The following is a 57,671-nucleotide window of genomic DNA, read 5'->3' as shown; positions in this document are numbered from 1 at the left end:
CGCATTAATTCGCTTTTTTGAACTCAGAACATGTTTAAGCTATAACCTTGCTCGTTATTTTGATGATAACCAAGCACCGCAGCAATGCGGCCATTGTTCGGTATGTAGAGGCCAAGCTGTAACACTTGAATACTCTCTCGCTCACCACTTTGCTGACGATGCTGTCATTTATCAAAAGGTTGATGAATTAATTAGTCACCTCGCGAGTAAAGGTATAAATAACCTAGGTATTGAAACCCAGTGCCGCTTTTTAGCAGGTATGAGTGTACCGTTATTTGCCCGTAATAAAGTTCGCCAGCTTAGCGGGTTTGGCTTATGTGAACAACAGCGTTACAGTGAAATAAAAGCGAAATTGCTGGCACGCTAAACTCACTCAGGTATGCTAGAGGCTTATTCTTAAAAGTAAGCCTTTATGCCCCACATAGTTCGCCCCGACAAAAATGCCATTGCAGTAAAAAATATTACGTCAGCTAAAGAACTTGTTACCTGCGCGAACTGCCAAGCTTGTTGTTGCCAGTTGGAAGTACGTATTGTAACTGATACTGGCGTGCCATTTCATTATATTGCATATGATAAATGGGGCAGTGAAGTGATGAAACGCGCTGCAGACGGTTGGTGTCAAGCTCTTGATCGTAATACCTTAATGTGTTCAATTTACGAAAATCGTCCGTTAGTATGCCGCGAATTTGAAATGGCATCTGACGAATGTGTCACCGAGCGTGATATCGCAGGGATCTGAATTGCCTTGTAAAGTGAAGTTTCACTTTCAAAAATTTACTTCCTTTAATTCTTCCATGAATTAAAGGTGGGTGTCTTTGCTATTAATATCAACGTTGTTTATTAACCAATTTGAATTGAGGTGACTGGGTAGGTTAGCGGTTGCTTTTTTTGTTTGGCAAAGCAATAGGCGAATGTTAGTGGGCCAACGCGGCCAATAATCATTAATAGTATGATCAAGCATTGACTCGAGGTGCCAAGCTCACTTGTAATGCCTCTTGAAAGGCCAACGGTGCTCAGTGCTGAAATTACTTCAAAACTAATATCCATCACGGCTAATGGTTCGATGCGGGCGATGATCATAATGCTGGTGAAGGCGATAAACATATATAAAATCATCACGCTTAATGCTTTGATAACTAGTTTGTCACTGAGCTGGCGGTTGAATATAGTCACCGTAGCGTGTTGGCGTAGGTAGCTGTACATGGCTAATAATAAAATGACAAAAGTGCCTAACTTGATCCCACTGGCGGTGCTAACTGAACCGCCGCCAATCATCATTAGCAACATAGTAAATAATGTTGAGTCGGTAGTCAGTGAGTCAATTGGTAGTGTATTAAACCCTGCTGTACGAGGTGTGACGGCTTGAAACCAGGCGCTGAGAAGTTGTTCATTGATTGACAAGTTAGCTAAAGTAAGTGGGTTTGTGTATTCAAATAAAAATATTAGTACAAAGGCTAAGCTATTAATGATTAAGGTTGCAAGTAGAACAATACGGGTATTGGTTGCTAACTTTTGCCAGCGACGTTGCTGGTAAATGTCGATCAGTACAGTAAAACCTAACCCGCCTGTTATAAATAACACAGTGATCACTAAATTGACCATAAAATCACCACGAAACTGACTCAGGCTGTCAGGACTTAATGCAAAGCCTGCATTGTTAAAGGCTGATATGGTGTAAAACAGGCTTTGATAAGCGCTGTGCCAAATGCCGTAGTCATCAAACCAACTAGCCCAAAGTAGTAGAAAAGCGATACTTTCAATAATTAAAGAATAAACCACCACATATTTAGCCACTTTTATCACACCCGATAAGTCGTTAGTGTCAAGAGCTGTACTTGCTAATAGTCGCTGTTGTAAGCCCAGCGTTTTACCTAAGCTTAAGAGTGAAATAACTGCAACCGTCATAAAGCCAATGCCACCAATTTGAATGAGTACCATAACAACACTTTGGCCAAATAATGTCAGTGCGGTCCCCGTGTCAATTACCACAAGCCCTGTTACTGTCACTGCTGACGTGGCGGTAAACATAGCTTGCATTAGGCTCAGTGGCTTGGTGCTGGCAAGTGGAGTAAGTAACAAACCGGTACCGATAATAATTAAAACAATAAAGCCACAGGTTAATATAAGCGGCGGATTTAATTTACGCTGCTTATAGTTAGTTCCTTGTACAAAGGTTTTAGGGTAGCTGTTTGCCTGCCAGTTGATCATAGTACTTTGAACCTTTTGGCTAGTTTTGTTAGGTAGGTTTTTGAGCCCAATAACACTAAACTGTCACCGTGGCGCAGCTCGGTATCTAAATTTAATTCTGTATTAAAATATTCGTCACGGCGTAGGGTAAGTGGTTTAATATCACTACCGCGCTCTTTTAATAACCAGCCGATGGTGCGCCCTGATAGATGTAAATCAATCGCCAGCTCTACAATAAAAGTGCTCTGAGTAAGAGCAAAATATTGATTTACCATAGGGTAATTAAGCGCTTGCGCAACGCGTACGCCCATTTCTTCTTCTGGATGGATAATTCGAGAGACACCCAACTTACTCAATATTTGATGATGACTTTTCGTGCAGGCTTTCACCCAAATCTCTTTTACCCCTAAGTTTTTAAGGTGTAATACACATAAAATACTGGCTTCAATGTTTTCGCCAATAGCGACTAAAACGGCTTGGCAGCTAATTAAATCAAGGCGAGCCAATTGCGCTTCATCACTGGCGTCTATCACTACGGTATAGCTAAGCTGATGAGCATAATGATTTACTGTGCTGTCACTTATATCAGCAGCGCAAACATGATGCCCTTGATGAGCCAGCTCTAAACAAGCGGTTACACCGAACCGCCCTAAACCAATTACTGCAAACTGCGCCATGTTGAATACTCATTGAAAGTTAAAAGACTCGCAGAGTGTAAGGCGCGAAAAATAAAAGTCAGTGGCTATGGGTTAAGCTTTATAAAGATTTAATACTCAGGGTAAAAAACTTTATAAAAACTTTATAGTCGCTGCTCAGTTATCGCAGTAAGCTAGGGTATGCGTTTTTGAAGAGCAAAAAATGAAGATAAAACAATACCTCAGTGCTATTGCTGCGAGTGTACTGATGCCAATACTGATTGTGCTGGCTATTTTTCCTGTGCGGGATTGGTTTACCACCACCGATATTGTGATGTTGCAATTAGTGTGGGTCACGTTGGTGGCACTGCGCAGCAATCGTCGTGTGGCGGCAATTACTACCTTGGTCAGTGTAGCTTGCACCGATTGGTTTTTTGTAACCCCCTATTTTACTTTTCATATTGAAAATATTGAGTATGTAGTGACCTTTGCGGTCATGCTGATAGTAGGATTAGTGATAAGTCAATTAGCAGGTCAACTGACGAGTAAAATTAATGACATTAAACAGCATGCTAGTAATACAAGTTGCCTATACGAGCTTGCCAAAGGGTTAAATGGCCTCGATGAAATTGATAGCCAGCGCGGCTATTTTCAAACAACTGTTGAGCACCATCTGCATATTACTCTCGATTGGTGGCAAGTTATACCGGTTAAGCAGCCACAATCAAGGTGTTATTTTGTGAACGGTGAAATTGATAGTTGTTGGGGCGGTTTTACTGCATCACAGTCGCTGGATGAGGCGAGAAGTGCATTTTTAAACACTGCTATTTCAGTGCTATATCAGGCGCATGAGAACACGAAGTTGCGCCAACAATCGGCTGCTATCTCTGTGCAAGCCGAGCTTGAGCGTGCTAAAAATGCTTTGTTGCGTAGTTTGTCCCATGACTTACGAACCCCACTGGCTACGATTATGGGGGCATCGAGTATGCTCGCGGATGAAAACATTGTACTTAATGAAGAAATGGCTGTAGAGCAAGCACGTAATATTTTTGAGCAAAGTAAAATTCTCAATGAGCATTTTGATAAGGTTATGGAGCTTAGTCGGGTCAATAAAATGGGCGAAGACTTGCAATGGCAAAGCATCAGTTTGCAAACCTTGATCAGTGAGGCTCAGGCACGCCGCCAGCAGTTGTTAATTAATTTTGAGCTCACCACAGCGATCAGTGAACAAGACAGTTGCCAAGGGGATATCACCCTACTCGAAATTGCGTTGGCTAACATGTTTGAAAATGCTAGCCGCTACGGAAATGGCCACGCGACGCTCAGTTTTAGCTATCAGCAAGATGCGCAGCAAATTGACTATCAATTACGGATCACCAATCAATTAGCAAGTTCATTGCCATCAAGCACTGATCAAGGGGTTGGTTTGGGCAGTGTAATTTGTGATGTGGTTGCTAAATTTCATCATGGGCGTTTTACTTTAGAAATCAATGAACAACAACAAAGCGCCAGTGCCTGTTTAGCATGGAGTAAGTTACATGATTAATATTCTAGCGTTAGAAGATTCGCCGCCACTGCAAAGCTTTTTAAAAACCCTATTAGCTGCCAGTGGCTACCAAGTGAGTGTGAGTGCTAAAGGGCTTGATGGCTTTGCGCTTTTAAGTGAGCAACAGTTTGATCTCGTGCTCTTGGACTTAGGCTTACAGGATATGGATGGGCAAGATTGGCTATTAGAACTTAGGCAGTGGAGCCAGTTACCAGTGCTCGTGCTCTCAGCACGTGATGGTGAAGTTGAAAAAGTCACCGCTCTTGATAATGGCGCGAATGATTACCTAACAAAGCCTTTTAGTGCCAACGAATTACTAGCGCGTATTCGTGTGTTACTGCGCACGAATACGCAAACGAGCGCAGCTTTAAGCTGTGGTAGTATTAGCATTGATCCACATAAACACCTGGTTATGGTGGCGCAACAAGAAGTTAAACTTACCAAAAAAGAATATGCAATTTTATTGTTGATGCTGCAAAACAAAGACAAAGTGCTCACCCACAATGCAATATTAAGCCAAGTATGGGGAGAGCAATATATTAATCGGCCTGAATATATCCGAGTGCATATGGCTCAGCTAAGGCAGAAACTAGAAGCAAACCCAGCCAGCCCAAAGCATTTACTTACAGAGCCTGCCGTGGGGTATCGGTTAGTTGATTAATCTTGCCTGAAAAGATTCGCGTGTAAAGGGGCTTTACACCCCTTTAAACTAGCTGTGATGCTGGCTTAACCGTATTTTGCTTCTAGCTCATCGGCGGTGTGATATTTTTCATGGCTCTTTAATTGCTCTAAGTAGCGGGCAATTTCAGGAAAATGGCTAATAGCGCCCGTTTCGGCTACTTTTTCAACCACAAACGACAACATAAAGTCGGCACCCGTTAATTGCTCACCCACTAAGTAGCTTTTGCCGGTTAGTCTTAAGTTGATATAGCTTAAAATTTTGCCAATTTCGTGATCAGCGTAGTCCGCGATAAAGTTAGTTTTACAACCATCTTTGGTAATAAATAGTTTAAGTAAAAACGGCACCATGGCCGAGCTTTCAGCGAAGTGTAGCCACTGCTGATAATCAATATAGTCTTTACTGTCTCGGTTTGGTGCAAACTTACCATTACCATATTGCGTGATTAAATAGTCAGTAATAGCACCTGATTCAGTAATCACTTGGCCGTTGTCTTCAATTACTGGCGATTTACCCAATGGATGAATCGCTTTCAGCTCATCTGGTGCTAGGAAAGTCTCGCTATTACGTTGATAGGCAATAATTTCGTAATCAATCTCAAGCTCTTCAAGTAGCCAAATAATACGTTTAGAGCGTGATTTATTTAAGTGATGTAATTTGATCATGGTGATCCTTATAAGCGCAGCCGTTGCCGCGCAGGGTAAATTTAAAGTGGCTTATTTACTTGTACTACCGTTTTGCCAAAGTTCTTGCCGTCAATCATATCGTTAAATGCAGATACGGTATTTTCAAAGCCTGTTACTAAGTGTTCGCGATAATGAATTTTGCCCTCGCTAAGCCACTTTTGCATATCAGTTGCAAACTCATCATAACGGTGGCCGTAATCGTCAAAAATAATAAAGCCTTGCATACGAATTCGTTTGGTGAGAATTTGCCCCATTAGCGCACCCATTCGATCCGGGCCTTGTGGTTGCTCGGTGGCATTATATTGCGACACTAAACCACATAGTGGAACGCGTGCTGCGGTATTTAGTAAAGGTAATACGGCGTCAAACACTTTTCCGCCCACATTTTCATAATAAACATCAATACCTGCATCACAGGCTGAAGTTAATTGCTCTGCAAAATCATCAGCTCGATGATCAATACAGGCATCAAAACCAAGCTTTTCAACGGCGTATTGGCATTTCTCACTCCCACCTGCAACGCCGACTACCTTACAGCCTTTGAGCTTGGCAATTTGCCCTACTGTCGCGCCAACAGGGCCTGTTGCCGCGGCAACCACCACTGTTTCACCTGTTTTTGGCGCGCCGATATCTAGTAGCCCCATGTATGCAGTAAAGCCAGGCATGCCCATAATACCTAGCGCGTAGGATGGGTGGCTGGGCTCTTTACCCAGCGGCATTAATCCTTCACCATCTGAAATTGCATATTCTTGCCAGCCTGTATAAGCCAGCACCCAGTCACCGACAGCAAACTTTTCATTATTCGATTGCTCAATTTGACACACTGTAGCACCGACCATCACATCGCCAATTGCCACAGGCTCCGCATACGATTTTGCATCACTCATACGACCGCGCATGTAAGGGTCTAGCGATAAATAAATAGTGCGTAGTAATACTTCGCCTTGTTTAAGCTCGGGGAGTGACACGCTTTTTAGTTCAAAGTTATCCTGTGTTGGCGCACCATGCGGGCGAGACTTAAGGGTAAATTGTTTGTTTGAGATAGTTGGCATAATCGTTTTCCATATCCAGTTAAGAGAGTGCTGCATAGTTACTGTAAATCTAAATGCTCAGTAGCTATGTTGTTGCAGCGTATTGAGAACACAGTAATGAACTTAGGGCTAAGCGCTATAAATTCAACACTTAGCATAGTTTAGTTTATCGCTATATGGAGAATCACTTTTGCAGTTGTGCAATAGTGACTGTTAGTTGTTGTAATTTGGGAACAAGTTGTGTTAAAAATAATCTGTAATTTGATCCTATTAACAAGGGAATGACATGGTAAAACAACTGTTTATATTATTAGCCATGATGAGTAGTGGCCTAACTTGTTTTGCCGCGCAGGCAAATGACGAGGTCTTGTGTGTGGATCAGGTTGCGCTGCAAGGAATACCGTTTAGTTTTGAAAATGATAATAATGTAAGACCTAAAGTGAGTGACTTTAGTGTAGTTAACACTGTATTGATGAGCAGTGAGCAAGGCCGCCGAGTTGCCGTGGTAACAATTCGTAATGATGCGTCGGGTTCGCGAATTTTACAGGCTGAGCATATAATGGCGTTATTTGCCGATGGCAGACGAATATCGCCTATGGCATTGGCTGACAATATTAAACTTGAAGATGGTGAGCAGCGCTCATTAACGCTGTCATTCGGCGTAGATTTTTACCCCATCTTGAGTATCTTCACCAGTAATAATTTAAATTAGGAATAATAATAAAATGAAAGCGATGATCTGTGGATTAGGCTGTGCGGCAGTTTTGCTAAGTAGCGCCTGTTTAGCAACTAATACAACCACCAATAACAGTCGTGACTTTGTTGCTGATAATATCTTCACGCAAGGCATTGAAGGGCCAGTATTTTATAAGCAACACTTATACGCGGTTAATTTTGCAGAGCAAGGCACCATTGGCAAGGTAGATAGCAGTGGCAAAGCCCAGTTATTTATTAAGCTGCCAAATGACAGCGTTGGTAATGGTTTGCAATTTGATAGCCAAGGCAACTTATATATAGCGGACTATGTTAATCATAATATTTTAAAAGTACCTGCCAATAGTCAAAGTGTTGAGGTTTTTGCTCATAATAAAACCATGAACCAACCGAATGATATAGCGATTACCACACGAGGCGTGTTGTTTGCCAGCGATCCTAATTGGGCAAACAGTACCGGTAAATTGTGGCGCATTAATGCAGATGGCAGTACGCAATTACTTGAAGACAATATGGGCACCACCAATGGCGTGGCGGTTAATAACGATAATAGTAAGCTGTATGTAAATGAGAGTGTGCAGCGGGTTATTTGGCAGTACGATCTTGATCGTGATTTAAACATCAGTAATAAACAGCCGTTAATTAAGTTTGTTGATCATGGTATGGACGGCATGCGTGTAGATAACCAAGGTAATGTGTTTGTGGCGCGTTATGGCGCAGGCGTGATCTTAAAAATCAGTCCGGCGGGAGAAGTCTTGAACACCTATACGTTAACAGGGCAGCATCCCACTAATGTGGCGTTTAACGAGCAGCAAACCAAGTTGTTCGTTACTATGCAAAAACGCGGCGCGATAGAAGTAATTGAGCTATAAAAGTGTATGGTAAAAACGAAATACCGACTATGTAGCGCAGTTAATTAAATTGCGCCTAATGCAAAGTCGGTATGCTCCCAGTGCGCTTGGCAAAAGCAGCTTGATACCGCTTTATTCTTCCTGAGCTCAATCTTAGTTCATTTAAGTCTATAAAATTGTTTCGTGTTAGTGGTGAAATAGTATTCGCTATTACATGCGGCAAGCTGTTGTTTTCCTTGTTTTAAATGATTCCATTCTTTGTTTTCTTACCATTTAAAGTGCAAAAAAATACGATTTCCAGGGAATTATAAATTTTAAAATCAAGCCTAGTTTGGAATAATTTATATTGACTTGGTGTGTTTTTATGACTAAGTTAACATTCTGTAAGTAAAAACGATAACTTATGTCTTGGTTTAACAACTTTAAACCTGTAGTAGCTGTACAAGTAATTTGAAATATAAAAAAGGTTAAATGCTTATACTATGAATAATAAATTCCACACAATTACAACTCAATTCAAAAAATCATTACTCGCCACTTTGGTTATTTCAGCTTCTAGTACTGCTTTTGCGAATGATGCTGAGCAATTAGACAAAGATAAATTAACGAAAGAAGATATCGAACGCATTGAAGTAAAAGGCTACGCAGCGTCAGTGGAAAAAAGCCTTAATATGAAGCGATTTGCAAACAGTGTTGTTGATGCTGTATCTGCAGAAGATATCGGTAAATTTCCTGATCAAACGGTAGCCGATGCTTTACAGCGTATCCCTGGTGTTCAAGTTGAAAAAGACTTAGGCGGAGAAAGTGACCGAGTAAGTATTCGTGGTACAGCTCCTCATTTAAATATTACGCTATTGAATGGCCAGAGTGTAGCCTCAGCAACGGCGTCTGCATCTATCACTCGTCCATCCCGCGGTTTTAATTATTCACTTTTACCTGCAGAATTAGTTGATACTTTAGAGGTGTTTAAGTCCGCTGAAGCTGATGTTGATGAAGGATCAATTGGTGGTACTGTCGTGGTGAGAACTCGTAAGCCGTTAGACAGCGAATCTAATTATGCGGCATTGTCAGTGAAAGCATTTCACTTTGAAAATGCTGATGAAACAAAGCCTTATATTTCGGGTTTATACTCTTGGAAAAATGAAGATGAAGACTTTGGTTTTAATGTGGGCTTTGTTCGCAAAGAACTTGCAACTCAAAGGGACAGTAAAGAAGTCAGATTTGGTTACCGTAGTACCGATGCCAATGGTGATGGTAATAATGAGTATTACCCTGGGGCGGTCGGTTATAACCGCTACGCGAGTGACTCTGATTTAAATACAGTGACGGCTACCTTGCAATACGCACCTTCGGCAAATTTAGATATTGTTTTTAATAATCTGTATTCAAAATCTGAGCATGAGTCATACGGTACTTACTCCAGTGGTTTTATATTACAAAACATTGGCAATATTGAGCAAGCCGATATTGTCGATGGTACTGTCGTCGCTGGAACGTTACCTGCGCATAATAACTTAGGCTATTACGGAAATGCCGGATACCAAGGTGAATTTAAAACTCAAGCTCACGATATTAAAGTTACCTATGCAAAAGATAACTACACACTGACAACACAGTTTGGCTATAGTAAAGCGGAGGGGGCAGTGAGTGATGTATACTCAGAGTACTACGCAAACACAGACGCCTCGTACAGCATCGAAAATGGAACTCCAGAGGTTGTATTATCAGATTCCCTTACTCCTGCGGATTATCGCTTAGATTACAATCATAAAAATGATATAGCGAATGATTCGGATGAAAAATATGTTCAATTTGATTTTGAATATCAACTCGATAATGATTACTTTACGGCAATAAAAACCGGCGTTAAGTACCGTGAGCACAGTAAAGCCGCAAACTTAATTAAAGCAAATTACCCTAAAACGAGCTCTGATGGCAGTACAAATAATTTAGGGCAATTTGCAACGACAACAGTAAATGACTTCATGGGCGGGGAGAATGCTATTTTGTGGCAATTTGATAATGCCGCTTATAGCAATTGGATTGCCACTACTGAACCATCTACTGCACCGTATGAGCATCTTGATTACACCTATGACTTGCAAGAAAGTATTACAGCCGGTTACGTTAAAGCATTATTTGCATTCAGTGATTTTCGCGGTAGCGTAGGTGTACGTGCGGTTAAAACAGACGTTGATTCCCAATCACTACAATATACTGGCCGTAGTTTTGATCCACAAAATATCGAAGAAGTTGGCTTTTCTAATAGTTATAACGACTTCCTCCCTAGCTTAAATATCGCTTATGACTACAGTGATGAAATTATCCTGCGTTTTGCTGCTGCAAAAGTAATGTCACGCCCTGATTATGACTTTTTATCAGCGCGCAAAAGTGGCTACTGCACAGCGGCCACTGGTTGTAAGGGCAATGAAGGAAACCCTGATCTAGAACCCTATCGTGCTTCGCAATATGACTTATCAGCTGAATGGTATTTCAACGAATCATCTATTTTATCGTTAGCTTATTTTTATAAAGATATCGATTCGTACATTACAAATAGCACCGTTGATAAAGAGTGGCTGTGGACAGATCCAGATACCGGCGTTGAAGAGCTACGCACCTTTTTAATTACGCAGCCTTTAAATGGCTTAGGTGGCGAAAACTCCGGGTTTGAAGTGAATTATACGCAAAAGTTAGGGTATGGCTTTGGTATTCAAACTAACTACACTTACTCTGATGCAGAGCTTGAGCAAACAGCAGAGCAAGTTGCCGCTGGCGAAGAGGCTGTGCTGCCTAATAATTCAGAAGATACCTTTAATGCCACAGTGTATTACGAGAATATGGGCTTTAGCGCTAGGGTTTCATATACGTATCGCTCTGAATACTTCTACACAACTTATTTAGGGTTAAACCAGTATATTGATGACTTTGGTCAATATGATTTGAACCTTAGCTACAATGTCACTGATAACCTGAATGTGATATTTCAAGCTATTAACTTAACCGATGAAGATCAGCGCTCTATGTCAAGTAACAGCACTGGTATGTCAGATAGCAATCGCCCACTTGCTATTCATAACTATGGACGTAGATTCTTACTGGGCGCTCAATATAAATTTTAATTCCCCCCAGATACGATATAAATAGCCGATAGTCTTCACTATCGGCTGTATTTTTCTTTTGTCAGGAAATAAATAATGCATCGAGTCATTCTCTCTTTACTCCTATCTATTGTTTTAGTCGCTTGTCAGTCCGCTCCGTCAACCCCAATCAGCAAACAGCAAGCCAACCCATTGCTTGCAACTATTCATACCGAAGAGGTTGTTCGTGAATTTCGCGCCGCATGGGTTGCGACTGTTGCGAATATAAATTGGCCCCAGCAACCGGGTCTTTCTGTTGAAGAGCAAAAACGTCAAGCAATAAAAATATTAGATACGCTACAAGCAAATAATTTTAATACCGTTATCTTTCAAGTGCGGCCACAAGCTGATGCACTTTATCAAAGCTCTACTGAACCATGGTCTTATTATTTAACGGGTCAGCAAGGGCAAGCGCCCGACCCTTTTTACGACCCTCTGCAGTTTTGGATTGAACAAGCGCACAAACGGGGTTTAAAGCTACATGCGTGGTTTAATCCTTATCGTGTGCATCATCCATCAGGTGGAAGTGTTAGCGAACAGTCAATGAGTGTGCAAATGGCTGAAGATGTCGTGCAGCTTAAAAATGGCATGCACTGGTTCATTCCAACTAATCAGTCTGTTATTGATTATAGTATTGCGACGTTACTAGAGTTAGTAGAAAACTATGATATTGATGGCCTTCATTATGACGATTATTTTTATCCGTATCCGTCATACAACGAAGGTGAAGACTTTCCTGATCAAAGCCAATACTTAGATTACCAAAAGCAAGGTGGCAAATTAAGTAAAGGTGATTGGCGCCGAGCAGCGGTCAATCAATTTACTAAAACACTCTACCAGCAGGTAAAACAACTCAAGCCACATGTACAAGTGGGTATTAGCCCTTTTGGTATTTATCGTCCTAAGCAACCGGCTACTATCCGAGGTTTAGATCAATATGAAAAGCTCTATGCCGATGCCAAGCTGTGGCTAAATGAAGGCTGGCTTGACTATTTTACGCCGCAATTATATTGGCCTATCAATCAATACTCGCAAAGCTACCCATTACTCGTTGCGTGGTGGCAATCGCAAAATACTCAACATCGTCATTTATGGCCTGGTATCAATACATTGATTGCAAATACCGATGCCGGAATAGACGAGGTTGTTAACCAAATTATGATCAATCGGGCTATGTTAAATAATTCGCCTGGTGTTGTATTTTGGAATGTAAAATCACTCGATTACGCTGACTTTTCGCAGGTGATTGAAAAGGGGGTTTTTCAACATCAAGCATTACTGCCACTATCAAACTGGTTACCGGCTCAACAGGTTAGTAAACCGACAGTGAGTTATAATCAGTATGCACAGCAAACAAAATTGAGTTGGCACCACACAGAACCAGAGCATGTGTTCAAAACCCTTGTTTACCTGAAATATGGCGATGATTGGCAATATAAAATTTATCCATCAATGATGCGCTCAATTACTGTTGAAAATAACAACAATGGACAGCCACTGACAAATGTCCGAGTTGTAGCAGTAAGCCGCGATGAAGTGCTTAGTGAGCCGATGGAAGTGCAACTTAAGTAATGTTTTGATCAGCAAGTACAGTAATATACAACAATGCTCTCTAGTCGGGTTATTGTGAGCACTCAGTTAACTTTACGCTTGCTATCAGAATCGGATTGGAAAGTATTATAGTGAGAAAAAGCGCGCCGGGCAGGGCGCGCTTGAAGGGGTTAATCCTGAGTTGCTAGAGGCAATCTGGAATTAACTAAAAACTCGGTGAGTAACGAACAGCAACGCCAACGGTGCGGCCAATTACACTATAATCACTAACAGTATTGAAATGGTTTGCGCCAATTTCAGGTGTCGGTGGTGCTTTATCAAATAAGTTATCAATACCAAAGTTAACAGCGAGACTGTCGGTTGCTTGCCACGATGCAGCAAAGTCCATGTAATCTTGCGCATCGATTGTTTCTGATCTATCTACAGCGTAGTCTACTTCACCAATTCTGCGCCAGCCTAATTGGAAGTTCATAGTATCTAGTTGCCAATCAAAGGTAGCACGGTGCTTATAATCAGCTTGTAAAATACTGGCAAAATCCCCAGAACACGCGCTGCCATAAGTGCCTTTACAATCTACTTCGGCAACGGTGCTGTTATTTTGGCGAGTTTGCTTGGTTACAAAATTACCTTGGTACGAAAATCTAAAACGGCCGCCCAAATCCATTGGTGCATCAAACACATAGTTAGCAGCGACATCAATACCTTCTTGCTCAATTGCAGCAAGGTTAAAGTCGTTTACGATGGCAGTGCTGATAAAGCCGGTGTTTGGATCGCGAAGTACGGCGCCACATAATGGGTTATTTGGGTTTGGATCGTCGATATAACAGCTCTGTAATGCCGCTGCTGGTTGAATTTGGCTTACCGCATCGGTTACGCGAATGCTGTAGTAATCAAGTGATAGATCAAAGCCCTCAATGTAACTTGGGGTATAAACTACGCCTAAGGTATCTGACTCTGCTTGCTCTGGTTTGATGTTTGGGTTACCGCCGTAAGTATATTCGGCCGTTGTTGAATCAAACTCAGTGCCGACAGGCGGTGCGCCAAAAGCGGCACATTGCGCAGCATCACCTGTGCCTAGTAAGCATGGATCGCCATTAAAGCGACCGGCAAAACGTGGCACAAATTGGTCACTATTTTGATCAAATAATGCTAATGATAACGCCGTGATTGGACTTGCGAATTCACCTAAGTTGGGAGCTCTAAATGCTGTAAGCTTATTAGCACGAATACGTATATCGTCATTTATTGCCCAGTTAATGCCAAGTTTATAAGTGTCTTCTGCTTCGGTATTTGAGTAATCAGAAACCCGATAAGCACCTTCAAAGCTTAACTCTTTGGCGAATGGCATATCAACGAGTAGTGGCACTAACAATTCCGCATAGAACTCGCTGCTATCAAAGCTGGCGTCCATATCAAACGCGCTGACAGACGCAAAGCTAGTGCCATTTCTAAACGCATCCCCTGGAGTTTGCTTGCCGGTTTCTTTACGGTACTCATAGCCAATTGCAAAATCTACATAACCCGCTGGTAATTCAAATAATGCGCTTGAGTCCCCTGATAAAGTGGCTGCAAACACGCTCTGGGTACGCTCGCGGGTGGTGTAAAGGAGTGGATCGCTAAATTCACTTAGATCTAAATTAGGATCAAAAATATCCATGCTATTGGCAATATTACCAAAGCGGCTATTACCACTGTTATCAATTTTATAGCCGTTATTGTAAAGCGTAGCGACTTCATCTGTTTGGCCGTATTGGCCATAAATGTCATAGCGTAAGTAATCGGTAATATCGCCTTTTAAGCCCAGTTGAAATTGCAGTGAATCACGCACAGCTTCGGTATTTTGAACACCTAACCCTAAGTTACGTTCAACATTGACTAGGGCATTACCATCAGCATCAAAGCTTAGTTGTTGACGCAGTTCATCAGGAATATATTGATTATCTTGGGTTAACGTTACTTGTTCGTTAACAAGAATAGGCGTTTGGCCGCTAGCGCCGGCGCCATTAACGGTCACTTTTGAATACATAGCACGGCCGTAAATGATGGCGCTATCGCTGGCATCTACATCAAATAATAATCCTGCAGAAAACCTATCCATTGGCTGCGTTAAATAACGGTCACCAGTAAAATCACTGGTTTGACGGTCAGTGACGACTTGTCCTGCATCGTTAATCGCTAAACTATTGCCGCTAGCAACATCGGTGTAGTAACCACCGCTGTTGATCATTGTCGCGCCGTTTTCTAAGGCATAATCACGTTCGCCTGCGAGTAACTCTTTACGTTCTGAATAACCAAGGTAGCCTGTAATATGACCACGGCCATCGGCAATGTCACCACCAAAAATGGCTTCAAAGTTAAGTTTTTCATTCCCGCCGTCGGCGGTTTCATAACTACTTGAAAATTCAGCGCCGCTAAAATTATCATCCAGCACAAAATTGACAACGCCGGCAACAGCATCGGCGCCGTATACTGCAGCGGCGCCGCCTGTTAATACATCAACACGCTTTATTAGCCCTGCAGGAATAGTATTTACATCAACCGAGTTACGAAAACTAAATGGCACTGCACGGGTACCGTCAATAAGCACCAACGTACGGTTTTGGCCAAGCCCACGTAAATCAATGGTTGATGAACCAAATGAGTCACCCACCGTTGCGCCTGTGCTATTGGCGCCAGCTGCCGCTTGTGGCAGCTTAGCGGTAATGTCTTCAACATTTACTGCACGATCTAAGTGTATTTGTGTTTCGTCAACACTTACAACAGGGCTGCTAGATACTAATTCAGTGCGTTGGATACGTGAACCCGTCACAGTGATCACTTCAGGTTTCGCTTGTTCTACGGTTTGTTCCGCGGCTAACAATGCAGGACTGGTCGTGGTAAGCATAGCCAGTGCGATAGGAGACAGTAAATGCAGTGGCCGTATTGAGTTATGTTTGCAGTATTTCATTGTCGATTCCCGTGGTTATGTATTTTTTGCTATTATGGGGGGTGTTGTCAGTACACTTAACGTGTTGACTAGTTTTAAAGCATTTTCAACGTTTTTGCAATAATTATTCTTTCAATGTTTGATTTTAAAGTATAAAGTATTCCTTAGCTCGAGATAAATCTATATTTATTAGTGTTTTGATTTTAAAAGGTAAAAAAATGCATCAGCATATATTAAAGCTGTATAACAGTGCTATGAAACAACAAAGATTAATAATTGGTCTGATGAGTGGTACATCACTTGATGGCCTTGATGTAGCATTGTGCAAGGTTTCAGGCCAAGGTATGGATACTCAAATAGAAGTTTTAGCCTTTGAAACAGTTGATTATGATGATGACTACAAGCAAAAAATAAAAAAGGTGTTTGCTGAGCGTTCCTGTGACCTTGAGCTGGTCACATTACTACATCCTTGGGTAGGCACATTGCACGGTAATATGGTGAATCAGTGTTTAGCTAAATGGAATGTAGCAGCAGATGATATTGATGCAATCGCCAGTCATGGGCAAACAATTTATCATTGTCCTAAAAGCCAACATGCACACGTTGATTTTAAGCACGGTACTTTGCAAATAGGTGATAGTGACCATTTGGCGGTAACAACGGGTATTACTACTATTGGCGATTTTCGGCAAAAACACATTGCGGCTGGTGGCGAGGGGGCGCCTTTAGCGGTTTATGGCGATTACTTATTTTTTACCAGTGGTGATGAAAACCGTATTTTGTTGAATATGGGGGGGATTGCAAACTTAACCTACCTGCCAAAATCTGCTGATGCCAGTGCGGTGTTTAGTTCTGATATTGGCCCCGGTAATACTATTATGGACGCGTATATTCAGCGTCACTTTGCACCTTTGCATTATGATAAAGACAGTCAAGTCGCATCTCAAGGCACGGTTAATCAAGCCTTGCTAACTGAGCTTTGCGATAATGAATTTTTTAGTTTGGCGTTTCCAAAAACTACCGGTCCTGAAGTATTTAACTTACAATACCTAGCACGAGCGCAAACTGCAACCCATACTACAGAGCTAAGCCATCAAGATGTTATGGCGACACTCAATCGGTTTTCAGCTCAAGTGATTGCTAAGGCGATCAATGATTGTAGCGCGAAGCTTGGTGGTGTTGCGGTTTATGCAAGTGGCGGTGGAATTCATAACCCACTACTTATGCAGCATATTTTATCGCTATGTCCGCACTTGCATGAGATTAAGAATACCCAAGTTTTAGGTATTGATCCCGATGCTAAGGAAGCTGTGTTATTTGCCATTTTAGCGAATGAATGTTTAGCGGGAGGGCAGCAACGGTTTGGTAATCAGGCTCAAGGAATACCAACGATCACCATGGGGAAAATAAGTTTTGCCGATTAAAAAAGTGATAAAAATGAACTGCTAAAGCTCGTTATTAATTGGCGTAGTGATTGGCTTTTAGCGGCTAAATGGGGCTTATATTGCTCAATATAGCCTGCGCCAAACGCCTGTATAATGACATCAAACTCGGCACTGTCCTTGAGTGTTGCATGCAAGCCGTGCAGCATCATTTGTAGCACATACTCGTCACCTTCATCACACTGACTTATGTGTGAGAGTGTGAGGTGCACTGTGCCGATTTCAATATCTGTTTGGCTTAATTTATATTGCATAAAGTAGCGGGCATCACGCTCTTCAATATGTGAGGCGCTGAGCGAGACAACATCACCTTCATGGGCATCGTCAGGTAATACACATAACAGTGTAATTTCATGTTGCGCATTGGCATTGAGCTGCAATGTATCGTACTCCATAGTATGTGCCATGGCAGCCGAAAGGGGATCTTCAAAAGATTGCAGTGCAAAGCTTAAACGCACTAAAGGGGTTGTCATTAAAGTCAGCTATCTATTGTAAATAAATTAAATTGGATAGAAATTATCCATTATTTTAATTTCAGATTTATGACTATATTGAATAAATTCTCATAGATTTTCATTTTTGTTGATAAAACAATGCTGTATTGTTGGCTTATGGGTAAGATCAAACTTCTGTATTTTAGACTAAAAATTTAACAATCATTTTAGCTAATTTTTATTGTTAAACTGACGTGCTGAATTGTGTATAAAAGCGCTCGTAATATACGCTAATTTGAGTATAGTCAGTGTAAAGTTAACTGTTGAGATCATTATGTTTAAACAAATAGCGCTACTGTTATCACTGTGTATTGTTTCATTTTTGTCTGTTGCTGCTGATAACAGACCGTTTACAGGGCAGATCAGCGCCGCTGATTTACTTAGCAAGTATCCCAAATTTGCCAGTGAATATGAAATATTCACCCCTACAACAGCAGACACCCAAGCAATTCAATCCCTTGCTGGAAAAGATATTTTAGTGTTATTTGGGACATGGTGCCATGATAGTCAACGTGAAGTGCCTCGCTTACTTAAACTACTTGATAGCACTAATGTGGCATTTGCAAGTTTGCAATTGGTTGCTGTGGGTTATGACAAGCAAGACCCTGGAGGCATCGCCAAACACTATCAGCTAAAGTATACACCGACAGTTGTAGTCTCAAACGGGGGTATTGAACTGGGCCGCTTAGTGGAAAAGCCAAATGAGTCTATTGCGAGAGATTTAAGCCAATTTGATTAATCAGCTCTCTAGTCGTAATTGTTTTATGTTGCAAAGTTTTCCTTCTGGCTAATTACCTACTTGCTGATTAGAATAGAGCTATTCGCTAAATAACAATAATGAGTCACCGATGTCGCAACACGTAATCGCCTTAATTGATGAGGCAAACAGCCACGATCCAAACCTAGAACAGCATAATGGTAAAATGTGGCCTAAAGAACGTTTATATTCAGAACGTATGACCGAGATGCTGAATCGCTTTAAACCCGATGCTGATGAGTTAATGCATATCGCTGTTCGAGCCCAACATATTAAACGTTGGTGTTCACCGCGCAGTAATTTCCCGATGGATAAACAAGGGTATCATCAGTGGCGCAGTGCCCTGTATGTATTTCATGCTGATACTGTGATTGAATTAATGCAACAGGCTGGCTGCTCTGAGAGCGAACAGCAACGAGTGTATAACGCGGTGGCGAAAAAGCAAATCAAGCGAAACCCTGATAGTCAATTAGTTGAAGACATCGCAAGTTTAGTGTTTATTGAGCATTATATGTTGGCATTCGCACAAACCAAACCGGATTACGATGAACAAAAGTGGATTGGGATTTTGCAACGTACTTGGCAAAAAATGTCTACAGAAGCACATAGTTTCGTGCTAGCCGGTAATATTACGTTACCTTCGCCGCTAGTACCGTTAATTGAAAAAGCGCTTACCCCGAGTTAAAATCGCACAGAAATGAACAATAGCAAGGAACTGGCTATGCACTGCCCAAGGACACACATAGAGCTCACTAAACTAATCGTCGGGGGAATTGAGGTTTACTCATCCTCCAACGGCGGGGTATTTTTTGATAATCGTCAGATCACTAATTTTAGTGATCCAACGTTAAAAAGAGCGCTGGTGCTTGCTGAGCATTTAGCTGCTTTGCCAGATAGTGACGCTGATCTGTCATCACGCATTAATTGCCCTAAGTGCCCTAGTATTGTAATGATGCGACGCTTTTTCACTCCGCTCCATGTGGTCGAAATAGATGAGTGCCCTAATTGTGCGGGGATTTGGCTAGATCCAAAAGAGCTTAATAAAATCCACGAAAACCACTTATCAGCGAGAGAAAAGCAGTTACTGCTAAACCAACAAATGAATGATCATGGTTTTGTTCAGTTTGATATACCAACTAATAGATTTAGCCGTCAGGGCCTTAAAAAAAATCATAATAACAATACTGAGAGTTTAGTTGAATTAGCGTTGGCGTCGCTGTTTGATAAATAAAGCAACTCAGTCTTGGCTAAGTTGCTTTTGTACAGTGTGTACTTTTGCTAAGGTTTGTTGATCAACAATAATAGGTAGCGTCAGCTCCATGTTTTCTAAGCTATCGGCTATTTGTTTCTTCAACTGCGTCGCACTCTCAGCTTGTATGACTTTAATTGCTTCCGTTGTTTGCAACTTTACTTGTGTTGTTAATTGCACTTCATTTGGGCTCAATAGCAATATTGACAGTAGTAATGTATTCATTTTTTATCTCCTTATTTAAATTACCGCTAAGATAAGGAAACTTGATGACAAAACAGTGTTTCTAATATTTCTACTAGATTAAACTTTAATGCTATTTTGATGAAGACAAGAACACTCAACTTTGTACTAAACAAATCAAGGTTCCTTCGATTGCCCGCACATAGGCATAATGTTGAGTTTCCCTAAAGCTTGGCGGGCAAAGTGGCTCGGCACCCGCTAATACGGCTTTATCGTAACTCTCACAAAGATTAGTACAGCTAAAACGCAACTCAAAGCCAAGCGCTGGCTGTTTTGGATGTGCGCGAATGTAGCCTTGTTTAAAATGCGCTTGCGCGTAGGGGTGATTAGCAAAGGCTATTTTGACGCTTCCGGTATCAAGTTCACCATACTCACCGTTATCACTGACTGATGATGTGCTCAACCCAAATGCTTGATAATAAAAGTCTAAGGTTTCTTCAACGTTATCAACATAAATAACCTGACCTACAAATTCCATATACCGCTCACTGTGCTACTTTATTTTATAAATAAAGCACACTTTGAACACCTTCGCGAGCTAAGCCATCAGTATATTATTTATGTGAGACACAAAAAAACCTTGCAGAGGCACACTCTACAAGGTTTTTTTATAGCTTATAGCTTATAGCTTATAGCTTATAGCTTATAGCTTATAGCTTACAGCTTACAGCTTACAGCTTACAGCTCTAAGACTTATTACGGTTTTCTTTGCTAAACGCGCGGATCTTACGTTTTTGCGAAAGCGTTACTTTGTTAGTACGCCCTGCAAATGGGTTATCACCTTCTCTAAATTCAATTTTGATTGGTGTGCCCATGATTTTTAATGCTTTACGGTAGTAGTTCATCAAGTAGCGTTTATAGCTGTCTGGTAAGTCGTGAACTTGGTTACCGTGAATTACGATACGTGGTGGGTTATAACCACCCGCGTGCGCGTATTTAAGCTTAACACGACGGCCACGTACAAGCGGTGGCTGGTGATCGGCTTGTGCCATGTCCATAATACGGCGTAGCATAGCTGTGCTAATACGCTTAGTTGCAGACTCGTATGCTTCGTCAATTGATTCAAATAAATGACCAACACCTGTACCATGCAGTGCAGAGATAAAGTGCAGACGTGCAAAGTCGATAAAGCCTAAGCGGCGATCAAGCTCTGATTTAATACGATCTTTCACGTAGTCATCAAGGCCATCCCATTTGTTTACGGCAATCACTAATGAACGACCTGAGTTAAGTGCAAAACCCAGTAAGCTTAAATCTTGATCTGAAATTCCATCACGAGCGTCAACAACGAGTAGCACTACGTTACAATCTTCGATTGCTTGTAGAGTTTTGATCACTGAGAATTTTTCAACCACGTCACTGACTTTCTTACGTTTACGAACACCGGCTGTGTCAATCAATACGTATTCTTTCTCGTTACGGGTCATTGGGATGTAAATCGAATCGCGAGTAGTTCCTGGCATATCGTAAACAATAACACGTTCTTCACCGAGGATACGGTTAGTTAGTGTTGACTTACCGACATTAGGGCGACCAATAATGGCTAATTTAACTGGTTTGTCAGCAAAGGCTTGTTGCTCAACTTCTTCGCCATCTTCAGCGTATAGGTCAACCAGTTCGTCATCATCATCTTCACCATCGTCGTTAAGCGCGCTTAGCTCAGCGATGACAGGTTGCAGAGTATGCTCTAGCAGTAACGTTATACCACGACCATGTGCGGCTGCAATATGGTGTACTTCGCCTAATGATAGTTGATAAAACTCAGCGCAATTTGAATCGGCATCAATACCGTCAGTTTTGTTGGCTACAACAAAGCTTTTCTTCTCTTGCTTACGTAAGTGATTAGCAATTGCTTGATCAGCGACAGTCATGCCGACACGGGCATCGACTAAAAATAAAACAATATCAGCTTCTTCAATCGCCAGTAGCGATTGATCAGCCATTTCCATTTCGATGCCTTCTTCAGAACCATCAATACCGCCCGTGTCTACTACGATAAACTCATAGCCATCGTAATTAGCTTGGCCGTATTTTCGATCACGGGTTAAGCCAGGGAAGTCGGCAACGAGCGCATCACGCGTACGTGTCAAACGGTTAAATAATGTGGATTTGCCCACATTGGGTCGCCCAACTAGAGCGATCACGGGAAGCATAAACTACCTCTTAAAAAAACAACAAAAGGCTTCGCGTTGCGAAGCCTTACAAAAATAAATTAACTATTAATAACTTATAGCTATTTTAGCAAATTAGTCTGGTATTTTTACCGCACTAACTTCACCATCTCGGGTGTATAAAATCAGTTTGTCGTCTGCAACAACCGGCTCAATAAAAAAGCCTGAACTGTCAAAGTCTTCGCGCGACACAAGTTCGCCTGATTCTTTATTTAGCCAGTGTAGGTTGCCTTCTTGGTCGCCCATAGCTAAATAATTTCCTGCTACCGCAGGCCCTGTTAAGTACCAACCACGAAGGGCCGGTTGGCTCCAGCGTTCAATGCCAGAGGTTTTATCTAATCCATAAACAACACCTTCACTATCTACTACATAGATAGTTTGTGCGTCCATGGCAATTTCACGATAACTGCTGTATTCACGTTTCCATACAACGTTACCAGAACGAATATCAACTGCCGCTAAGTTACCATTGTAGGCGATAGCGTAGGCATAAGGACCACTGATCAAAGGCTGGGTATCAACATCCACCAAACGCTCAAATTCAGATGAACCCTTAGGTGTAGCGATTTCAGCACTCCAAGCAGAATAACCGCTGTCAGAGATCAGTACGCTTAATTTTCCGGTTTCAAGACCAATTAATACCCCGCCGTTCGCGACGATAGGCGAGCTTTGACCACGTAGTGTTAATGCTGGCACTTCCTGCTCATGGCTCCAGCGCTCTTCACCAGTATCTGGGTGCAGGGCAAGTAATTTACCTGAGCCTAAATTAACATATATAAGGCCATCGCCTGCTGCAGGTTTTGCTAACACTTCGCCAGGTACTTTTTTCCGCCAAACAATGTCACCAGTTTCACGGTCAAGGGCGAGTAAGTAACCATGCTCTGAGCCAATAAATATTTTACCATAAGCTTGTAAAATGCCGCCTGATAATTTGGCGCTAATATCGCTTTCCCAAGGCCAGAAGCTTGAATTTTCGCGAATATCGGTTTCCCAAATAGTGTCGCCATTTGCAAGTGATAGTGCTTCAACTTCACCATCACGGCTTGCGACAAAAACACGATCTTTATAGACCGCAGGGGTTAAGCGAGAAAAATAATGTTCAACACCATCACCAATACTTTCTTGCCAAACAATATCGGTTTCAAACTGATTAACGATTTCAGGCAAGACGAGTTCTTCTTCATCGCTAGATGAGCAACCGACTAAGGTTGCCATACATAACGCTATACTTGCCGCTGTTAATTTTTTCATGGTAACCCCTTACGCCGCTGGGCTAGTTACTGCCAAGTCATCAAGTTTGATTTGCAATAATGGGTTATTTTCAAGGCCACCCGCATCTGCGGCTGCTTGATACGCTGTACGTGCTTGGCTTACATCACCTTGAACGGTATAGATATCACCTTTAAGTTCAGCAACAGTTGCTGCGAATGATTCAGCAAACTCACCATTTAGCGTAGTTAGTGCTTGATCGTATTGCTTCTGTGCTATTTGTACTCGCGCTAAACGAGTTGTTGCAGTCGCTTTTAAATCTGCATTGCTAACATTTGCCATAACCCAAGTTAGCTTCTCATTAGCAACTTCAAGCTGGTTCTTTTCTACGGCTTCTTTTGCTGCAACAAAGGCTGCAAGTACGCTGTAATTTGTGTCTTTGTGCTCAGTGATAAAGGTATCAGCGGCACCTAATACTGCACCACCTTCAACAAGCTGGGTATACGCATCAGATGCGTTTTCTGCTGTAGTAATTTGGTGTTGGTTATACGCTTTCCAGCCATACAGGCCCCCTAAACCAATGACTACACCGAGTGCCAGCGATACACCATTTTCACGAAAAAAACGTTTGATCGCTTCTGCTTGTTGTTCTTCTGTTGAATAAATATCCATTCTTACCTCGTCTTTTTTAGCTGTTCACAAGCTCAGCTAAAAGCGTTTTAATTTGTTCTAATTCTAAGGTGACTTGTTCTTTACGCTCGCGCAAATACTTAACTGTCACGACGCCTTGTTCTAATTCATCTTCGCCGATAATGAGTGCAACGAGTGCATCACTTTTATCTGCACGCTTGAGTTGTTTCTTAAAGTTACCGCCACCGGCATGAACCATTATGCGTAAGCCTGGTACTTCTGCGCGTAATTTTGCTGCAATAATTGGGGCTTGAATGCTGGCTTTATCACCCATCGTTGCTAAATATACATCAGCGTTGCGACGAATGTCACCTACACACTCTAATGCTTGTAACATTAACACTAAACGTTCCAGACCCATAGCAAAGCCAACCGCAGGCGTTGCTTTACCACCTAGTTGCTCAACTAAGCCATCATAACGACCACCGGCACAGACAGTACCTTGTGCGCCAAGACTATCTGTTACCCACTCAAAAACAGTACGGTTATAGTAATCGAGGCCACGGACTAACTTTTCATTGACCGTGTATATGACGCCAGCGGCGTCTAAACGTTCACATAAATTTTCGAAATGTTCTTTTGATTCAGCATCTAAGTGCTCAGATAGCTTAGGTGCATCACCTAAAATAGCTTGTACATCCGGATTTTTGCTATCTAATACACGCAGTGGGTTAGTATACATACGACGTTTTGAGTCTTCATCAAGGACATCAACGTGTTGTTCTAAATAAGCAACTAAAGCGTCGCGGTACTGAGCACGAGCCTCATTTGAACCTAACGAATTAAGTTCTAAACGAACATGCTCACTAATACCAAATTGTTGCCATAGCTGGGCTGTTAATAAAATAACCTCAGCATCAATGTCTGCACTGGCAATACCGAATGTCTCAAGGCCAAATTGGTGGAACTGGCGATAACGGCCTTTTTGTGGACGTTCATGGCGAAACATTGGGCCCATATACCAAAGGCGTTGCTCTTGGTTGTAAAGTAAACCATTTTCGTTACCTGCACGTACACATACCGCTGTGCCCTCAGGACGAAGGGTTAAGCTATCACCATTATTATCGGCAAAAGTGTACATTTCTTTTTCAACAATATCAGTTACTTCGCCAATTGATCGTTTAAAAAGATCAGTTGATTCTACAATTGGAAAACGAATTTCTTGATAACCGAAAGATGCTACAGTCTCGCGTAAGATGCTTTCTACTTTCTGCCAAACTTGAGTATCGCCCGGCAGACAATCGTTCATACCACGTATTGCCTGAATTTGTTTTGCCACTGCTAAATCCTAAAAACTGTTTTTGTGTAATAAAAAACGACTACACAACAAGAATGCTAAAAATTGACCCGCCATTATAGCTGGCATGCGCGCGGCAAACCACCCGGTTTGCCGACTATATTAACTTTATTCAACGATTTTAATATCGATTGGGGTTTGCTGCTCTTTTTTGGCGATAAAATCACGTACGTAGCCTTCGAGCTGTTCAACAATATTATTATTATCGATACGTGCCTTTTGCCGTTCGCCATTGATATAAAGCCCAGAGCGACGATTTGCGCCGGCCAAACCAATATCGCTTACTAAGGCTTCACCTGGACCATTAACTACACAACCAATAACTGAGACTGATACTGGCTCGATGATATCTTCTAAACGTTCTTCAAGGGCATTCATGGTACTAACCACATCAAACTCTTGACGTGAACAGCTGGGGCAGGCAATAAAGTTAATGCCGCGAGAGCGTATACGCAGGGATTTTAATATATCGAAACCGACTTTGATCTCTTGTACAGGATCTGCCGCCAGTGATACACGTAACGTGTCGCCGATGCCTTCAGCGAGTAACATGCCAAGGCCAACCGCTGATTTTACTGAACCTGAGCGCATGCCGCCAGCTTCAGTAATGCCTAAGTGCAAAGGTTGATCAATTTCTTTCGCCAGTAGGCGGTATGCGCCAACGGCTAAGAATACGTCTGAGGCTTTTACCGATATTTTAAATTGGTCGAAATTGAGACGCTGTAAAATTTCAACATGACGCATGGCAGATTCAAGGAGTGCTTCTGGCGTTGGTTCGCCGTATTTCTCCTGTAGATCTCGTTCAAGAGAGCCGCCATTTACACCAATACGAATAGGAATATTGTGTTCACGGGCCGAGTCTACGACGGCTCGAATACGATCTTCACTGCCTATATTACCAGGGTTAATACGTAAGCAATCGGCCCCATATTGCGCCACTTTAAGTGCAATCCGGTAATCAAAGTGGATATCGGTGACCAATGGAATAGTGACTTGCTCTTTAATGCTTTTAAATGCTTCCGCAGCATCCATGGTCGGTACTGAGACGCGAACTATATCGGCGCCAGCATCTTGGATTGCTTGAATTTGTGCAACGGTCGCATCAACGTCCATCGTATCAGTATTGGTCATTGACTGTACCGCTATGGGGGCGCCATCACCAATAGGGACATTGCCCACATTGATCCGAGTTGATTTTCTGCGTTTAATTGGAGATTCTGAAAACATAGCGACTACTCTGCTAACGGTAAATTAAATTTTGCTAAACGGTTTTTTGGGAAATTTGAAATATCAATTTTCTCCCCATCAAGCGTGATATCAACAACTTGATGCTTTCCTAACACAACAGAAAAAGGAAGGTGCCCTGAAACAGTCATCTCATAGCCTGCTTTTTTGACGCCAAACGCGACTTTATCGCCTTTACCATCGTGGATCTCAACCCAGCTTTCTTCATTAAAATGCATAACAATAGTACCGAGTCCATCGCTGTGTGGTTGCTGGATTGTTGCCTCACTCGCGATTACTTCTGACTCTGTAGTATCAGCGTGAATTGCTTGTTGCTCATCGAGCTGTTCGTCTGTTGCTGTCGAAAAATCATCTTCAGCCTCATCAGGACCTGCTTGCTCCAGTTGCGCTAAGGGCGCAGTGACCGGCTTTTGCTGAGGTAAATCAGCACTGCTTTCAGGTACGTTGTTTAAAGCGGGCGTGATAACTTGTTTGTCTATAGGAGCTGAGTTTTGCCACCACCATAATGCTGACGAACCAATAACAATCGCTAAAATAGCGTAACTCACTAGCATCAGGCGATTATCATGAGCTTCTTTTTCCGTTCGCTTAGAGAAGCTTTGCATTTTGGTTTTTTTTAAGGTTTCCTGTGGCTCAGGAAATAAGGCGAGAATGGTCGCCGTATCCAAATTAAACTCACGACAATAACTTTTAGCATACCCTTTAACAAAAGTTGCAGGGCCAATTAAATGGTGTTCGTCGTTTTCTAGACGTTGTAATTGCAACACCGATAATTTTAAATTCTTCGCCAGTTCTTCAAGACTGACATTCGCTTGCTCTCGGCTACTTTTTAAAGTTTGGCCGAGGCTTAACGTTGTTGATTCTGTATTTTCATCATTCATAAAGCGTATGATTCAGGGTCCACTAGTAACAGTCTATGCCCAGGTTTAAGTGCAACATCTGGGCTTAATTTATTCCATCGCATTAACTGATCAATTAACAAGCGACGCTTGGTGGCAATACTATATAAAGTGTCGCCAGGGGTAATCTCGTAATATATATTAGGGTCATTGAGGTAAATCTTTGTCCCATTGACCAACCGATCAGATTCTTTCAGCGCGTTCCATTGCAGTAACTTTTGTAGTTTAACATTGTATCGCACTGAAATGCTAAATAGGTTTTCGCCATCTTGTAAAACATGGTAAGGGGTTGTTAATTGCGGGATCTGCGGGTTCAATAGCGGTGCCTGGCTATTGTACTGCGGATCTTGAAAACGAACTGCAGGTTGGCTGCTATAACTTGGTTCAGCAAAGACAGCTTCGTTCTTTTGTGCTTGATAAAAAACAACTTTTTCATTATCGGCTAATTCATTTTTTAATTGTGCAGGTTTAGTCGCTGAGCTTTGCGCTTGTTTAGTGCTCGTGTGTTTTTGCGCTGGGGCGCTAAATGAGACAATCGTTACCCCATCCTGAGGCTGCGACTTATTTGTTACTTGTTTAGTTGCTGTAGGTGTTGTGTTGTTTGCTGAACTTGCCGGCACCTTAGCTAAATGCACTGTAGGGACGGCCAGCGTTTTTTCAACGTCAAGGTCTGAACGTGCCGTTGCTGTGTGTTGCGTTGATGCTGATTGGATTGTGAGTGCAGACATAACAGCAGCGGGATCATGACTGCTTGCGCTGTCATGCTGTTGTTTTATCGGCGCTTCACTTTGCGTTAACGCTGTTGTGTGTGGTTGTGCGCTATTCAAGGCCGCTAGAATAGCCCCCGTATCGGCAAGCGCTTGTGTATTAACTGCAGGCGTCGTGGGCTGTTCTGTCATTGCGCTTGCATCACTTGCAGTAATAGTTTCCTCAGTGGAAACGTTACTTAGTTCATCGCTGCTTGTCGGTTCTGTAACCGGTGTCGTAGTCATGGTTTGGGTTAGCTGCGCCGGCGCGCTAGTTGCGGGCGCTTTTTTCTTTTTTATAATGCGTATTTTGGGGGCTGAGACCACCTCACCCGCTGGGCTACTTGCTTGTAATGCATCTAATTTGGCTTGGCGATATTGTGAGCGCAGTATTTCAAACTCACTTCGTTTGGTCTGTTGCTCACGAATAAGGCCCGCTTCACTGGACGTCGGGTAGGTTTGTAATAAAGTGGCAGCAGTTGTCTCGGCTTTTTCAATGTGCCCCATACGTTGTTCAACTAAATAGCTCAGCAGTAATGAACGAGAGGAGACTTGGCCACTATTTTCATAACGCTGCAGTACTTCTTTTGCTTTATGTAAGTCACTTTTTGCGTAATACAAAGCGGCTAAGCTGATCAGTGATGAAGCACGCATTGAGCTGTGATTAATTGCTGACTTAAAATATTTTTCTGCATTATCAAAATCATCAAACTCAATGGCGCACAATGCTAAGTTTTCATAACTTTCGGCAACACGAATGTAACTTGGGATCTCAATGGCTTTTAATAGTTGCTCTGTGGCGCGGTCGTACTCACCAATACCGCATAGAAATACCCCGTAGTTATTGCGTGTGTTTGGATCGTTGGGATCAATTCTAATCGCTGTGAGATAGGCTTTGTCTGCTAGTGCGTTCTCACCGACCTGTTGATAATAATAGGCAAAAGAGTAGTGGACTTCAGGAAGATCAGGAGAAAATGCGGCGGCTCGTTCGAGGTTATACTTTGCTTGCGAGCTGTTCCCTGTATTTAAATACTCTAGTGCTAAGGCAATACGGGTGCGTGCTGCACCGGTATTATTGATTTTATTTTCAACAACGGGTTTGTCATTGCCATCATAACTATTTTCAGTTACACATCCTGTTAAAGCTAATGCACTGATAGTTATAGCAAGTAAAGATCGCATTACTTCGTCTCTTTATTATTGTCCATGGCGCTATATTACCGAAAAGCCCTTATGTTGCATCATTTATTTAAAAATAAACATACACTAAGGGCTTATGGCGGGTTAAAGAGTTAGGCTTGATGAATATTTACAGCAATCGCATTCTCATCACGCATTTTCTTTTTCGCTAAACGCTTAGTACGGTCAACAACGTCACCGACTAGCTGGCCACAAGCGGCATCGATATCATCTCCACGCGTACGGCGTACAATACAGGTAATCCCGGCGGCTTGTAATACCTTAGAAAAACGGTCAATACGACTGTTGCTCGAACGTGTGTATTCATTACCCGGGAACGGGTTAAATGGAATAAGGTTCACTTTTGATGGGGTGCCTTTTAACGTTTTAACAAGTTCATGGGCCTGATCTGTACTGTCGTTAATGCCGTTAAGCATCACGTATTCAATGGTCACGTCTTTATTTGCTTTTGAACCATCAATATAACGACGGCACGCTGCCAAAAATTCTTCAATTGGGTATTTCTTATTAATTGGCACTAGTACATCACGCAGTTCATTATTTGGTGCATGTAGAGAGATAGCCAATGCCACATCGATTTTTTCTTTTAATAAATCAAGTGCAGGCACTACACCTGACGTACTTAAGGTAACGCGGCGTTTTGATAAGCCAAAACCCCAATCATCCATCATTAATTCCATTGCTGGCACAACATTTTTAAGGTTCAGCAAAGGCTCGCCCATGCCCATCATTACCACATTGGTTACTGGGCGTTTTTCACTGTTGCCATCAAGGCCAATGTCTTTTGCTACACGCCACACTTGACCAATAATTTCAGATACTTTTAAGTTACGGTTAAAGCCTTGTTGTGCGGTTGAACAAAACGTACATTCAAGGGCGCAGCCAACTTGTGAAGAAACACATAAGGTAGCCCGTTCTTTTTCAGGGATCCAAACAGCTTCTACTTCTTGTCCGCCTTCAAGGATCAATGCGTATTTAATTGTGCCGTCACTGGCTTGTTGGCGTACGGTGATCTCAGGTGCAACAATCTCACACTCAGCTTTGAGTTTTTCTTTCAGCTTTTTGTTAACATTGCTCATTTCGTCAAAGTTATCAACGCCAAAATGATAAATCCATTTCATCACCTGATCGCCACGAAATGGCTTTTCACCGAACGATACAAACAAATCGCGCATTGCATCTCGGTTTAAATCTAATAAATTAATCTTTTTTTGCTCAGTGGTCATGAAACAACCTTAATCAGTGACGGTGGTGATAAAAATTTACGGAGGCGAATTGTACACAATTCAACCAAAATAGTCATTAGCTAAACAGCTGTTTAATTGCTTAGCTAATGACTAAAAAAGGGCCCGAAAGCCCTTTTCTTACTTTGCATCACAGGGTTAGCTGTGAAACTCGAATTAACGAGTACGTGGGCAAAGCTCTTCGTCAGCGAAGAAATACGCGATTTCGCGAGCAGCAGATTCAACAGCGTCAGAACCGTGAACAGCGTTTTCGTCGATGCTATCAGCGTAGTCTGCACGTAAAGTACCTGCTAGTGCTTCAGCTGGGTTAGTAGCACCCATGATTTCACGGTTCTTAAGAACAGCGTTTTCGCCTTCAAGAACGGTAACCATTACTGGGCCAGACGTCATGAAAGAAACTAAAGCACCAAAGAAAGGACGCTCGCTGTGCTCAGCGTAGAAACCTTCAGCTTTATCTTGTGAAAGGTGAACCATTTTAGCTGCAACGATTTTAAGACCCGCAGTTTCGAAACGGTTGTAGATAGCGCCAATGTGGTTTTTAGCAACTGCATCAGGTTTTACGATTGAAAAAGTACGCTCTAAAGCCATCTTTATGCTCCAATAATTTTTAAATAAAAGGTTGAATATTAACGGGCGCGAATTATACGTGTTTTAAACAAAAAAGCCTAATTTTATTAGAAAGCACTTTGATGGCAATTTTATGAATTGCTAAATATAGTATTTATAAGGTAGCTTCTTACTTGGCGAGAATAAATTGTGTGGTTTATTTAATGCAACTTTAATGAAATAAAAATTATAAGGAAATATAAATGAACAAAAGTATAACTATTGGTTTATTAGTCGGTCTATTATCGGCATGCGGTTCTGGCTCTGAGAAAGACTCAGAACTGCCGTGTCCACCGACACCGATTGCTATAGATGTAAATACTGTTGATCTGTCAATTAATGATGGTGCCTATCAAGCAAACAGTTTAATTGTATTTAACGAGCTTACCTTTGATTTTGAAACAAATGGTGTGCCTGTTTACGCTAAAGGCAACGAATACGATCCGCAGCAAAAATATCGAACTGATTGTGTCACAGCGCCTGTGATAATCGGCACAAACAATTCTTTGACGCAATTCAATATATACTCAACCGCCGATTTTAATTCAGCACTCACTGCTGGAACGAGCTTAAATCAGGTATTCACAGTGGCAAGTATTGATACCGGAGACCTCCAAAGCTATTATCAAGATGGTGATGCCCCTACGCTTGCTCAGTTACAAGATTCATTGCCGTTTGATGCACCTCGATACTTTACTTTAAAACTCAATCAGGCACCGGAATTTGAAAGTAGCCACATATTTTATATAGAGATAGGCATTGATGAGCAGCAAATTTTGCTTGAAACGACGGAACTATTAATCGCTGAAAACTAAAGGTGTTGGGATAGGACAAAATAAGCCGTCATTATTTTTTGGTTTAATCATTGATCACCTAAAATGTGTATCAAACTGAACAACTTCGTCTACACTAACGTATGCTAATAAGTTTCCGCGTGGCTTTTTTGGCTCAAGTGATCAATGTTTTTATCAGGAAGTGAGTATGTTTTTTAATAAATCTTTAAGACCTCAAATAACTGAATTAAAAAGTAAGCTTTTTAGGCTTACTCAGGTTAAAAAAAGTTTAGATGAAGAGATGCTCGTGTTAACGATAGATAAGACGGGTCGAATAATTACGCAAAATGATAATTTTAAACATGAGCTAGGGTATGCCCAATCGCAACTTATTGGTAAAAGTTTGCTGAGTTTTGTGCCGGATAATGCGAAACAGACAGCGCACTTTATTGGTTTGAAAAATGCGCTGGAACAACATGAACATTGGGTTGGAGCATTGCAATTTCTACATGCCAATGGTGAACAAGCATGGCTAAGGAGTATTCTTCAACCAATAGTCGATGAACAAGGCAACCTGGTTGAATTTACACTGCACTCTAGCGTATTAACCCGCACTATTGAAACCTCCCGCGAGCATCAAGATTTAATCAAGGCGTTACACCGAGCCATGGCAGTTATTGAGTTTGATACCAATGGCATTGTATTGACTGCAAACGAAAATTTTTTAGCGGGAATGGGTTATTCGCTCAAAGAGATTGTCGGTCAGCATCACCGAATGTTTTGTGAGCCTGAGGAGGCAAACTCGCAGGAGTATGAAACTTTTTGGCAGCAGCTTAAAAAAGGAAAGTATGTTGCTGACAGGTTTAAGCGTTTAAACCGCCATGGGCAGACTATATGGCTTGAAGCATCTTATAACCCGATTTTTAATGAGCAAAACGAACTCTATAAAGTGGTGAAATTTGCGACGGTGATCACTGAGCAGGTTGAACGTGAGCTAGCAATTTCAAAAGCGGCTGATATTGCATACAGTACCTCTACTGAAACGGATCATCTTGCAGACCAAGGGGCAGCGGTGATCCAACAAACAGTGCAAGTGATGAATGAATTAGCGGTGCAGATGTCGCAAGCGGGAGATGAAATAGCAGCACTGGATAAACAGTCGCAATTAATTGCCAGCATAGTACAAAGTATTAGTAGCATTGCCGATCAAACTAATTTGCTGGCCCTCAATGCTGCGATAGAAGCTGCACGTGCAGGTGAACAAGGCCGCGGTTTTGCTGTAGTAGCTGATGAAGTTCGTCAATTAGCATCAAGAACCAGTAAAGCCACCGAAGAAATTGTAGAGGTGGTGCAACAAAACCGTACACTCACCCAATCCACTGTAAAAGCAATTGAACAAGGTAAGAACAAAGCGCAAGAAGGACTCGAGTTGTCGACAGAGTCTGGATCTGTGATGACGAGTATTAAAAAAGGCGCACAGCAAGTGGTTGATGCAGTGAGTCAATTTGCCAATCAATTAAAGTGAGTTTTATGATTTCGATCAAAACATCGTTATTTAACTAACCCTATACTGCCGCGCTTTATTACTTAACCTGATCAGGTTACTTATTTCATGCAACTGGCCTGATCCCAGTTCGATGTATGGAGCGCGCATGTCGTCAATGATCTCCCCTTTTACGCCCGAATTACTTTCACCTGCGGGCAGTTTAAAAAACATGCGTTACGCATTTGCCTATGGTGCAGACGCTGTCTATGCGGGACAGCCTCGCTATAGTTTGCGAGTGAGAAACAATGAGTTTGACCTTGATACACTTAAAATAGGTATTAACGAAGCGCATGCACAGGGTAAAAAGTTTTATGTGGTATCAAATATTGCGCCGCATAACGCCAAAGTTAACTCGTATTTACGTGATATTGAACCTGTTATAGCCATGAAACCGGACGCGTTGATCATGTCAGACCCTGGTTTGATTATGTTAGTGCGCGAAAAATGGCCTAATATGCCTATTCATCTTTCAGTACAAGCAAATGCTGTAAACTATGCAACTGTGAATTTTTGGGCTAAACAGGGAATTGAGCGGGTGATTTTGTCTCGTGAATTATCACTGGAAGAAATTGCACAAATTCGTCAACTGTGTCCCAACACTGAGCTTGAAGTGTTTGTCCATGGCGCATTATGTATGGCGTATTCTGGGCGCTGTTTACTCTCCGGTTATATTAATAAACGCGATCCAAATCAAGGCACCTGCACCAACGCGTGCCGCTGGAACTATGATGTAAAACCAGGCGTTGAGAGTGAAACTGGCGAAATGGTGCATAAGTTTGATCCTAAAAAAGTGATCCCAACTCTTGGCGAAGGCGCACCGAGCGACGATATTGTGATGCTTGAAGAGCAAGGTCGCCCCGGTGAATACATGCCTGCGTTTGAAGACGAGCATGGCACTTACATCATGAATTCAAAAGACTTACGCGCTGTGCAATACGTAGAGCAATTAACAAAAATGGGCGTCCACAGCTTAAAAATAGAAGGCCGTACTAAATCTTTTTACTACGTAGCGCGTACTGCACAGGTTTACCGCAAAGCAATTGACGACGCCGTAGCGGGTCGCCCATTTGATGCAAACTTATTTAAAACATTAGAAAACTTAGCGCACCGTGGGTATACCGAAGGATTTTTAAAACGCCACGCCCATCAAGAGTATCAAAACTATGAATACGGCCATTCAGTATCAGACAAACAACAGTTTGTTGGCGAAGTTATAGAGCGAAATGCAAATGGCTTAGTAGAAATCGACGTAAAAAATAAATTTTGCGTAGGCCACTCACTAGAGCTGATGACGCCACAAGGTAATATTAGCTTTGTACTTGAATTGATGGAAAACAAAAAAGGCGAAGCAATTACAGATGCCAAAGGCTCTGGCCATATTGTAAAAATCCCATTACCTGACACTATCCATCTAGAGCACGCAATATTGATGCGTAATCTTGATGAAAATCAAAACACACGTGAACCTTTCAAACAAACTGTGGTTTGAACACCATCTTACGTAAGCATTAGTTGTCTAAATAGCCGCTTATATTCAGCGTTTGTTGTTCTTTTGGGATGAAATTAACCTGAAAGAACAACTGACTCTTGGTTATTAGTGGCTCACACCAGCAGCAATGGTGCTGACTAGTTCATTCACACCTTAACTTTTCCACGTAAAATCCTCGCTTTCTGCATTTCAGATCACGTTATGGTTCATAGCGTAACTCTAAATTGGTAATAAGTGTAAGTGTTATTACCTGTTTTCATTTTTGTTGTTACCAATTGTTTTTCCGTGTTTGCTAATTGGCTTTATCACAAGTTTTTATTTTGTTTTTTATTTTAATCAGTATGTTATGAGCTCTTTATGTTGCCTTTAGCTTCCATTCCCCCTCTTTTAAGCATGAAGCTATATTAAATTGGTTACTTTGTTTTTACCCGGTAATAATTGTTTTTTTACAAATTGGTTGACAATTGGTTCGCTAAATAATACTGTTTTTACAAGCTGATTGGTAAAGTCTGTTTGAAAGAGTGTTTTACCTAACAGTAAAAATTCAGAGTTGCGCCGTATTGAGGGGCAACTTATTAGAGATTTAATAAAGCGAAGCTGTGTCACTGTCACTAAGCTGATTAATAGCGCGGGAATAAGCGCTCAATAATTTAGGAGTTATTCATGTCTAAACCAACTATCGGTTTCATCGGGCTAGGCCTTATGGGCGGCAATATGGTCGAAAATTTACAAAATAGAGGCTATGAGCTGGTTGTAATGGATCTTAATAAAGATGCTGTTGCTAAATGTGTTGAGCGTGGTGCTAAAACAGTCACAACTGCTAAAGAACTCGCTGCATCTACAGACATTGTTATGCTTTGTTTAACAACGTCAGCAATTGTTGAGAAAGTTGTTTATGCAGACGATGGTTTGCTTGCTGGTTTTAAAGCAGGCTCTGTACTCATTGATTTTGGTACATCAATTCCAGCTTCTACCAAGAAAATTGGTGCAGATCTAGCGGCAAAAGGTGTTGGTATGATCGATGCGCCATTGGGTCGTACTCCAGCGCATGCTAAAGATGGCTTGCTAAATATTATGGCTGCGGGTGATCTAGAAACCTTTAATAAAGTGAAGCCTGTGTTAGACGATCAAGGCGAAAATGTGTTTCATTTAGGTGAGCTGGGTGCTGGTCACACAACGAAACTAATCAACAACTTTATGGGTATGACAACTGTGTGCGCTATGTCGCAAGCCTTTGCTGTGGCAGATCGTGCCGGCGTTGATCGTCAGCAGTTATTCGACATCATGTCTACTGGTCCTTCTAACTCACCGTTTATGCATTTCTGTAAAAACTACGCTGTAGATAATGTCAGTGATTTAGGTTTCTCAATTGCTAATGCAAATAAAGATCTTGGTTATTTCCTACAAATGGTTGCTGACCTTGGTACAGAGTCGAAAATTGCTGAAGGTTCATCAGCTAACCTACAAGCTGCATTTGATGCGGGTATGGGTCAAGGTAATGTTCCAGAAATATTTGATTACTTTAAAAAACTAAACAAGTAATTCTTGTAAATTTTAGACGCTAGACACGCTGTTTAGCGTCTAAACACACACATTATAAAAGTTGGTATAGCAGAATCTCTCACTGTGGGTATCTGTTTGATCCAGTAAAAAGAGTTAACTATGCGATTGATAAATTTAACTATAATAAAGCTTAGTCTAATCATCCTAGGTTGTATTTCAACAGCGACAATAGCCAAAGACTACTTTGTTGACAGTAAACAAGCTTACATTGACATTGCCAGTAATTTAAAAGCTGGTGATAAAGTTATTCTGAAAAATGGTACTTGGACCGATTTTGAAATTTTATTGCAAGGCCAAGGTACAGAAAAATCTCCTATACAATTAATTGCAGAAACGAAAGGTAAAGTTATTTTATCTGGGCAGTCTAATTTACGTCTTGCTGGACACTATCTTCATGCGAGCGGTTTGGTATTTAAAAACGGCTATACGCCAACTTCAGCAGTGATTGAGTTTCGTCGTAATAAGAGTGAACTTGCTTATCACTCACGTGTTTCTGAAATAGTTATTGATAATTACAACAATCCTGACAAGCGTGAATCTGATTACTGGGTTGCTTTATATGGCCAACATAACCGTTTTGATCATAACCATTTAGTGGGCAAGCGTAACAAAGGTGTTACGGTAGCCGTGCGCTTAAATAGTGAGCAGAGTCAGCAGAATTATCATCAGATCGATCACAACTACTTTGGTTACAGACCAACTTTTGGCTCTAATGGCGGTGAAACATTACGTATTGGTACAAGTCATTACTCATTAACGGACTCTCATACTTTGGTTGAAAATAATTATTTTGAGCAAACCAATGGTGAAGTCGAAATTATTTCAATTAAATCTGGTAAAAACATCATTCGAAATAATGTGTTTTTTGAAGCGCGTGGCACACTTACCATGCGCCATGGCAACGGTAATTTAATTGAAGAAAACGTATTTTTTGGTAACGGTGTGGAACATACCGGTGGTATTCGTGTTATCAATAAAGATCAAATTATTCGCAATAACTACCTTGAAGGGTTAACAGGCTTTCGTTTTGGCAGTGGTTTTACTGTGATGAATGGTGTGCCTAACTCGTCAATTAACCGTTACCATCAAGTAGAAAACGCACAAATAGAAAATAATACCTTTGTTAACGTGCGTCATATTCAGTTAGCGGCAGGTAGCGATGCTGAGCGCAGCGCTGTGCCAATTAACAGCGTAATGAAAAACAACTTAATTATTAATGAAAACAACCAGCAGCCTTTTACTGTTTTTGACGATGTAAGTGGGATCAAATTCTCTGGTAATGTTGCCAATACTAAGGTGTTGAGCAATGTTAATTATGGCGTTAAGCAACAAGCAGTAGCATTAAAGCGTAACGATGCAGGATTACTGTTACCGACCTCAAATAAAGTAAAAGCGGGCGCAAAAACTGATTTAACGGTTATTAGCAAGGCTGAAACAGGTGTTACTTGGTACCCAAAAGTTCCTGCGATTATTGCTTTTGATTCTGGCAAAACTCATACGGTTAAGGGGTCTGCACAGGCTTTATTAAGCGCTATTGAAAATGCAGCGTCAGGGGATGTGTTAGAACTTGCCGCTGGCCAGTACGATGTGTCTAAACTGGTCATTATCGATAAAGTCCTCACTATCAAAGCAGGCCAACACGCTAAGGTAACACTTACTTTTCAACGCTCCTCACTATTTGAAATTCATGATGGCGGAAGCTTAAAGCTTGATGGGTTATCAATCTCTGGAGAAAGCAGCCCTGACTCTGCTGGCAACAGCGTTGTTAGAACGAAGAAGTGGGGAATGGTTAATAACTATCGTTTAGTAATGATGAATAGTCAGCTCGTTGATTTAGACATTAATCACACCTTTGATTTTTTTACCACGGGTAAAGGTGCACTCGCGGATGAAATAACGCTCATCAATAATAAGTTTAATAAAGTCTCTGGCGACATTTTACGACTTGATAGCGAGATTGAAGATCTAGGGATCTACAATGCTGATTACGTTACGTTTACAGATAATAGCTTCAGTAATGTAAGTGGCAGCTTAATCAAACTTTATCGCGGTGGTACAGACGAGAGTACGTTTGGTCCGCATCTTACGATGACAAATAATACCTTGGCTAATGTAGGGCTTGGAAAACGTAATAAAAGTAATGCTAGTGTTTATCTACATGGTGTGCAAGTTACTAACATAGATAGCAATACGTTTGTTAAATCAGCACCTATTGTGATTGAGCATACGGTGGGTGAGCCAAACACTCTGATCGTTAATAATACCTTCGATAGCACAGAAGAGCCAAGTGTTACTGAGCTTAGAGTTGCAGGGCCGCACACGGCCACGTTAAAAAACAATAAAGTAATTAAGAATTAGTGGAGTGTTGTTGATGTCATTCTCAAGCCTACAAACAAAATTAAAAGCAGGTGTAATGTCAATTGCGCTTGCTGTCACAACGTTTAGTTCTTTAGCTGCGCATCCAAATTTAGTGATCACTGAAGATGATGTTGTCAAAATGCGTGGCGCACTTGATAACAAAGGTTTTTTTAGTGAACGCTATCTCAGTTTAAAAGCGCAAGTTGATCAAGAAATAGCCTTTCCTATCGTTGTCCCTGTGCCAAAAGATGGTGGCGGCGGTTACACTCACGAACGTCATAAGAAAAATTACCAATTGATGTATCGTGCGGGGATCATTTATCAACTTAGCCAAGAACAAAAATACGCTGATTATGTTCGCGATATGTTACTTGAATATGCCACGCTTTACCCAAGTTTAGATGTTCACCCTAAACGTAAAGTAAAATCTCAAAACCCAGGTAAGTTATTTTGGCAAAGCTTGAATGAGGCAATGTGGTTGGTATACACCATTCAAGCGTATGATCTGATCCATGATGCATTGACAGATCAGCAAAGTGCTACCATTGAGAAGCAGCTACTTCGTCCAGTCGCTTTATTCTTATCGGAAGGGCAGCCAACAACCTTCAATAAAGTACATAACCATGGTACGTGGGCTACGGCTGGCGTGGGCATGGCAGGTTACGTTATGAATGAACCTGAGTGGGTTGAAAAAGCGTTATATGATTTAGATAAGTCAGGTGAAGGTGGTTTCTTAAAGCAACTGGATATGTTGTTTTCACCACAAGGTTACTATAACGAAGGCCCATATTATCAACGTTTTGCGTTGCTGCCATTTGTAACTTTTGCACAAGCAATTGCACACAATGAGCCAGAACGAAAAATTGCAGAACACCGTGACGGTGTATTGCTAAAAGCAATTGATACAACCATTCAACTTAGCTACAACGGTTTATTCTTCCCAATTAATGATGCTATTAAGAGTAAAGGCATTGATACCATTGAGCTTGTTCATGGTGTTACGGTTGCGTATAGCTTAACGAATGACACAGGCTACTTAGATATTGCCAAACAACAAGGGCAAATTATTTTATCGGGTGATGGGCTAAAAGTAGCTCAGGCGCTAGATAAAGGCTTAGCAACACCTTACACGTTTAAGTCAGTGGCATTTGGTGACGGTAGTGATGGTAAAGAAGGCGCATTAGTTATTATGCGTAGCCAACTTGATGGTGACCAAGCACTGTTATTTAAGCCAGCAGCACAAGGTTTAGGGCATGGCCATTTCGATAAATTAACATGGCAATTTTATGATAAAGGCGAAGAGATTGTCTCTGACTACGGCGCTGCACGGTTTTTAAATGTTGAAGCTAAGTTCGGTGGTCGCTATCTGCCAGAGAATAATAGCTACGCTAAGCAAACAGTTGCTCATAATACTGTGGTGGTTGATGAAACAAGTCACTTCAATGGTGACGTAGAAGTGGGCAATAAAAATGCGCCAACACTTAATTTCTTTGAAACATCTGAGTACGGCACAGTATCAAGTGGTGAAATTAGCACCGTGTATAAAGGTGTTGAACTTGAACGTACATTAGCGCTAGTGAATCTAAAAGAGTTGAACAGTACTGTCGCTCTGGATTTATTTAGCGTGGCTGCTGATAAATCACATCAACTTGATTTACCGCTACACTATAAAGGGCAGCTTATTGATACCAATTTTAAGCTAAAAGCCAACACTAAACAGTTATCGGCGCTGGGTGACAAAAATGGTTACCAGCATCTTTGGTTAAAAGCCACAGCAAAACCAGAGCAAGGGCTTGCTCGCGTGTCTTGGCTTAACGACAACGGCCGTTTTTACACTTTAACCAGCTTAGTTAAAGGTGATGAAGCCTTCTTATTCACGCAACTAGGTGCCGACGATCCTAACTTTAATTTGCGTAATGAGCATGGTTTTATCCGTCGCGTAACAGATAAAAAGCAGCATCAGTTTATTTCTGTACTTGAACCGCATGGTGAATATAACCCAAGTAAGGAATATACCTTAGTGGCCGAAAGTAGAGTGACAAACTTAATACACTCACAGCAAGGTGAGCTGGTATTTGTTGAGCTGGAAATTGCCGACAAGCACTATTTGATCGCTATTAACAAGGCTGAGCTTGCAAGTAAGAAATCATTTAAATATCAAAATAAATCATATTCATTAAACGGCCGTTTAGGCGTTTATTTGATTAACAACATTTAGGAGTAGTTGCGATGAGCAAGCAAAGTGAGCATTTTACATTTGCCAATGAAGCCGAAATTAAAGACCTAGGTAATGGTTTAAAACGCCAAATGCTAGGCTATAACGAAGAGCTAATGGCGGTAAAAATTTGGTTTGCAGAAGGTGCAATTGGCTATAACCATGCACACCGTCATTCACAAGTTACTTATGTAGTTGAAGGTGAATTTCACTTTAATATTGATGGTGTGACTAAAATTCTAAAGCCAGGCGATAGCTGTTTTATTCCACCGTTTGCCGATCACGGTGCAACGTGTCCTACAGGCGGGATTTTAATTGATACGTTTAGTCCTGCTCGTGAAGATTTTTTAGAGGATGAATAATATGAAACTCCAAGGACTACGTTGGTGGGTGATTGCATTAATTGCACTTGCAACCATCATCAACTACATCGATCGCCAAGCGTTAAGTGTTCTATGGCCTGATATAGTTGAAGAATTATTCCCAGATGAGTCGGCACTTGAACGTAAGCAAATTTATGCCAATATCTCTATTGTGTTTGTATTTGCATACGCATTTGGTCAGGCAATTTTTGGCAAAATATTTGACTGGGTCGGTACACGCTTTGGTTTTGTATTATCAATAGGTGTGTGGTCACTTGCTACTGTCGCTCATGCGTTTGCACAAGGGATACTCAGTTTGAGTATTTTCCGCGCTATTCTTGGTGTTGCTGAAGCTGGTAACTGGCCTGGTGCTGCCAAAGGGAATGCTGAGTGGTTTCCAACTAAAGAGCGTGCTTTAGCACAGGGGATTTTTAACTCTGGAGCTGCGATTGGCGGCATTATTGCTATTCCTCTGATTGCCTATTTGACTGTGTATTTTAGCTGGCAAATGGTTTTTGTGGTTGTGGGCGCAATGGGCTTTTTGTGGTTAGTACCTTGGTTAATATTAGTTAAAGCACCACCAGGCTCTCATCCTTGGCTTACTGAAGAAGAAAAGCACTATATTTTATCTGGCCAACGTCGTGAAATAAATGATGAAGGACAGGAAGAAGAAGAATATAACCCTTCAACCAAAGAACTATTAAGTCGCAAGCAAAGCTGGGGTGTGATCATCGCATCGGCAGCTATTGACCCTATTTGGTGGTTATTCGTGTTCTGGATCCCTATTTATTTAAATGAAGTGTATGGCATGGATGTTAAATCGATAGGTATCTATGGCTGGGTTCCTTATGTTGGTGCAATGTTTGGCGCGTGGTTTGGCGGCTTATTGGCACAAAATCGTTTAAAAGCCGGCTGGAGTACAGATAAAACCCGTAAGCTAACGATTACGCTGGGCTGTTTAATAATGTTGCCTGCATTACTTGCTATGGCAAACCCTGGTGCACCTGTTGTAGCGGTTTTAATTATGGCGGTGATTCTATTTGGTTTCCAAACTGCAATTGGCAATGTGCAGACTTTACCAAGTGATTTATTCGGTAAAAAAGCGGTTGGTACATTGTCAGGTTTCTCTGGAATGGCAGCGAAGCTGGGTGCTGTTGGTTTAACTTCATTAGTGCCTTATTTAACTGCTGGCGGAAACTATACCCCTGCGTTTGTTATTGGTGCTTCATTAGCTATTACCGCAATGCTGGCTGTGTGGATTTTAATTCCAAAAATTGAACCATTAAAAGAACCTAAGTAACGGTTCGTTTAGCGGCAGAGTAACCAATGTCTGCCGCTTACTTACAACAAAGGTAAGTTAAAAAATGAAAAAAATATTCTTTTTAGGTGAGTGTATGGTCGAGCTGAGAGCGGTTGATAATACGACTCTCAACCAAGCATTTGCTGGTGATGTGTATAACTCTGCTGTATACCTAAAACGTTGTTTTAATGAAATTAATTCAGTTATTGTTACTGCGCTGGGTAAAGATGTACTCAGTGAAAAAATGCGACATTGCTTTGCCGCTGAGCAGCTGGGAACGCAATTAGTTTTTGCTCACCCAGAGAAAGTGCCTGGTATGTATTATATCGAAACTGACGAACATGGAGAGCGCAGCTTTAGCTATTGGCGAAGCGATTCTGCAGCGCGTAAAGTTGTAGATTTTTTCAATCCAGCAGTCATTGATGAACTCGCCTCTGGTGACATGTTGTTCTTCTCTGGTATTTCACTTGCCGTGATTGAACCTAGAGCACGAGATATATTTTGGCAAACCGTTCGAGATTTAAAAGCGGCGGGTGTTACAGTAGTTTTTGATCCTAACTATAGAGCAAGGTTGTGGCAATCTGTAGAAGAAACAAAGCAACAATATGAGCTTGCATTTAAGTCTGCTGATATCACTTTGCCGGGTGTTGAAGACTTACAGGTATTGTATGGGGTGAACTCGGTAGACGATGTGTTAGCCCATATGAGTCAATTCGATATCAACGAAATTGTTGTAAAAAATGGCCCCGAATCAGTATTAACCTTGGTTGACGGCCAGCTGCAAAGTCATCAGATCACACCGGTGGAAAATGTAGTTGATACAACATCGGCAGGCGATGCATTTAATGGTGTTTACTTAGGTGCACGATTATCCGGGGCTTGTGTTAGCGATGCTGTAAGTAAAGCTGCCAAAGCCGCCGCCATTGTTATTCAGCAACCTGGCGCAATTACCGCAAAAGATATTTTCAATCGGGCAATGGTTGACTCACAGTAATAGAATTTAAACGAAAAGGCTTCAATGGGGTGCCTTTTCGTCTCAACACATAATAAATATTAAGAGAGATATAGCTATGACTCGCTTTACTGAACTCATGTCGGGACAAACACTTCTTCCTTTAATTCAAGCTGATACTGCTGAGCAAGGCGTTAATATAGCCAAAGCAATGGCTGCTGCAGGATTAGGCTTGGTTGAAGTTGTGCTGCGCACCGATGCATCTTTAGCTGCAATTAAAGCTATAAAAGAAGCTGTACCATCGTTAAAAGTGGGTGCTGGCACAGTGATCAATGCTGAAATTTTACAGCAAGCACTTGACGCAGGTTCTGACTTTATTGTTACACCCGCTGTTTCTCCAACCTTGCTTGCGGCGTTGAAAGAATGCCCTGTACCGGTTGTTCCTGGTGTATCTAATACGGCTGATATTTTACTGGCGTTAGAAGCTGGCTTTACAGAGCAAAAGTTATTTCCGGCTTCACTATCAGGCGGCGCACCATTTTTAAAAGCAGTTTCAACCGTGTTCCAAAGTGTCAGTTTTTGTCCGACTGGCGGCGTAAATGCACAAAATAAACACGAATACCTCGCCTTGGATAATGTCATTGCTGTAGGTGGTACGTGGATAGCACCTAAAGAGTGGGTTGAACAAGAGAATTGGCAGGCGATCACTGATGCCTGTGTTGAGGCGAATAAAGCGTAAGGGTCTATGCAGAATGGGTTATCTACTAGCACAAGTAAAACCAGGAGTCATTGTTGGTGATGATGTCACAAAGGTGTATGAACATGCCCGTGAGCATCAATATGCATTACCTGCAGTTAACGTGATCGGCACATCTTCGATTAATGCCACTTTACAAGCGGCAAAAAAAGTACAGTCCCCCGTTATTATTCAGCTTTCGAACGGTGGCGCCCAGTTTTTTTGTGGCAAAGGCCTTGTTTTACCTGAGCAACAAAGTGCTGTGCTTGGTGCTGTAAGTGCGGCTAAGTATGTTCATACTGTTGCTGAGCATTATGGCGTGCCAGTTATGTTGCATACGGACCATGCAGCGAAAAAGTTACTGCCGTGGATTGATGGCTTGTTAGATGAAGGCGAACGTTACTTTCAGCAAACAGGGAAGCCGCTTTTTAGTTCGCATATGATCGACCTTTCTGAAGAGCCATTAGAAGAAAATATAGCTATTTGTGAACGTTATTTAGCACGTATGGCAAAAATAGGCATGACCTTGGAGATTGAGTTAGGTTGCACAGGTGGTGAGGAAGATGGAGTGGATAACAGCCACCTCGATAGTTCTTCTCTTTATACACAACCAGAAGAAGTTGCCTATGCATATGAAAAATTAAGAAAAATTAGCCCTAATTTTATTATTGCAGCTTCATTTGGCAACGTTCATGGTGTTTATAAGCCCGGTAACGTTGTGTTGACCCCTAGCATTTTGAAAGACTCCCAAGCTTATGTTTCACAGAAGTTTGGTTTACCGCACAATAGTTTAAATTTTGTTTTCCATGGTGGCAGTGGCTCAGAGCAAGATAAAATTGCAGAGTCACTAACCTATGGCGTAGTGAAAATGAACATTGATACCGATACGCAATGGGCGTGTTGGGATGGTGTGCTGAATTACTATCAAAACAATAAAGAGTACTTACAGGGACAAATAGGTAACCCTGATGGTGACGATAAGCCGAACAAAAAATATTATGATCCGCGAGTTTGGCTAAGTCACGCAGAGCAAAACATGACGATGCGATTATTGCAGTGTTTTACTGATCTTAATTGTGTTAACAGGTACTCATCATGAAACGACTAATTCCAGTGTTAAAAAGCGATGGTGTGGAAACCGATTTAATTATGTTGATCCGCACCATTTTAGCGACCAGTAAAGAAATCGCATTTCGAGTAAGCCAAGGTGAGCTCGCTGGGGTTTTAGGATCGACTTTGGATGAAAATATCCAAGGTGAGGTACAAAAAAAGCTTGATGTGATCGCCAATCAGTTACTTAAAGATATGTTACTTGAGGAAGACTGTGTGGCAGCAGTTGCATCTGAAGAAGAAGATCATGCTGTTCCTGGTAACCCTGCTGGTCGGTATATTGTCGCGTTTGATCCGCTAGATGGTTCCTCCAACATTGATATAAATGGTCAGATAGGGACTATTTTTACTATTTACGAAAAACGTGATGATGTGCCTTATGACAGTGATGAGCAGTTTGTGCAAGCAGGTAGCAAGCAGTTATGTGCAGGTTATGTACTGTACGGTCCTGCTACCTTACTAGTGATGAGTACCGGCGGCCCAACTCGTTGTTACACGTTGGACTTAACTCACGGTGGGTTTTTACTAACAACAGAAAAAATGTCAGTCGCACCCGATAGTAAAGAATTTGCAGTCAATATGGCGAATTACCGCTATTGGCATGAAACGATCCAGGCTTACTTTGATAAAGTGCTCTACGCAGGCCCTGAGTTTGAAAAAAGCTCAATGCGATGGAGTGCAGCTATGGTGGGGGATGTTCATCGAATCTTATCAAGAGGCGGTACATTTCTTTACCCTGAAGATAAACGACAAGGTAATGAAAATGGCAAAATAAGATTGCTTTATGAAGCCAACCCTTTGTCGATGTTGATTGAAAACGCCGGTGGGCAAGCGAGCTCTCGCGGTCAGCGAATTTTAACCATAGAGCCGACTAGCCTTCATCAGCGTGTACCCGTTGTAATGGGCTCACCTGCGAGTGTGAGTGTTTTCAATAACGCTGTTTTTGAGCAATAACAAAAGCAGCTTATCCGCGCGGAGAATACAATGATAAAACACAATATATTTCTGCCTGCATTAACATTATTAGCGACGGTTGCGTGGCATTGTGGTGTGAATGCACAACAGCAAGCAGCTGCTATTCCACAATCGCACCAGCAATTAACTGCAGGTGTATTGTTAGGTGATTTCACTAAGTTAGATGCAAGTAAAACACCAAGCGAAAACTTTGATTTACTTAATTGGTATTTAACTTTACCCACAGATCTTAATAAAGATCAAAAAGCAGATATCGTTTGGGAAAAGCCATTAAGTGATGGTTTTAAACTAGAGCCATTATTTTACACGGCTGCAGATGGTGGAATGGTATTTGCCTGTCCTAACCAAGGTGCCAAAACCTCTAAAAACACTAAGTATGCCCGTACTGAATTACGTGAAATGCTCAGACGAGGTAACACGCGAGTAAAAACTCAAGGGATCACGGAAAATAATTGGGTATTTAGTTCAGCTCATAGCTCAGTAAAAAGAAAAGCTGGGGCAGTCGAAGGCAGCTTGGAAGCAACGCTCGCAGTTAACCGTGTATCTGTAACCGGAGACATAAAAAAAGTAGGGCGCGTTATTATTGGTCAAATACATGCGACTGATGATGAACCAATCCGCTTATACTATCGTAAGCTACCTGATAATGAGCATGGTGCTATTTATTTTGCTCATGAGATCAACGACGGCGATGATGTATGGGTAGATCTTGTTGGTAGCCGCTCCCATACTTTGGCTGATCCCACTGATGGTATTAAATTAAATGAAAAGTTTAGTTATAAAATTACTGTGGAAAATGATGTTTTGTTTGTAACCTTGATCCGTCAAGGAAAGCCTAACATTACTAAATCTATGGATATGAGTGATAGCGGTTATAGCAAAAACAATCAATATATGTACTTTAAAGCCGGTGTTTATAACCAAAACAACACAGGCAACCCCCAAGATTATGTTCAAGCTACTTTTTATCATTTAAGTAACCAACACTAAAAGCCCTCCAAAAGGTAAACAAAGTACAGAGTGCGCTGTTTACCTTTTAGCTCCCCGTTCAAAAAGCGTTTTATCCCATTATTAAAATTACATTCTGGTTAATATTAATTGGTAATAACAGTGTGCTTACCTTGTTGGTGAGTTGTCACTGCTTATTGGTCATACCCGATGTTGTAGTGGTTTTCTGACTTTTAGCAGTGGTGTGAATTAAATGTTATGTTTTTTGAGCGGATATAGTGGTAAATTCTTTTCGATTATGGTTATATTACCAAACAAGTTAACAATTCATTATAAAATTGACTTTTTGGTAATAATTTTAAGCTGTATTTTGGTAATAACACACAATAACTATTAGAGATTAAACCATGAATTTGGAGAATAGAGCCATATGAACTTAAAAAACTTTGCACTTTGTGCCGTCGCGCTGGCAATTGTAGGTTGTAATTCAGACTCGAAAAATAATGATAACACTTTGGGCTCTATTGCTCTAACTGGTACTCCCCTGTCTGGCGAAACGTTAAACACGTCTGTTACTGATGCTGATGGTATCTCAGGAGATATCAATTATTACTGGTATGCAGATGGTCAATTAATTGCAGGTGCGAACAGCGCATCATTCACACTTACTGATGAACAAGTTGGCTTTGCGATTTCAGCTCAGGCAAGCTACACCGATAATGGCGGCACGAATGAATCGCGCGTTAGTAACGCTACCGCAGAGGTTGCCGCAATTGCTTATGATGCAGCAGTCGCCATTACTGGTAATGCATTGATTGGTTCTACCCTTACAGCCACAGTCAGTGATCAAAACGGTTTTGATAGTGAAACCGTTGCTTATGCTTGGTTTGCTGATGGTGTGCAAATTGATGGCGAAGTATTACCTGAGCTGGTATTAACTGAAGCACATGTCGGTGCCGTGATCACGGTAACTGCAACATTTGTAGATGATCGTGGGTTTAGTGAGTCAGCAACGTCTGCTGCTACCAGCGCGGTTGAGCGAGTTAACGCTCAAGGAATGGTAACAATTAATGGCACACCCACTATTGGTAATACAATGGTTGCAGTAGTTAGCGATGAAGACGGTGCAAGTGGCACAATCACTTACCAATGGTTAGCGGATGATGTTGCTATTAGTGGTGAAACTGCAAGCGAATATATTGTTTCACTAGCGCAATTAGGCCAAGTCATTACGGTAAAAGTTAGCTATACCGATGACAATGGTTTTACAGAAGAAAATATCTCGGCAGCGACATTAGCGGTATCGGAAGAAGCGGTTAATATCGATGGTACGCTCAATATTATTGGTTCTGCGCCATATTTATCAAACGCCGTGTTAACTGCAGAATTGGTTGAGCAAAATGGTTTTGATGAAGCGGGTGTCACTTATACATGGGCCGCTGACGGTGTTGAGATTGCCAACAGTAACAGTAAAACGTTTACACCTACGGATTATGCAGGAGCGATAATATCTGTAACTGCAAGCTATACTGATAATGATGGCTACCCAGAAACAGTGACTGGCTCACTTGACTCATTAGTTTATACACAAGTGGTTAATAACGCTGATGAGTTGGCTACCGCATTAAATGGTGTGGTAGCGGGGTCAGTGATTGGTTTGAACTCAAATCAATACGCCGATCCAGCTGAAATACTATTAACAAACGCTGTTACTATTCGTGCTGTTGAAGGGCAAACACCGGTTATTTTAGGTGAAGCGTGTATCCATGTAGCTGCGGGAGTTGATGGTGCCGCTGTGACTGGCCTTACTTTTAAAAACATAGATACGAAAGCAAGTTCATTTTGTTCCAATGAAGAAAATGCGGTTATCTATTCAGAAGGAGATAACTTTGTTTTCTCTGAAAACACCATGGATGGCGACCAAGCTGATTTAAATAAAACTGATTATCATTGGCTGGTGTTAAAAGGTAATTCAGCACTCGTAGAGCGCAACACCTTTAGTAATCGTAATAATGCGGCAAAAGGGTCAGTGATTAAAATGGCTTCATCGAGTGCTAATCACCTTGTACAGTACAATTTGTTTGGTGAGAGTATTAACCCTAATTATGCTGATTCTAGCTTATTATTGTTAAATGTAGGTAGTACCACAGGTACTGATGCAGCTGATACAGCAAATTTCACTATTCAATATAATCGTATTGATAACTTTGTATCTGGCCGACGTTTAATGCGTGTGCAAACATCTGGCGCGAAAATTCACGGTAATACAATTATCAACCCTAACGGCGCAATTTCGTTAGAAGACGGTGCATTTAATACCGTAAGCGATAACATTATCATTCGCACTACAGATGTTAAAGATAGTAATGATCGTCCTAGTGGTGTGTTAGTAACACCTTTAGGTCATAAAATTACTAATAACTATATTGCGGGTATTCGTGCTGATGGTAAAGAAACAGGAGGCATTGTATTTACACCAAACCCATTCTCACAAGCTACGGGTGGTGTGCCAAATTCGGGCAACCAAGCAATTCTTGATGGCTCAGGTGATTTTACGCTTTCTGTAAAAAATAACACTGTGCTTAACTCTATCCAACCTATTGTGTTTAGTACTGAAGTAGGCTCTAAAGCGGGGGTTGGCGACTGTGATGAACTAACTCCTGATAACAATGCCGTACTTTATGGCTTAACAAAGAACTTCTTTAAAATTAATTTTGACGCTAACTTAATTGCTAATGGTGTTGGTGAAAAAGACAATTCACTAGCAACAAGCCAAGGTTACTTTCTAAACTTTGATTATGCTTCTTCACCTAGCGCCCATGCTTTTGAATATGATTGTGACTTAATTAATCACACCGTTTCTAACTTCTCAAATAACTATGGTTTCACAGATAGTTATGCATCTGGTGATGTTGAAGATGACTTCTGGGTAGATTTTAGAAAAGAAAATGGCAATGGTAATTTTGATTCTGATGGTGCCGTTGACCAAGACCCAGCAGCCAACGGTAAAGAAGTGCCCGCACTTATCACCGCAGATAATACATTAACTGAAACAGATCTTAGTGGTGCTCAAGCAATCGCTGGTGCTAAAGGCCTACACTATATTCAAGCCTCAGAAGTGGGTGTTGGTTCTACTTGGAAAGTACAACCTGAGTAAGTACCGCACTTATTTTTAGACAACATAAAAAGGTAGCGACAAGCTACCTTATATAATAACAACGGAGATCTCGACATGTCGTTGAACAAAGAACACACAAAGATTACTGAATTACATATACAGGAACGCACTCGGTTTGCACTGCGTCCTGTTGCTAAGTTAGTTAAAGCCACTATGTTTGCCGGTGTGGCAGGTTCGCTTGCATTTAGCGCTCATGCACAGGAAGCGCCTGCACAAAACGTGGCGGCTGAAGATGATGGCATTGAAATTATTAGTGTAACGGGTTCACGTAGAACGATTCAAAATCAAATCGCGATTAAACGTGAAGCAACGACTGTAGTAGATGGTCTGTCTGCTGATGACATTGGTGATTTACCAGCGCTTTCTATCGGTGAAGCACTTGAGTCAATCACAGGGGCTGCATCACACCGTGAAAATGGTGGTGCGACTGAAATTACGATTCGTGGTTTAGGCCCATTCTTAAGCGCAACGCATATTAACGGTCGTGAAGCGACAAATGGTAGTGGTGATCGCTCAGTAAACTTCTCACAGTTTCCATCAGAGTTAGTTAAAAAAATAGCGATTTATAAGACCCAAGATGCATCAATGATTGAAGGCGGTGTAGCGGGTGTTATTGCACTTGAGACAGTTCAGCCACTTGATTTTGGTAAGCAGCGCATTCAAGGTGAAGTTAAAGTCAACTACAACCCTGATGAAAGTAATGTTGAGAACTCATTACAAAGTGATGTGGGCTTTCGCGGTACTTTTAGTTATGTAGATCAGTTTGAGTTTGATAATGGCCAAGCTGTAGGTGTGTCGTTTGGCGTGCAGCGTCAAGACATCAGTCAACCAGAAGCGGAATACAGAAGTTCAAGCCCAACTGGCTCTTCATTATGGGCGTGTTTAAACGATCCAACCAATACCAATGAAGGTTTCTATCGCAGTAGTGCTGGTGATTGTGAAGACCAAGTTGCTGGAGAAAAATTAACAAATCAAGGTTATCAGACTGCGATTGATCCAGATACAGGAAAAGCTCAAAGCGATGGTACACCTTACGCGTGGACCGGCAGTAGCCGCAGTTTCCGTCAAAATGAAACATCAGACGAACGTGATGCAATCTTTATGGCGGTACAATACCAACCTTCAGATGTATTGGATATCAACTTAGATGCGCAGATTTCTGATAGAACTCAAGCAGAAGCTCGCCATGATTTACTTTTCTTACAAAAACGTGCGACACCTGGCATCACCGGCCCTTCATTGGTGACTAACCAAGCAGGTGGTATTTTACATTGGGAAGGTGAAGAGCGAATTGAATCTGCAGGCGAGCAATTTTCTCGTGAAGAAAATTACCGTGGCTATGGCTTGAATGTAGATTATCAAGCGACAGATAACCTAAATTTAAATTTTGATGTTTCTTACTCACAAACTAAGCGTGAAGAGTTGCAAATTTCAAACCGTGGTAGAACTGTTGACCGCCCATTCTTTAGCTGGGATATGGGAGAGCATATTCCACACTTTACACTTACTGATTTTGATGTAACGGATATTTCAAATTATACCGATAGCCTACGTACACGTCTTGACCGCGAAAATGCGCGTGAAAATGAAGTTATCGGTGCACGCGTTGATTTTGAATACACATTAGGTGGCGACGTATTTACCAGTATCCAAGGTGGTGTAAGAACCTCAGAGCTGACGTTTGTGCAATATGGTGGTAATCAAGGTAATGGTTCTCGTACTGAATATACACTGGATGAGAGTGTGACGCCTGCGTTAGATGTACTACAAAGCTGCCAAATTGATTTCCCTGAATCAGGCTTTTTATCAAGTGTGTCAGATGGTGATATCCTGACTCATGTAGATAGCGATGGTAACGTAGTTGCTAGCGGCACAGGTTCATCATGGGCAACCTATGACAATGTCTGTTTTTCACAAGCACTGGCAGCATCTAATGGCGGTGCGTTTGCTTACCCAGAACTTGAGTATGAAAATGCAGGTACTATTGATGTAACAGAAAAAACCACCTCAGTTTACTTAATGGCGAATTATGACACTGAAATGTTCGGCAAATATATTCGTGGTAACTTTGGTGTGCGTGTAGTTGATACTGATGTTACATCATTAGGTTTTAGAAACACCTTTGAAGTAGTTACGAATGAAGATGGTTCATTGACACTCGTGCCTGGTGAATCGCTTGAGCAAATTGAAGGCGGTGGTGGTTACACTGAAGTACTACCCAGCTTCAACCTTGTAGTCGATTACAGTGAAGACATTTTATTACGTGGTGGTATATACCGTGGTATGTCTCGTCCTGATCCAGCGAACTTAGGTTATAGCCGTACTTTCCAAACGGATGAAGAATCGGCACCAACATCACTTGGTGACTTATTCGTAGGTGTAAATGGTTCTGGTAACCCTAACACGCAACCGTTAATGTCTTGGAACTACGATGCTGCTTTTGAATGGTATCCTAATGAAGATGCTATCTTCGCCTTTGGTGTTTACTATAAACAATTCCAAGGTGGATTCCAGCAACAAACGGTATTAGAAGACTTTATCGTTGGCGGGCAAACGGTAACATTGCCAATTACTAACTCTGTAACCACAGATGAAGAAAGTGACCTATTTGGTATTGAAACCTCAATCACCTATCGTTGGGATAGCGGTATTGGTATTAAGCTTGGTTATAACTATGCTGATACAGACATGGAGTATGAAGACAGTTTATATGGTGATACTTACGTTACTGACTTAGATGGTAATACAACTCAGCTAACAGCTGGTATTGTATCACCTGCATCGGTACCTGGTTTCTCAAAGCATGTACTGAGCAGCCAGTTGTATTATCAAATTGGCGATTTCGATACAGCGATTATCTATAAATATCGTAGTGAGTATTTCCAACCTTACACGAGTAACTCAACCCGTTTACGTTATGTTGATGCGGTTGGTGTATGGGAAGCGCGTGCATCATATAAAGTTAATGAACATGTACGAGTTAAACTCGAAGCAATTAACTTATTTAGCCAGCCTAAATCTCAAGATTACTTTACTGAAGGTAACCTAGGTGAAGTTAATGATTATGGCCCTCGCTTATTTGCAGGGGTATCTTTCAAGTTTTAATTAGTTGAAAGTAAACAAAAAAGGCGGGCAACCGCCTTTTTTTACAACTAGAAATAATTGGTTAGCCAATTTATGTTGTGAAGCCTTTATAACCGCTACATTAGTCTTATAACATAAAACTTTTCCTGCTCCACAAAAAAACAAATCCTAATTTGATGTTAATAATCAATTGGTTATTAAAGGTTTTTGTTAGCCTGTATTATTGGTAATAACAATTGGTTGATGTTTTTTTAAAATGTTATTACCAAAGGGGTTGATCTTTTTTCATTCAGGTGTAATTATTTGGTTAACCTTTTGTGAAGGCAAACGGTAACAAGACAACAAGTAAATAAACATAGCATTCGATCACACAGGAAAAACTATGAAGCACAAATTATCTAGCGTTACATTAGCGATACTTTCAGCTACGGCATTAAATGTTGCATCAGCACAAGAAACAGAAAAACAAGTTGCAGATGATGTCGAAATAATTGAAGTATCAGGGATTAGACAATCACTCACCAATGCTTTGGCAGAGAAGCGTTCAGCAGATAGCCTTGTTGAAGTTATTCAAGCTGTTGATATTGGTAAAATGCCAGATCAAAACTTAGCAGAGGTATTAGAAAACATTACAGGCGTACAGATCACCCGTGAAGCGGGTGTTGGTACAGGCGTTCAAATTCGTGGTACTAATGCCAATCGTACAGAAATAAATGGGGTATCGACTGTTGGTTCAGGTTCAGGACGTACTGGTATTAGTTTTGAAGATGTTTCTGCATCGATGATCTCTGCTGTTGAGGTGATTAAATCACCACAAGCAAAGACAATCGAAGGCTCTGTTGGTGGAACTATTAATTTACGTACAATTCGCCCACTGCAGTTAGATGACACGCTAGGATCGTTTCGTATTCAAGGTGAAGATAGCAGCTTATCAACTGATGGTATTAAACCGCGTGTATCAGCCGCGTGGGGAGATAACTGGGAATTAGACTCAGGTGGTGAATTTGGTGTGGTATTGAGTGCCAGCTACGCCGAGCAAGATGTAACCGCATTTCGCCCACGTGCAGACCGCGACAATGTTGTAGCAGCTGATAGTGGTGCGGCAAGTGCACAATCTTTCGATTTCTTACCAATCCAATTTTTGATTCAAGATTATGATAACTATGAATCAGAAACCATGAACTTTGCAGGTAGCTTAGAGTGGGCGCCGACTAGTAATACAAAATTCTTTTTTGATGCCGTAGTGAATGACCAAGACCGCCGTCAAGAGAGCTCGCGTGTGCAAGCATCAGGCGTAAGTGATTTACGCAATGTATCTGTGCCAACTGAGTTTGAAGATGTTAATTTTGGTGTCTTAGATGGTCAAGACTTAGGCAGCATAAAAGCGGCATTAAAAGGTGTGATCCCAGTTGAAGATGGTGGTGGTGATGCTAACTTACGTTTTTCAAGTGACACAAACTCACGCCAAACAGATAGCCAAATATTTAGACTTGGTGGTGAGTGGCAAGGCGATGACTTACTATTTAGCGTAGAAGCTTCAACTTCTCGTTCTAATTCAACAACACCGAGTTTCAACACAACATTAAACTTTATTAACCCTAATGTTGCTGTGAACGATTCGAATGAAAATGGTACACCATTTGAGTATGACTTAAGTGGCGGGGCATTGGCGTTTGGTATTGCTCAAAGTGAAGCAAATGCACCAACAAGTGCTCAGCTTTTAGACCCAGCTAATGTTGTATTACGTGATGTTAACCAAGGACGTGATACCACAGAAAACCAAGAAGATGCATTCAGAGCTGATTTTACTTATTATTTTGATGAGCTTATTAGATCTGTTGACTTTGGTTATCGCTATAACAAGTCAAGCAGCACATCAGACCAAATTCGTGATAATGTTGGTTTGAGAAGTATGGCTGAGAGCCCAACGGGTGACTTATTTGCAGAACTATTGGTAGCGGGTCCTGATAACTTTAATGCTGCAGATGGTCGTTCTTTATTTATTAAAGACTTCTTATTAGTGAATCCTGAGCTGGCCGGCTCTAACCCTGATTATGTGCTTGATGTATTAAACGATGCAATCGTTGCTAACAATGCCATCACAGGCTCTGATCGTGCACCAATCAGTTCACCTACATCACAAGTTAGTGCGTTCTTTGATATTGAAGAGACTACACATGCATTATACGCACAGGCAAACTTTGAATATGAAATGTTCCGCGGTAACTTTGGTGTACGTTACTTACAAACAGATATCACCTCTACTGGTAATTCAGTAACAATTGATGGCAATGGCGATCAAGTCGTTTCGCAAATTGTGTCTGAGGCTGATTATGATTTCTTATTACCACGTATAAATATTATTGCTGACGTTGCTGAAGACTTAATTGTTCGCCTTGGTTGGTCAAAAGATATTCGTCGTCCTGATTACGATGACCTATCTACCTCAGTTTCATATAGCACAAGCCCAAATACAGCGGTAGCTATTGGTAATCCGGGTTTAGAGCCAGAAGAAGTAACTTCATTTGATATCTCTACTGAATGGTATTTCGCACCATCAGCATTAGTGAGTGTAGGCTATTTCCATAAAAAACGTGAAGACTTACATGTAACTAAGCAAGTTGACCCATACGAAGATCCAGCGACGGGTTTCCGCGACACCACAGGTCCTGCTTGTGAAGGTGGTGGTACATTTAACCCTATTGCCGATATCAATGTATTTGGTCCTGAGCCTGGTGTAGGTGTATGTGTACCAACACAAACAACCGTGAATGATTCAGATACTCGTACACAACAAGGTATTGAACTTGCGTTTCAGTATGATTTATCGAGCTTTGAGAGCGACTTAGGTTGGGCATCTGGATTTGGTGTAATGGCAAATTATACGTATCAAGAGTCATCAGGTGGTGAAGCAATTGATAATGCGATAAGCCGTGCTAATGCAGTATTCGCACTGACTACAGGTATCTCAGACATTGAAGTTTCAGCTAAACAACCGTTGATAGATTTATCTGAAAATGCCTATAACTTTACTTTGTACTATGAAAAATATGGTTTCTCAGCGCGTGCACGTTATACATGGCGTGAAGGTTATCGCTCAGAAGACTTCGGTAGTACATCAAGTTACCCATGGGGTTTCCCAGTGGTACAAGAAGACCGTGGGCAGCTGAATGCGAGTGTGAGCTACGATGTTAATGATCAGCTCAATATTGGTGTTGAAGCAGTTAACTTAACTGAATCAGAAGTAAGCCAGTCTTGTGTAAATGGTGGTTCGCTATTGTGTTACCAAGGTTTAACTGACCGCCGTATCACCTTTGGTGTGAGCTACCGTTTTTAAAAACAGTGTGTGAGAGTATCAATTAGGATAATTGATATTAAAGCAAGCCTTTATTAAGGCTTGCTTTTTTTTGTTCTCAGCCCTAAACCACTTTTTAATCTATTAAGTTACTGAACAGTTATAGCAACACAAGTTGCTAGGTATTACTGTCGCACAATGATTTATACCAATCGACTTAAATATTTAACCATTCTAGCGGGCTAAATAAAGCGCTAACTGCGTTATAAATTTTTCATGTAGAACAACTACATGTCAAAATTTATGCCTTGTTATCACTCCATTTATCTGTCGCTATAAATTGTCATTA

45 protein-coding genes (1 of these 45 running past the window's edge) are annotated in these 57,671 nt (G+C 41.4%); 28 read left to right on the top strand and 17 right to left on the bottom strand.

What is annotated here, in order from left to right; translation table 11 throughout:
- Positions 1–367 carry the 3' end of a RecQ family ATP-dependent DNA helicase gene (locus tag CWB85_RS10135; protein WP_016706394.1) on the top strand. 1,571 nt of this gene lie to the left of the window's left edge, so 367 of the gene's 1,938 nt are visible here — the last part of the coding sequence; its start codon lies beyond the left edge, outside the window; its stop codon occupies positions 365–367.
- Between the two features lie 45 nt (positions 368–412).
- A complete protein-coding gene (locus CWB85_RS10130; RefSeq protein WP_016706393.1) occupies positions 413–739 on the top strand; it encodes a YkgJ family cysteine cluster protein in 327 nt (108 codons plus the stop codon).
- 101 nt (positions 740–840) lie between these two features.
- Here the strand turns inward: CWB85_RS10130 and CWB85_RS10125 are convergent, their stop codons facing one another.
- Together CWB85_RS10125 and CWB85_RS10120 are read right to left on the bottom strand one after the other, a co-directional pair.
- Positions 841–2,208: a TrkH family potassium uptake protein gene (locus CWB85_RS10125; RefSeq protein ID WP_016706392.1), complete on the bottom strand. Its 1,368-nt coding sequence runs from the start codon at positions 2,206–2,208 to the stop codon at positions 841–843.
- Positions 2,205–2,864 (bottom strand): potassium channel family protein, encoded by a 660-nt coding sequence (locus tag CWB85_RS10120; protein WP_016706391.1) that lies wholly within the window; start codon positions 2,862–2,864, stop codon positions 2,205–2,207. Before CWB85_RS10120 ends, CWB85_RS10125 begins: the two co-directional genes overlap by 4 nt.
- Positions 2,865–3,045: 181 nt before the next feature.
- Between CWB85_RS10120 and CWB85_RS10115 the strand changes: the two genes are divergently transcribed.
- Complete coding sequence (locus tag CWB85_RS10115) at positions 3,046–4,368, top strand: DUF4118 domain-containing protein (RefSeq protein ID WP_138554797.1); 1,323 nt, start codon at positions 3,046–3,048, stop codon at positions 4,366–4,368.
- Positions 4,361–5,029 (top strand): response regulator, encoded by a 669-nt coding sequence (locus CWB85_RS10110; RefSeq protein ID WP_016706389.1) that lies wholly within the window; start codon positions 4,361–4,363, stop codon positions 5,027–5,029. Before CWB85_RS10115 ends, CWB85_RS10110 begins: the two co-directional genes overlap by 8 nt.
- 65 nt (positions 5,030–5,094) lie before the next feature.
- On the opposite strand, the gene CWB85_RS10105 is transcribed toward CWB85_RS10110, so the two are convergent.
- A complete protein-coding gene (locus tag CWB85_RS10105) occupies positions 5,095–5,712 on the bottom strand; it encodes a glutathione S-transferase family protein (RefSeq protein ID WP_016706388.1) in 618 nt (205 codons plus the stop codon).
- Positions 5,713–5,753: 41 nt separating this feature from the next.
- Positions 5,754–6,785 (bottom strand): NADPH-dependent curcumin/dihydrocurcumin reductase, encoded by a 1,032-nt coding sequence (gene curA, locus CWB85_RS10100; protein ID WP_016706387.1) that lies wholly within the window; start codon positions 6,783–6,785, stop codon positions 5,754–5,756.
- Between the two features lie 265 nt (positions 6,786–7,050).
- Between curA and CWB85_RS10095 the strand changes: the two genes are divergently transcribed.
- From CWB85_RS10095 to CWB85_RS10080, 4 genes are all read left to right on the top strand, one after another.
- Positions 7,051–7,476 (top strand): hypothetical protein, encoded by a 426-nt coding sequence (locus CWB85_RS10095; RefSeq protein WP_138554796.1) that lies wholly within the window; start codon positions 7,051–7,053, stop codon positions 7,474–7,476.
- A 13-nt stretch (positions 7,477–7,489) separates the two neighbouring features.
- Positions 7,490–8,350 (top strand): SMP-30/gluconolactonase/LRE family protein, encoded by an 861-nt coding sequence (locus CWB85_RS10090; protein ID WP_138554795.1) that lies wholly within the window; start codon positions 7,490–7,492, stop codon positions 8,348–8,350.
- A 461-nt stretch (positions 8,351–8,811) separates the two neighbouring features.
- The gene (locus tag CWB85_RS10085; protein WP_138554794.1) at positions 8,812–11,451 is read left to right on the top strand and encodes a TonB-dependent receptor; all 2,640 of its coding nucleotides are present in this window, start codon (positions 8,812–8,814) and stop codon (positions 11,449–11,451) included.
- A gap of 75 nt (positions 11,452–11,526) precedes the next feature.
- Complete coding sequence (locus CWB85_RS10080) at positions 11,527–13,041, top strand: glycoside hydrolase family 10-like protein (protein WP_138554793.1); 1,515 nt, start codon at positions 11,527–11,529, stop codon at positions 13,039–13,041.
- 184 nt (positions 13,042–13,225) lie between these two features.
- On the opposite strand, the gene CWB85_RS10075 is transcribed toward CWB85_RS10080, so the two are convergent.
- Positions 13,226–15,904 carry a TonB-dependent receptor domain-containing protein gene (locus CWB85_RS10075; protein ID WP_493850803.1) on the bottom strand — a complete coding sequence of 893 codons (2,679 nt, stop codon included), beginning with the start codon at positions 15,902–15,904 and terminating at the stop codon, positions 13,226–13,228.
- Between the two features lie 260 nt (positions 15,905–16,164).
- Here CWB85_RS10075 and CWB85_RS10070 point away from each other — a divergent pair, with 260 nt between their 5' ends.
- Positions 16,165–17,370: an anhydro-N-acetylmuramic acid kinase gene (locus CWB85_RS10070; protein WP_016706381.1), complete on the top strand. Its 1,206-nt coding sequence runs from the start codon at positions 16,165–16,167 to the stop codon at positions 17,368–17,370.
- Here the strand turns inward: CWB85_RS10070 and CWB85_RS10065 are convergent.
- A complete protein-coding gene (locus CWB85_RS10065; protein ID WP_016706380.1) occupies positions 17,367–17,861 on the bottom strand; it encodes a hypothetical protein in 495 nt (164 codons plus the stop codon). The genes CWB85_RS10070 and CWB85_RS10065 overlap by 4 nt on opposite strands.
- Positions 17,862–18,156: 295 nt before the next feature.
- On the opposite strand from CWB85_RS10065, the gene CWB85_RS10060 reads away from it, so the two are divergent.
- The 3 genes from CWB85_RS10060 to CWB85_RS10050 all read left to right on the top strand — a co-directional run bounded on the left by CWB85_RS10060 (position 18,157) and on the right by CWB85_RS10050 (position 19,870).
- Positions 18,157–18,621 (top strand): TlpA family protein disulfide reductase, encoded by a 465-nt coding sequence (locus CWB85_RS10060; RefSeq protein WP_138554791.1) that lies wholly within the window; start codon positions 18,157–18,159, stop codon positions 18,619–18,621.
- A 109-nt stretch (positions 18,622–18,730) separates the two neighbouring features.
- Positions 18,731–19,324 (top strand): DUF4202 domain-containing protein, encoded by a 594-nt coding sequence (locus tag CWB85_RS10055; protein WP_138554790.1) that lies wholly within the window; start codon positions 18,731–18,733, stop codon positions 19,322–19,324.
- Between the two features lie 36 nt (positions 19,325–19,360).
- Positions 19,361–19,870: a TFIIB-type zinc ribbon-containing protein gene (locus tag CWB85_RS10050; protein ID WP_138554789.1), complete on the top strand. Its 510-nt coding sequence runs from the start codon at positions 19,361–19,363 to the stop codon at positions 19,868–19,870.
- A 6-nt stretch (positions 19,871–19,876) separates the two neighbouring features.
- On the opposite strand, the gene CWB85_RS10045 is transcribed toward CWB85_RS10050, so the two are convergent.
- The 11 genes from CWB85_RS10045 to ndk all read right to left on the bottom strand — a co-directional run bounded on the left by CWB85_RS10045 (position 19,877) and on the right by ndk (position 31,420).
- Entirely contained in the window at positions 19,877–20,113 is a 237-nt protein-coding gene (locus CWB85_RS10045) for a hypothetical protein (protein WP_016706376.1), read from the bottom strand.
- A gap of 115 nt (positions 20,114–20,228) precedes the next feature.
- Positions 20,229–20,609, bottom strand: coding sequence for a VOC family protein (locus CWB85_RS10040; protein WP_138554788.1), 381 nt, complete (start codon positions 20,607–20,609; stop codon positions 20,229–20,231).
- Positions 20,610–20,817: 208 nt separating this feature from the next.
- Positions 20,818–22,284, bottom strand: a complete 1,467-nt coding sequence (gene der, locus CWB85_RS10035) for a ribosome biogenesis GTPase Der (RefSeq protein ID WP_138554787.1) — start codon at positions 22,282–22,284, stop codon at positions 20,818–20,820.
- 93 nt (positions 22,285–22,377) lie between these two features.
- The gene (bamB, locus tag CWB85_RS10030) at positions 22,378–23,553 is read right to left on the bottom strand and encodes an outer membrane protein assembly factor BamB (RefSeq protein ID WP_016706373.1); all 1,176 of its coding nucleotides are present in this window, start codon (positions 23,551–23,553) and stop codon (positions 22,378–22,380) included.
- Positions 23,554–23,562: 9 nt separating this feature from the next.
- Complete coding sequence (locus tag CWB85_RS10025) at positions 23,563–24,183, bottom strand: YfgM family protein (protein WP_016706372.1); 621 nt, start codon at positions 24,181–24,183, stop codon at positions 23,563–23,565.
- Positions 24,184–24,199: 16 nt separating this feature from the next.
- On the bottom strand, positions 24,200–25,480 hold the full coding sequence (gene hisS, locus CWB85_RS10020; protein WP_016706371.1) for a histidine--tRNA ligase: 1,281 nt from the start codon (positions 25,478–25,480) through the stop codon (positions 24,200–24,202).
- A gap of 126 nt (positions 25,481–25,606) precedes the next feature.
- The gene (ispG, locus tag CWB85_RS10015; protein WP_016706370.1) at positions 25,607–26,725 is read right to left on the bottom strand and encodes a flavodoxin-dependent (E)-4-hydroxy-3-methylbut-2-enyl-diphosphate synthase; all 1,119 of its coding nucleotides are present in this window, start codon (positions 26,723–26,725) and stop codon (positions 25,607–25,609) included.
- A gap of 5 nt (positions 26,726–26,730) precedes the next feature.
- Positions 26,731–27,624: a RodZ domain-containing protein gene (locus tag CWB85_RS10010; RefSeq protein WP_138554786.1), complete on the bottom strand. Its 894-nt coding sequence runs from the start codon at positions 27,622–27,624 to the stop codon at positions 26,731–26,733.
- A complete protein-coding gene (pilW, locus tag CWB85_RS10005; RefSeq protein ID WP_138554785.1) occupies positions 27,621–29,570 on the bottom strand; it encodes a type IV pilus biogenesis/stability protein PilW in 1,950 nt (649 codons plus the stop codon). Before pilW ends, CWB85_RS10010 begins: the two co-directional genes overlap by 4 nt.
- Positions 29,571–29,680: 110 nt before the next feature.
- A complete protein-coding gene (gene rlmN, locus CWB85_RS10000; RefSeq protein WP_138554784.1) occupies positions 29,681–30,814 on the bottom strand; it encodes a dual-specificity RNA methyltransferase RlmN in 1,134 nt (377 codons plus the stop codon).
- A 174-nt stretch (positions 30,815–30,988) separates the two neighbouring features.
- The gene (gene ndk / locus CWB85_RS09995; RefSeq protein WP_138554783.1) at positions 30,989–31,420 is read right to left on the bottom strand and encodes a nucleoside-diphosphate kinase; all 432 of its coding nucleotides are present in this window, start codon (positions 31,418–31,420) and stop codon (positions 30,989–30,991) included.
- A 221-nt stretch (positions 31,421–31,641) separates the two neighbouring features.
- Here ndk and CWB85_RS09990 point away from each other — a divergent pair, with 221 nt between their 5' ends.
- The 16 genes from CWB85_RS09990 (at position 31,642) to CWB85_RS09915 (ending at position 57,364) form a co-directional block, all read left to right on the top strand.
- Positions 31,642–32,253 carry a hypothetical protein gene (locus CWB85_RS09990; RefSeq protein ID WP_016706366.1) on the top strand — a complete coding sequence of 204 codons (612 nt, stop codon included), beginning with the start codon at positions 31,642–31,644 and terminating at the stop codon, positions 32,251–32,253.
- 166 nt (positions 32,254–32,419) lie between these two features.
- Positions 32,420–33,736 (top strand): methyl-accepting chemotaxis protein, encoded by a 1,317-nt coding sequence (locus CWB85_RS09985; RefSeq protein ID WP_138554782.1) that lies wholly within the window; start codon positions 32,420–32,422, stop codon positions 33,734–33,736.
- Positions 33,737–33,863: 127 nt separating this feature from the next.
- Complete coding sequence (gene trhP / locus CWB85_RS09980) at positions 33,864–35,246, top strand: prephenate-dependent tRNA uridine(34) hydroxylase TrhP (RefSeq protein ID WP_138554781.1); 1,383 nt, start codon at positions 33,864–33,866, stop codon at positions 35,244–35,246.
- A gap of 663 nt (positions 35,247–35,909) precedes the next feature.
- Positions 35,910–36,788, top strand: a complete 879-nt coding sequence (locus CWB85_RS09975; RefSeq protein WP_016706362.1) for an NAD(P)-dependent oxidoreductase — start codon at positions 35,910–35,912, stop codon at positions 36,786–36,788.
- Positions 36,789–36,908: 120 nt separating this feature from the next.
- Positions 36,909–39,167 carry a polysaccharide lyase 6 family protein gene (locus CWB85_RS09970; protein ID WP_016706361.1) on the top strand — a complete coding sequence of 753 codons (2,259 nt, stop codon included), beginning with the start codon at positions 36,909–36,911 and terminating at the stop codon, positions 39,165–39,167.
- A 55-nt stretch (positions 39,168–39,222) separates the two neighbouring features.
- Positions 39,223–41,385, top strand: coding sequence for a heparinase II/III domain-containing protein (locus CWB85_RS09965; RefSeq protein WP_374954825.1), 2,163 nt, complete (start codon positions 39,223–39,225; stop codon positions 41,383–41,385).
- 11 nt (positions 41,386–41,396) lie between these two features.
- Positions 41,397–41,744 carry a cupin domain-containing protein gene (locus CWB85_RS09960; RefSeq protein WP_016706359.1) on the top strand — a complete coding sequence of 116 codons (348 nt, stop codon included), beginning with the start codon at positions 41,397–41,399 and terminating at the stop codon, positions 41,742–41,744.
- Position 41,745: 1 nt separating this feature from the next.
- A complete protein-coding gene (locus tag CWB85_RS09955) occupies positions 41,746–43,044 on the top strand; it encodes an MFS transporter (protein WP_016706358.1) in 1,299 nt (432 codons plus the stop codon).
- A gap of 64 nt (positions 43,045–43,108) precedes the next feature.
- Positions 43,109–44,038, top strand: a complete 930-nt coding sequence (locus CWB85_RS09950) for a sugar kinase (RefSeq protein ID WP_138554780.1) — start codon at positions 43,109–43,111, stop codon at positions 44,036–44,038.
- A gap of 76 nt (positions 44,039–44,114) precedes the next feature.
- On the top strand, positions 44,115–44,735 hold the full coding sequence (eda, locus tag CWB85_RS09945; RefSeq protein WP_016706356.1) for a bifunctional 4-hydroxy-2-oxoglutarate aldolase/2-dehydro-3-deoxy-phosphogluconate aldolase: 621 nt from the start codon (positions 44,115–44,117) through the stop codon (positions 44,733–44,735).
- Positions 44,736–44,748: 13 nt separating this feature from the next.
- Complete coding sequence (gene fbaA / locus CWB85_RS09940) at positions 44,749–45,831, top strand: class II fructose-bisphosphate aldolase (protein WP_016706355.1); 1,083 nt, start codon at positions 44,749–44,751, stop codon at positions 45,829–45,831.
- Entirely contained in the window at positions 45,828–46,796 is a 969-nt protein-coding gene (locus CWB85_RS09935) for a class 1 fructose-bisphosphatase (RefSeq protein WP_138554779.1), read from the top strand. The genes fbaA and CWB85_RS09935 overlap by 4 nt, the downstream gene beginning before the upstream one ends.
- A gap of 30 nt (positions 46,797–46,826) precedes the next feature.
- Entirely contained in the window at positions 46,827–47,807 is a 981-nt protein-coding gene (locus CWB85_RS09930) for a polysaccharide lyase family 7 protein (RefSeq protein ID WP_016706353.1), read from the top strand.
- A 388-nt stretch (positions 47,808–48,195) separates the two neighbouring features.
- Positions 48,196–50,922 (top strand): poly(beta-D-mannuronate) lyase, encoded by a 2,727-nt coding sequence (locus CWB85_RS09925; protein WP_138554778.1) that lies wholly within the window; start codon positions 48,196–48,198, stop codon positions 50,920–50,922.
- 75 nt (positions 50,923–50,997) lie between these two features.
- Entirely contained in the window at positions 50,998–54,048 is a 3,051-nt protein-coding gene (locus tag CWB85_RS09920; RefSeq protein WP_138554777.1) for a TonB-dependent receptor, read from the top strand.
- 361 nt (positions 54,049–54,409) lie between these two features.
- Positions 54,410–57,364, top strand: coding sequence for a TonB-dependent receptor (locus tag CWB85_RS09915; protein ID WP_138554776.1), 2,955 nt, complete (start codon positions 54,410–54,412; stop codon positions 57,362–57,364).
- The last annotated feature ends 307 nt before the right edge of the window (positions 57,365–57,671 follow it).

Origin of the sequence: Pseudoalteromonas sp. S1727, assembly GCF_005886375.1 — a bacterium.
GTDB classification, from domain to species: Bacteria; Pseudomonadota; Gammaproteobacteria; order Enterobacterales; family Alteromonadaceae; genus Pseudoalteromonas; species Pseudoalteromonas haloplanktis.
This window is presented reverse-complemented; position numbering and strand designations above follow the sequence as displayed.

What these genes read in the sequence shown, in the direction of transcription:
- CWB85_RS09955 (WP_016706358.1), top strand. Translation starts at nt 41,746, where the DNA reads ATGAAACTCCAAGGACTACGTTGGTGGGTGATTGCATTAATTGCACTT.
- CWB85_RS10125 (WP_016706392.1), bottom strand. Translation starts at nt 2,208, where the DNA reads ATGATCAACTGGCAGGCAAACAGCTACCCTAAAACCTTTGTACAAGGA.
- bamB (WP_016706373.1), bottom strand. Translation starts at nt 23,553, where the DNA reads ATGAAAAAATTAACAGCGGCAAGTATAGCGTTATGTATGGCAACCTTA.
- trhP (WP_138554781.1), top strand. Translation starts at nt 33,864, where the DNA reads ATGTCGTCAATGATCTCCCCTTTTACGCCCGAATTACTTTCACCTGCG.
- CWB85_RS09920 (WP_138554777.1), top strand. Translation starts at nt 50,998, where the DNA reads ATGTCGTTGAACAAAGAACACACAAAGATTACTGAATTACATATACAG.
- CWB85_RS10065 (WP_016706380.1), bottom strand. Translation starts at nt 17,861, where the DNA reads ATGACAACCCCTTTAGTGCGTTTAAGCTTTGCACTGCAATCTTTTGAA.
- CWB85_RS09915 (WP_138554776.1), top strand. Translation starts at nt 54,410, where the DNA reads ATGAAGCACAAATTATCTAGCGTTACATTAGCGATACTTTCAGCTACG.
- CWB85_RS09985 (WP_138554782.1), top strand. Translation starts at nt 32,420, where the DNA reads ATGTTTTTTAATAAATCTTTAAGACCTCAAATAACTGAATTAAAAAGT.
- CWB85_RS10010 (WP_138554786.1), bottom strand. Translation starts at nt 27,624, where the DNA reads ATGAATGATGAAAATACAGAATCAACAACGTTAAGCCTCGGCCAAACT.
- CWB85_RS10080 (WP_138554793.1), top strand. Translation starts at nt 11,527, where the DNA reads ATGCATCGAGTCATTCTCTCTTTACTCCTATCTATTGTTTTAGTCGCT.
- eda (WP_016706356.1), top strand. Translation starts at nt 44,115, where the DNA reads ATGACTCGCTTTACTGAACTCATGTCGGGACAAACACTTCTTCCTTTA.
- CWB85_RS10040 (WP_138554788.1), bottom strand. Translation starts at nt 20,609, where the DNA reads ATGGAATTTGTAGGTCAGGTTATTTATGTTGATAACGTTGAAGAAACC.
- CWB85_RS09935 (WP_138554779.1), top strand. Translation starts at nt 45,828, where the DNA reads ATGAAACGACTAATTCCAGTGTTAAAAAGCGATGGTGTGGAAACCGAT.
- CWB85_RS09975 (WP_016706362.1), top strand. Translation starts at nt 35,910, where the DNA reads ATGTCTAAACCAACTATCGGTTTCATCGGGCTAGGCCTTATGGGCGGC.
- CWB85_RS09965 (WP_374954825.1), top strand. Translation starts at nt 39,223, where the DNA reads ATGTCAATTGCGCTTGCTGTCACAACGTTTAGTTCTTTAGCTGCGCAT.
- CWB85_RS10115 (WP_138554797.1), top strand. Translation starts at nt 3,046, where the DNA reads ATGAAGATAAAACAATACCTCAGTGCTATTGCTGCGAGTGTACTGATG.
- CWB85_RS09990 (WP_016706366.1), top strand. Translation starts at nt 31,642, where the DNA reads ATGAACAAAAGTATAACTATTGGTTTATTAGTCGGTCTATTATCGGCA.
- CWB85_RS10055 (WP_138554790.1), top strand. Translation starts at nt 18,731, where the DNA reads ATGTCGCAACACGTAATCGCCTTAATTGATGAGGCAAACAGCCACGAT.
- fbaA (WP_016706355.1), top strand. Translation starts at nt 44,749, where the DNA reads ATGGGTTATCTACTAGCACAAGTAAAACCAGGAGTCATTGTTGGTGAT.
- CWB85_RS09925 (WP_138554778.1), top strand. Translation starts at nt 48,196, where the DNA reads ATGAACTTAAAAAACTTTGCACTTTGTGCCGTCGCGCTGGCAATTGTA.
- CWB85_RS10045 (WP_016706376.1), bottom strand. Translation starts at nt 20,113, where the DNA reads ATGAATACATTACTACTGTCAATATTGCTATTGAGCCCAAATGAAGTG.
- CWB85_RS09930 (WP_016706353.1), top strand. Translation starts at nt 46,827, where the DNA reads ATGATAAAACACAATATATTTCTGCCTGCATTAACATTATTAGCGACG.
- CWB85_RS10090 (WP_138554795.1), top strand. Translation starts at nt 7,490, where the DNA reads ATGAAAGCGATGATCTGTGGATTAGGCTGTGCGGCAGTTTTGCTAAGT.
- CWB85_RS10050 (WP_138554789.1), top strand. Translation starts at nt 19,361, where the DNA reads ATGCACTGCCCAAGGACACACATAGAGCTCACTAAACTAATCGTCGGG.
- der (WP_138554787.1), bottom strand. Translation starts at nt 22,284, where the DNA reads ATGCTTCCCGTGATCGCTCTAGTTGGGCGACCCAATGTGGGCAAATCC.
- CWB85_RS10075 (WP_493850803.1), bottom strand. Translation starts at nt 15,904, where the DNA reads ATGCTTACCACGACCAGTCCTGCATTGTTAGCCGCGGAACAAACCGTA.
- CWB85_RS10085 (WP_138554794.1), top strand. Translation starts at nt 8,812, where the DNA reads ATGAATAATAAATTCCACACAATTACAACTCAATTCAAAAAATCATTA.
- ndk (WP_138554783.1), bottom strand. Translation starts at nt 31,420, where the DNA reads ATGGCTTTAGAGCGTACTTTTTCAATCGTAAAACCTGATGCAGTTGCT.
- CWB85_RS09950 (WP_138554780.1), top strand. Translation starts at nt 43,109, where the DNA reads ATGAAAAAAATATTCTTTTTAGGTGAGTGTATGGTCGAGCTGAGAGCG.
- curA (WP_016706387.1), bottom strand. Translation starts at nt 6,785, where the DNA reads ATGCCAACTATCTCAAACAAACAATTTACCCTTAAGTCTCGCCCGCAT.
- CWB85_RS10120 (WP_016706391.1), bottom strand. Translation starts at nt 2,864, where the DNA reads ATGGCGCAGTTTGCAGTAATTGGTTTAGGGCGGTTCGGTGTAACCGCT.
- ispG (WP_016706370.1), bottom strand. Translation starts at nt 26,725, where the DNA reads ATGTTTTCAGAATCTCCAATTAAACGCAGAAAATCAACTCGGATCAAT.
- CWB85_RS10110 (WP_016706389.1), top strand. Translation starts at nt 4,361, where the DNA reads ATGATTAATATTCTAGCGTTAGAAGATTCGCCGCCACTGCAAAGCTTT.
- CWB85_RS09970 (WP_016706361.1), top strand. Translation starts at nt 36,909, where the DNA reads ATGCGATTGATAAATTTAACTATAATAAAGCTTAGTCTAATCATCCTA.
- CWB85_RS10025 (WP_016706372.1), bottom strand. Translation starts at nt 24,183, where the DNA reads ATGGATATTTATTCAACAGAAGAACAACAAGCAGAAGCGATCAAACGT.
- pilW (WP_138554785.1), bottom strand. Translation starts at nt 29,570, where the DNA reads ATGCGATCTTTACTTGCTATAACTATCAGTGCATTAGCTTTAACAGGA.
- CWB85_RS10105 (WP_016706388.1), bottom strand. Translation starts at nt 5,712, where the DNA reads ATGATCAAATTACATCACTTAAATAAATCACGCTCTAAACGTATTATT.
- rlmN (WP_138554784.1), bottom strand. Translation starts at nt 30,814, where the DNA reads ATGACCACTGAGCAAAAAAAGATTAATTTATTAGATTTAAACCGAGAT.
- CWB85_RS10095 (WP_138554796.1), top strand. Translation starts at nt 7,051, where the DNA reads ATGGTAAAACAACTGTTTATATTATTAGCCATGATGAGTAGTGGCCTA.
- CWB85_RS10070 (WP_016706381.1), top strand. Translation starts at nt 16,165, where the DNA reads ATGCATCAGCATATATTAAAGCTGTATAACAGTGCTATGAAACAACAA.
- CWB85_RS09960 (WP_016706359.1), top strand. Translation starts at nt 41,397, where the DNA reads ATGAGCAAGCAAAGTGAGCATTTTACATTTGCCAATGAAGCCGAAATT.
- CWB85_RS10130 (WP_016706393.1), top strand. Translation starts at nt 413, where the DNA reads ATGCCCCACATAGTTCGCCCCGACAAAAATGCCATTGCAGTAAAAAAT.
- CWB85_RS10060 (WP_138554791.1), top strand. Translation starts at nt 18,157, where the DNA reads ATGTTTAAACAAATAGCGCTACTGTTATCACTGTGTATTGTTTCATTT.